At 60.8% G+C, this 53,059-nt stretch carries 48 protein-coding genes (1 of these 48 running past the window's edge); 18 read left to right on the top strand and 30 right to left on the bottom strand.

Annotation, left to right across the window (positions count from 1 at the left end; translation table 11 throughout):
- Positions 1 to 713, top strand: partial view of an FAD-dependent oxidoreductase gene (locus AC1RQ9_RS05505; RefSeq protein ID WP_485985962.1) — the 3' portion only. It extends 529 nt beyond the left edge of the window; only the last 713 of its 1,242 coding nucleotides appear in the window; its start codon lies beyond the left edge, outside the window; the stop codon is at positions 711 to 713.
- Positions 713 to 1,165 (top strand): c-type cytochrome, encoded by a 453-nt coding sequence (locus AC1RQ9_RS05510; protein WP_485985913.1) that lies wholly within the window; start codon positions 713 to 715, stop codon positions 1,163 to 1,165. Before AC1RQ9_RS05505 ends, AC1RQ9_RS05510 begins: the two co-directional genes overlap by 1 nt.
- Positions 1,166 to 2,035: 870 nt before the next feature.
- Here the strand turns inward: AC1RQ9_RS05510 and AC1RQ9_RS05515 are convergent.
- The 3 genes from AC1RQ9_RS05515 to AC1RQ9_RS05525 all read right to left on the bottom strand — a co-directional run bounded on the left by AC1RQ9_RS05515 (position 2,036) and on the right by AC1RQ9_RS05525 (position 4,247).
- Positions 2,036 to 2,596, bottom strand: a complete 561-nt coding sequence (locus AC1RQ9_RS05515; RefSeq protein WP_485985914.1) for an NADPH-dependent FMN reductase — start codon at positions 2,594 to 2,596, stop codon at positions 2,036 to 2,038.
- Between the two features lie 78 nt (positions 2,597 to 2,674).
- Positions 2,675 to 3,295 (bottom strand): isochorismate family cysteine hydrolase YcaC, encoded by a 621-nt coding sequence (gene ycaC / locus AC1RQ9_RS05520; protein WP_485985915.1) that lies wholly within the window; start codon positions 3,293 to 3,295, stop codon positions 2,675 to 2,677.
- A gap of 85 nt (positions 3,296 to 3,380) precedes the next feature.
- Positions 3,381 to 4,247 carry a pirin family protein gene (locus AC1RQ9_RS05525; RefSeq protein WP_485985916.1) on the bottom strand — a complete coding sequence of 289 codons (867 nt, stop codon included), beginning with the start codon at positions 4,245 to 4,247 and terminating at the stop codon, positions 3,381 to 3,383.
- Between the two features lie 95 nt (positions 4,248 to 4,342).
- Here AC1RQ9_RS05525 and AC1RQ9_RS05530 point away from each other — a divergent pair, with 95 nt between their 5' ends.
- Together AC1RQ9_RS05530 and AC1RQ9_RS05535 are read left to right on the top strand one after the other, a co-directional pair.
- On the top strand, positions 4,343 to 5,260 hold the full coding sequence (locus AC1RQ9_RS05530; protein ID WP_485985918.1) for a LysR substrate-binding domain-containing protein: 918 nt from the start codon (positions 4,343 to 4,345) through the stop codon (positions 5,258 to 5,260).
- Between the two features lie 347 nt (positions 5,261 to 5,607).
- Positions 5,608 to 5,838, top strand: coding sequence for a hypothetical protein (locus AC1RQ9_RS05535; RefSeq protein WP_485985919.1), 231 nt, complete (start codon positions 5,608 to 5,610; stop codon positions 5,836 to 5,838).
- Positions 5,839 to 5,941: 103 nt separating this feature from the next.
- Here AC1RQ9_RS05535 and AC1RQ9_RS05540 read toward each other — a convergent pair whose 3' ends face one another.
- Positions 5,942 to 6,247 (bottom strand): hypothetical protein, encoded by a 306-nt coding sequence (locus AC1RQ9_RS05540; protein ID WP_485985920.1) that lies wholly within the window; start codon positions 6,245 to 6,247, stop codon positions 5,942 to 5,944.
- 428 nt (positions 6,248 to 6,675) lie between these two features.
- Here AC1RQ9_RS05540 and AC1RQ9_RS05545 point away from each other — a divergent pair, with 428 nt between their 5' ends.
- The 4 genes from AC1RQ9_RS05545 to AC1RQ9_RS05560 all read left to right on the top strand — a co-directional run bounded on the left by AC1RQ9_RS05545 (position 6,676) and on the right by AC1RQ9_RS05560 (position 11,169).
- Positions 6,676 to 7,431, top strand: coding sequence for a hypothetical protein (locus AC1RQ9_RS05545; RefSeq protein ID WP_485985922.1), 756 nt, complete (start codon positions 6,676 to 6,678; stop codon positions 7,429 to 7,431).
- 119 nt (positions 7,432 to 7,550) lie between these two features.
- Entirely contained in the window at positions 7,551 to 7,859 is a 309-nt protein-coding gene (locus tag AC1RQ9_RS05550) for a hypothetical protein (protein WP_485985924.1), read from the top strand.
- A gap of 94 nt (positions 7,860 to 7,953) precedes the next feature.
- On the top strand, positions 7,954 to 8,421 hold the full coding sequence (locus AC1RQ9_RS05555) for a hypothetical protein (protein WP_485985925.1): 468 nt from the start codon (positions 7,954 to 7,956) through the stop codon (positions 8,419 to 8,421).
- Between the two features lie 402 nt (positions 8,422 to 8,823).
- Positions 8,824 to 11,169: a mechanosensitive ion channel family protein gene (locus AC1RQ9_RS05560; protein ID WP_485985964.1), complete on the top strand. Its 2,346-nt coding sequence runs from the start codon at positions 8,824 to 8,826 to the stop codon at positions 11,167 to 11,169.
- A 112-nt stretch (positions 11,170 to 11,281) separates the two neighbouring features.
- Here AC1RQ9_RS05560 and AC1RQ9_RS05565 read toward each other — a convergent pair whose 3' ends face one another.
- Together AC1RQ9_RS05565 and AC1RQ9_RS05570 are read right to left on the bottom strand one after the other, a co-directional pair.
- Positions 11,282 to 12,661, bottom strand: coding sequence for an Nramp family divalent metal transporter (locus tag AC1RQ9_RS05565; protein ID WP_485985926.1), 1,380 nt, complete (start codon positions 12,659 to 12,661; stop codon positions 11,282 to 11,284).
- 355 nt (positions 12,662 to 13,016) lie between these two features.
- Positions 13,017 to 14,186, bottom strand: coding sequence for an acyl-CoA dehydrogenase family protein (locus AC1RQ9_RS05570; RefSeq protein WP_485985928.1), 1,170 nt, complete (start codon positions 14,184 to 14,186; stop codon positions 13,017 to 13,019).
- 315 nt (positions 14,187 to 14,501) lie between these two features.
- Between AC1RQ9_RS05570 and AC1RQ9_RS05575 the strand changes: the two genes are divergently transcribed.
- Entirely contained in the window at positions 14,502 to 15,548 is a 1,047-nt protein-coding gene (locus AC1RQ9_RS05575; protein ID WP_485985930.1) for an aldo/keto reductase, read from the top strand.
- A 195-nt stretch (positions 15,549 to 15,743) separates the two neighbouring features.
- Positions 15,744 to 17,084 (top strand): hemolysin family protein, encoded by a 1,341-nt coding sequence (locus AC1RQ9_RS05580; protein ID WP_346011743.1) that lies wholly within the window; start codon positions 15,744 to 15,746, stop codon positions 17,082 to 17,084.
- A 10-nt stretch (positions 17,085 to 17,094) separates the two neighbouring features.
- Here AC1RQ9_RS05580 and AC1RQ9_RS05585 read toward each other — a convergent pair whose 3' ends face one another.
- The 3 genes from AC1RQ9_RS05585 to AC1RQ9_RS05595 form a co-directional block, all read right to left on the bottom strand.
- On the bottom strand, positions 17,095 to 17,298 hold the full coding sequence (locus AC1RQ9_RS05585; RefSeq protein WP_193731625.1) for a hypothetical protein: 204 nt from the start codon (positions 17,296 to 17,298) through the stop codon (positions 17,095 to 17,097).
- 74 nt (positions 17,299 to 17,372) lie between these two features.
- Positions 17,373 to 21,554, bottom strand: a complete 4,182-nt coding sequence (locus AC1RQ9_RS05590; RefSeq protein WP_485985931.1) for a hypothetical protein — start codon at positions 21,552 to 21,554, stop codon at positions 17,373 to 17,375.
- 97 nt (positions 21,555 to 21,651) lie between these two features.
- Positions 21,652 to 22,617: a hydrogen peroxide-inducible genes activator gene (locus AC1RQ9_RS05595; protein WP_485985932.1), complete on the bottom strand. Its 966-nt coding sequence runs from the start codon at positions 22,615 to 22,617 to the stop codon at positions 21,652 to 21,654.
- Between the two features lie 144 nt (positions 22,618 to 22,761).
- Here AC1RQ9_RS05595 and ahpC point away from each other — a divergent pair, with 144 nt between their 5' ends.
- From ahpC to AC1RQ9_RS05610, 3 genes are all read left to right on the top strand, one after another.
- Positions 22,762 to 23,325 (top strand): alkyl hydroperoxide reductase subunit C, encoded by a 564-nt coding sequence (gene ahpC, locus AC1RQ9_RS05600; RefSeq protein WP_010508485.1) that lies wholly within the window; start codon positions 22,762 to 22,764, stop codon positions 23,323 to 23,325.
- A gap of 76 nt (positions 23,326 to 23,401) precedes the next feature.
- Positions 23,402 to 24,985 carry an alkyl hydroperoxide reductase subunit F gene (ahpF, locus tag AC1RQ9_RS05605; protein ID WP_485985933.1) on the top strand — a complete coding sequence of 528 codons (1,584 nt, stop codon included), beginning with the start codon at positions 23,402 to 23,404 and terminating at the stop codon, positions 24,983 to 24,985.
- A gap of 266 nt (positions 24,986 to 25,251) precedes the next feature.
- Positions 25,252 to 26,643, top strand: a complete 1,392-nt coding sequence (locus AC1RQ9_RS05610; RefSeq protein WP_193731628.1) for an NAD-dependent succinate-semialdehyde dehydrogenase — start codon at positions 25,252 to 25,254, stop codon at positions 26,641 to 26,643.
- A gap of 126 nt (positions 26,644 to 26,769) precedes the next feature.
- Here AC1RQ9_RS05610 and AC1RQ9_RS05615 read toward each other — a convergent pair whose 3' ends face one another.
- The 4 genes from AC1RQ9_RS05615 to AC1RQ9_RS05630 all read right to left on the bottom strand — a co-directional run bounded on the left by AC1RQ9_RS05615 (position 26,770) and on the right by AC1RQ9_RS05630 (position 32,869).
- A complete protein-coding gene (locus AC1RQ9_RS05615) occupies positions 26,770 to 28,344 on the bottom strand; it encodes a glucoamylase family protein (RefSeq protein ID WP_485985934.1) in 1,575 nt (524 codons plus the stop codon).
- Between the two features lie 309 nt (positions 28,345 to 28,653).
- Entirely contained in the window at positions 28,654 to 30,168 is a 1,515-nt protein-coding gene (locus AC1RQ9_RS05620; protein WP_485985935.1) for an efflux transporter outer membrane subunit, read from the bottom strand.
- 5 nt (positions 30,169 to 30,173) lie between these two features.
- Positions 30,174 to 31,709, bottom strand: coding sequence for an MDR family MFS transporter (locus AC1RQ9_RS05625; protein ID WP_485985936.1), 1,536 nt, complete (start codon positions 31,707 to 31,709; stop codon positions 30,174 to 30,176).
- A complete protein-coding gene (locus tag AC1RQ9_RS05630) occupies positions 31,706 to 32,869 on the bottom strand; it encodes an HlyD family secretion protein (protein WP_485985937.1) in 1,164 nt (387 codons plus the stop codon). The genes AC1RQ9_RS05625 and AC1RQ9_RS05630 overlap by 4 nt, the downstream gene beginning before the upstream one ends.
- Before the next feature lie 116 nt (positions 32,870 to 32,985).
- On the opposite strand from AC1RQ9_RS05630, the gene AC1RQ9_RS05635 reads away from it, so the two are divergent.
- Positions 32,986 to 33,627: a TetR/AcrR family transcriptional regulator gene (locus AC1RQ9_RS05635; protein WP_485985938.1), complete on the top strand. Its 642-nt coding sequence runs from the start codon at positions 32,986 to 32,988 to the stop codon at positions 33,625 to 33,627.
- A 116-nt stretch (positions 33,628 to 33,743) separates the two neighbouring features.
- Here the strand turns inward: AC1RQ9_RS05635 and AC1RQ9_RS05640 are convergent, their stop codons facing one another.
- From AC1RQ9_RS05640 to AC1RQ9_RS05650, 3 genes are all read right to left on the bottom strand, one after another.
- Positions 33,744 to 34,574 carry a DODA-type extradiol aromatic ring-opening family dioxygenase gene (locus AC1RQ9_RS05640; protein ID WP_485985939.1) on the bottom strand — a complete coding sequence of 277 codons (831 nt, stop codon included), beginning with the start codon at positions 34,572 to 34,574 and terminating at the stop codon, positions 33,744 to 33,746.
- A gap of 394 nt (positions 34,575 to 34,968) precedes the next feature.
- Positions 34,969 to 36,132 (bottom strand): OprO/OprP family phosphate-selective porin, encoded by a 1,164-nt coding sequence (locus AC1RQ9_RS05645; RefSeq protein ID WP_485985940.1) that lies wholly within the window; start codon positions 36,130 to 36,132, stop codon positions 34,969 to 34,971.
- A gap of 183 nt (positions 36,133 to 36,315) precedes the next feature.
- Positions 36,316 to 38,241 carry an N-acyl-D-amino-acid deacylase family protein gene (locus AC1RQ9_RS05650; protein ID WP_485985942.1) on the bottom strand — a complete coding sequence of 642 codons (1,926 nt, stop codon included), beginning with the start codon at positions 38,239 to 38,241 and terminating at the stop codon, positions 36,316 to 36,318.
- Positions 38,242 to 38,493: 252 nt separating this feature from the next.
- Between AC1RQ9_RS05650 and panS the strand changes: the two genes are divergently transcribed.
- Positions 38,494 to 39,414 (top strand): ketopantoate/pantoate/pantothenate transporter PanS, encoded by a 921-nt coding sequence (panS, locus tag AC1RQ9_RS05655; RefSeq protein ID WP_485985943.1) that lies wholly within the window; start codon positions 38,494 to 38,496, stop codon positions 39,412 to 39,414.
- Positions 39,415 to 39,432: 18 nt separating this feature from the next.
- Here panS and AC1RQ9_RS05660 read toward each other — a convergent pair whose 3' ends face one another.
- Positions 39,433 to 39,621 carry a hypothetical protein gene (locus AC1RQ9_RS05660; protein ID WP_010508502.1) on the bottom strand — a complete coding sequence of 63 codons (189 nt, stop codon included), beginning with the start codon at positions 39,619 to 39,621 and terminating at the stop codon, positions 39,433 to 39,435.
- 129 nt (positions 39,622 to 39,750) lie between these two features.
- On the opposite strand from AC1RQ9_RS05660, the gene AC1RQ9_RS05665 reads away from it, so the two are divergent.
- Positions 39,751 to 40,017 (top strand): hypothetical protein, encoded by a 267-nt coding sequence (locus tag AC1RQ9_RS05665; protein ID WP_485985944.1) that lies wholly within the window; start codon positions 39,751 to 39,753, stop codon positions 40,015 to 40,017.
- 4 nt (positions 40,018 to 40,021) lie between these two features.
- Entirely contained in the window at positions 40,022 to 41,038 is a 1,017-nt protein-coding gene (locus AC1RQ9_RS05670) for an LLM class flavin-dependent oxidoreductase (protein ID WP_485985945.1), read from the top strand.
- A gap of 144 nt (positions 41,039 to 41,182) precedes the next feature.
- Here AC1RQ9_RS05670 and AC1RQ9_RS05675 read toward each other — a convergent pair whose 3' ends face one another.
- The 9 genes from AC1RQ9_RS05675 to AC1RQ9_RS05715 all read right to left on the bottom strand — a co-directional run bounded on the left by AC1RQ9_RS05675 (position 41,183) and on the right by AC1RQ9_RS05715 (position 50,064).
- Positions 41,183 to 42,112 (bottom strand): 2-hydroxyacid dehydrogenase, encoded by a 930-nt coding sequence (locus AC1RQ9_RS05675; protein WP_485985946.1) that lies wholly within the window; start codon positions 42,110 to 42,112, stop codon positions 41,183 to 41,185.
- A 35-nt stretch (positions 42,113 to 42,147) separates the two neighbouring features.
- The gene (locus AC1RQ9_RS05680; protein ID WP_485985947.1) at positions 42,148 to 42,951 is read right to left on the bottom strand and encodes a 2-keto-4-pentenoate hydratase; all 804 of its coding nucleotides are present in this window, start codon (positions 42,949 to 42,951) and stop codon (positions 42,148 to 42,150) included.
- A 172-nt stretch (positions 42,952 to 43,123) separates the two neighbouring features.
- Positions 43,124 to 44,116: an ABC transporter ATP-binding protein gene (locus AC1RQ9_RS05685; RefSeq protein WP_485985948.1), complete on the bottom strand. Its 993-nt coding sequence runs from the start codon at positions 44,114 to 44,116 to the stop codon at positions 43,124 to 43,126.
- Complete coding sequence (locus AC1RQ9_RS05690; RefSeq protein WP_485985949.1) at positions 44,107 to 45,138, bottom strand: ABC transporter ATP-binding protein; 1,032 nt, start codon at positions 45,136 to 45,138, stop codon at positions 44,107 to 44,109. Before AC1RQ9_RS05690 ends, AC1RQ9_RS05685 begins: the two co-directional genes overlap by 10 nt.
- Positions 45,128 to 46,099, bottom strand: coding sequence for an ABC transporter permease (locus tag AC1RQ9_RS05695; RefSeq protein WP_485985950.1), 972 nt, complete (start codon positions 46,097 to 46,099; stop codon positions 45,128 to 45,130). The genes AC1RQ9_RS05690 and AC1RQ9_RS05695 overlap by 11 nt, the downstream gene beginning before the upstream one ends.
- Positions 46,096 to 47,097 carry an ABC transporter permease gene (locus AC1RQ9_RS05700; RefSeq protein ID WP_485985951.1) on the bottom strand — a complete coding sequence of 334 codons (1,002 nt, stop codon included), beginning with the start codon at positions 47,095 to 47,097 and terminating at the stop codon, positions 46,096 to 46,098. The genes AC1RQ9_RS05695 and AC1RQ9_RS05700 overlap by 4 nt, the downstream gene beginning before the upstream one ends.
- Positions 47,098 to 47,447: 350 nt before the next feature.
- Positions 47,448 to 48,743, bottom strand: coding sequence for an AGE family epimerase/isomerase (locus tag AC1RQ9_RS05705; RefSeq protein WP_485985952.1), 1,296 nt, complete (start codon positions 48,741 to 48,743; stop codon positions 47,448 to 47,450).
- Positions 48,736 to 49,596, bottom strand: a complete 861-nt coding sequence (locus AC1RQ9_RS05710; RefSeq protein ID WP_485985954.1) for a glucose 1-dehydrogenase — start codon at positions 49,594 to 49,596, stop codon at positions 48,736 to 48,738. Before AC1RQ9_RS05710 ends, AC1RQ9_RS05705 begins: the two co-directional genes overlap by 8 nt.
- Positions 49,597 to 49,662: 66 nt before the next feature.
- The gene (locus AC1RQ9_RS05715; protein ID WP_485985955.1) at positions 49,663 to 50,064 is read right to left on the bottom strand and encodes a hypothetical protein; all 402 of its coding nucleotides are present in this window, start codon (positions 50,062 to 50,064) and stop codon (positions 49,663 to 49,665) included.
- A 261-nt stretch (positions 50,065 to 50,325) separates the two neighbouring features.
- Here AC1RQ9_RS05715 and AC1RQ9_RS05720 point away from each other — a divergent pair, with 261 nt between their 5' ends.
- Positions 50,326 to 50,805, top strand: coding sequence for a GAF domain-containing protein (locus AC1RQ9_RS05720; RefSeq protein WP_485985956.1), 480 nt, complete (start codon positions 50,326 to 50,328; stop codon positions 50,803 to 50,805).
- Positions 50,806 to 50,859: 54 nt separating this feature from the next.
- On the opposite strand, the gene AC1RQ9_RS05725 is transcribed toward AC1RQ9_RS05720, so the two are convergent.
- The 4 genes from AC1RQ9_RS05725 to AC1RQ9_RS05740 form a co-directional block, all read right to left on the bottom strand.
- Positions 50,860 to 51,192 carry a hypothetical protein gene (locus AC1RQ9_RS05725; protein WP_485985957.1) on the bottom strand — a complete coding sequence of 111 codons (333 nt, stop codon included), beginning with the start codon at positions 51,190 to 51,192 and terminating at the stop codon, positions 50,860 to 50,862.
- Positions 51,193 to 51,357: 165 nt separating this feature from the next.
- A complete protein-coding gene (locus AC1RQ9_RS05730; protein WP_256431408.1) occupies positions 51,358 to 51,492 on the bottom strand; it encodes a hypothetical protein in 135 nt (44 codons plus the stop codon).
- A gap of 43 nt (positions 51,493 to 51,535) precedes the next feature.
- The gene (locus AC1RQ9_RS05735; RefSeq protein ID WP_485985959.1) at positions 51,536 to 51,763 is read right to left on the bottom strand and encodes a hypothetical protein; all 228 of its coding nucleotides are present in this window, start codon (positions 51,761 to 51,763) and stop codon (positions 51,536 to 51,538) included.
- 48 nt (positions 51,764 to 51,811) lie between these two features.
- Positions 51,812 to 52,840, bottom strand: a complete 1,029-nt coding sequence (locus AC1RQ9_RS05740) for an MYG1 family protein (RefSeq protein ID WP_485985961.1) — start codon at positions 52,838 to 52,840, stop codon at positions 51,812 to 51,814.
- Between the last annotated feature and the right edge of the window lie 219 nt (positions 52,841 to 53,059).

Below are 53,059 nucleotides of genomic sequence, written 5' to 3' on the forward strand. Positions count from 1 at the left end.
GGGAACAGATGGCCCGGTATTCGTGGAAAGCCTATCGCGACTATCTTGGCCTGCCGGGCAACCCGATTGATTTCCGTGACAACTACCAGTTGTCAGATACGCCGTTTGACGAAGCCCCCGAACCCGAGGGCCGCACCGGACCGGGGGATTATGCATCAACCGGGATGCCGCGCGCGACCAGCGAATTCGCGGCATATGGCGACCGGATCAAGGATATCATTCCCGCACCCGAACTGCTGGCCAGTCAGGATAATCCCTTTCCCGTAGCATACGCGCAGCGTGCGCCGATGATGATGTTCAATTTCGGCGCGTACGGGCATCTGCTGCTGTCGGAATTCTATCAGGCGGGCGGCAAGGTCGTGATCCGTGAATTCCATACTCCCGCTGACATGAAATCCATTGCGGAACCCGTCATCATCAACTGTCCCGGCTATGCCGCGCGGGATCTGTGGGGGGACAGGACCCTTATTCCCGTGCGCGGGCAGACGGCGTGGCTGCCACCGCAGCCTGATGTCACGTATGGGGTGGAATACAGGGGGGCGGCTGCCCTGTCCAAAAGTGACGGGCTGATGATCCAGGCCGTTGACCTGAATAATGTTGGCGAAATGGAAGGGGTCGGCAACAGCTTCGAGCATGCTGACCGCGCCGAAGCTGAAAAGGCGATTGCGGTGTTTGAAAACCTGTTTGCACGCTTTCCCGCGGGGCGTGGCTGATGCGCGGGCGGGATTATGCCTGTCGCGCGGGCCTTGGGGCCGGGCTTTTGCTGGCGCTGGTGCATGGGAACGTACCTATGGCCAGTGCGGCGCAGGCGCGGACCGTATCCTATTACACCATGGAACAGGCCCAGCGGGGGGAGAGTGCATACCAGCAGTTCTGTGCCGTCTGCCATGGCGCCAGCCTTGCGGGTGCGTTTGATGTGCCGCCGCTGAAGGGCCGGTTCGTTACCAACTGGTCCGGTAGCACGCTGGATCGGCTGTTTGACTATGTTTCCAAGGCCATGCCGCTGTTTTCCCCAGGGGCGCTGACACCGGCGCAGAATGCTGACCTGATTGCGTTCATTCTGCGTGAAAACGGCGTGCCTGCGGGTAAGGTTGACCTGCCTGCGACGGATGCCGCGCTGAAAACGATGACGTTTCCCGCCATTTCCGCTGACAGGGTAAAATAATGTAGGCACCCTCCCACGTCTGGGAGGGTGTTATGTAATTTGAGGAAGTATGGCGGCGTTTCCGGGCATAAAACATGTGAAAGAGACGGCATGGAGATCTGCGCGTGTTGAAGCATGATACTCGTAATCCCTGACGAGACCATGGCAGCGTCTGGATAAGCCGTACCCTCATTGAATGTTAAGAGGCTGCCTGAAAAGTCCGTCCGGAAAACATCCTGCAATCATAAAGCTTTTTTCAGGCGGATTTGGAAAACGCTACCTTTTTGAAAAAAGACAGCACCCAAAAAATTTTATCGTTTTTTATCAATGCGCTGTTTTCAAGCAGTCTTTAAAACCGGAACCCGGTGCATCTGCTGGGCATCATGCTCAGTTTGTCGGGTTTCCGGGACTATCCGGCATTGGGGGCGCTTCGCCCGGTTTCGGCTTGGGGGCGGGCTTTTCGGGTGGATATTGGTCAGGTGTCTTGCTCATCTGATTTAAGGCTCCAGTTCTGTTCCTGCGATTATTTTGCCGGGGTGCCGGTTGCCGGTCGGCATCGGTGCTAACGGTTCACTGCCGCCGGAAGATGCGGGGTTCCCGGATCAGGCATAGTTGCCTCCTTGCTAATCAAGCCCGGTACGTGACGAGAGTTCCCCGATGTATGCGGTCGTCATGCCATGCTTTGAAATTATTACTGCAGGCACATTTAAGCCAGACGAAGCTGCGCTGGCGGCGTGGTCGCCATGTCGGCCTTTCACTATTTTCCGCAGAAAACTGTCCGGTTGCTCGTTCGCGACAACCGCCTGTCTGCCGGGTGGGGACGGGTTGGGCAGCCTTGCATTCGGTCTTTTATGAATGGGCACAGGAAAGCCGACATGGCCCGGTGGCTCTTTACGACATGATGCGCGCGAGTTCCGCGAGAGCATTGATCTGGCGAACCAGAAAGTCACGCGTGCCCTGATCCGTCAGTTCGCGGCGTTCGGTGTCGAATTTGGTTGCGGCCTGCCCGATCATGACTTCCGGCCTGTTCAGCACGCAGGCATCCAGAAACACCAGTATCTGCCGGAGATGATATTGCGCACGGGCGCCGCCGATCATTCCGGGTGAAACCGTCTGGATGGCGAGCGGCTTTCGCGCCAGCGGCTGTGGTGTCACGCGTGACAGCCAGTCCAGGGCGTTTTTCAGGACGCCGGGCACCGAATAGTTATATTCCGGCGTAACGATGATGACGCCATCGGCCGATCTGATCTGGTCGGCCATTTCAAGAACGGGGGGCGGCATTTCCTGATCCTGCAGGTCCTGATCATAAAGTGGAAACGCCCCCACGGAGCCGAGCAGAGAGATCTGAATCCCCTCTGGCGCTATCCGGGGCAGGGTTTCAGCCAGCATGCGATTCAGGGATGCCTTGCGAAGGCTGCCAAGGAGGACGACGAAATTTAGTTTCTGCGACATGAAAAATGTTTCCTGCAAATCCGGATCAAGATGCATCATCCGTGCTTTCCCGGGTAATCACGCTGCCCGGGGCGTGTGTCACGACCTGCTGGTCCTGTAGGATGTGATGAGATTACGATAGTCGGGAATATGGTTCGACAGCAGCGTGCCGAGCCCATCGACGTCGTTGCGCCAGTCCCTGTGCAGTTCGCATGCGGCCCCGAACCATGTCATCAACTGCGCCCCGGCGGCCTCCATGCGCGCCCAGGCCGCATCGCGTGTCATGGCATTGAAGGTACCCGAAGCATCCGTCACGACAAAAACCTCATAACCTTCGGCAAGGGCGGACAGGACTGGAAACGCCACGCAGACTTCGGTTACCACGCCGGCAATGAGCAGCTGTCTCCTGCCGGTTGCCTTGATTGCCGCGACGAAATCCGGGTTGTCCCAGGCATTGATCTGGCCAGGCCGGGCAATGAAGGGAGCATCAGGAAACTGTGCCCTGAGTTCCGGCACGATCGGCCCGTTTGGCCCGTCTTCAAAACTGGTGGTGAGAATGGTCGGTAATCTGAAATACCGTGCCATGTCCGCCAGCGCCAGAACGTTGTTGTGGAACCTGTCCGGTTCGATATCGCGAACGAGCGACAGCAGCCCGGTCTGATGATCGACCAGGAGGACGGTCACATTGTCTCGGTCGAGGCGCACGTATGGTCTGTTCATATCGGATCTTCCATTCTTGCATGAAGGGATGTGCCTCGCAGGTTTCAGGGCAGGGCAGGGCAGGGCACATCCCGACCCGTCCATTTCAGGCAATAACGCCGAACCGGCCGGCCCGGACATCGTTGATCGCCTGCTGGATTTCTTCCTGGGTGTTCATGACGAACGACCCATATCCCGCAATCGGTTCATTCAGCGGCTGGCCGGTCAGCACAAGGAAGCTGGAGTCCACGGCGGCCTGTACGCTTACCCGGGTGCCCGCCGTTCCCAGCAGGGCGAACTGCGCGCTGCCCAGTTCCTCCGCGCCATTTACGATCAGTTTTCCTTCGAGCGAGACGACGGCGCAGTTGTGCCCTTCCGGCAGGTCAAGTGTGACCTGGCGTCCCTGATGCAGGACCGCATCCCACACGTTCAGCGGCGAGAAGATTCGGGCCGGTCCATGTGTACCGTCATGGTCTCCGGCGATAACCCGCAGGTGCCCCGCGCCATCAGGCAGGGCCACGGTTGGAATGTCCGCCGCAAGCAGGGTCTGGTACGCGGCCGGCACGCCCTTGTCCCTTGCCGGAAGATTGACCCACAACTGGACCATGCGGAACGCCCCGCCGGACTTCGCGTATGCAGGGGAGTGGTATTCCGCATGCTGGATGCCGCGCCCGGCAGTCATCCACTGCACGTCGCCCGGTCCGATCACGCCGCCACCGCCTGAAGAATCACGATGCTCGACCTCGCCATCATAAACGATCGTGACCGTTTCAAAGCCCTTGTGCGGATGTTCGCCCACGCCACGGCGGGATTGTGTCGGCTGGAACCGGTGCGGTCCTGCATAATCCAGCAGCAGGAACGGACTAAGATGCTTACCGAAATCACTGTATGAAAACAGGGAACGGACGGGAAAGCCGTCTCCAACCCAGTGGCCGCGATCATTTCCGTAGCGACCGAGAATCTGTTTCTGCATGGCTGCATTCCTCCATAACGTGACCCTGAATATGCAATGGTCCGGCCGTCTCATGAAGATTGTCAGATCGAACGATACGTTCTACTGATAGAACAATGCGGGATCTTAATGATTTCTACTATTTCGTGCAGGTTGTGCGTCACGGTGGCTTTTCCGCAGCCGCCAGGGCAACGGGGCTGCAGAAATCCCTGCTGAGCCGACGGATCCAGGGACTGGAGGACCATCTGCATACGCGGCTGATCCAGCGGTCCTCACGCCATTTCAAGGTTACGGAGACCGGAAACAGGTTTTATGAACATTGCATGGCCCTGCTTGAGGAAGCCGACCTTGCTGAACGCTCGGTCGCGGAACTGCAAAGCGAACCCTGTGGTGTGATCCGCCTGAGTTGCCCTGTGGCGCTGCTCAATTTCCAGTTCGGAGCACTGCTGGCCCGGTTCATGCAGCGATACCCGGCGGTTACGTTGCATCTTGAGAGTACCAATCGGCACGTGGACGTGCTTAAGGAAGGGTTTGATCTCGCCATTCGTGTGCGGTTTCCGCCACTCGAGACCTCGGACCTTGTCATGCGCGTTTTCGATACAAGCACCCAATGTCTTGTCGCGGCCCCGGAACTTGTCAGGACACCCCTGACATCGCCCGCCGACCTGGGTGCATTTGCCAGCATGGATTTCCATACCGCACCCGGTACCCATTCCTGGATACTGGAAAGCCGGGACGGGCAGACCGCCACCGTTTTCCATGAGCCCAGGTTCGTCACGGATGATATGGCAGTACTGCGCGAGGCCGCGCTGATCGGCAATGGTATCGTGCAACTCCCCACCACGATGGTGTGGAAGGACATCAGGGCCGGGCGCCTGATTTCCCTCCTGCCCAACTGGCACCCCCAGGCCGGGGTCGTTCACGCGGTCTTTCCATCAAGACGGGGTATTGTTCCGGCTCTCCGGGCACTGCTCGATTTTCTGGCACATGAATGCGCGGTGCAGCGGCAGAGGATCGGCCGGGTAATCCGGTAAGCGCAGGACTCATGGCCTTGAGCCAGACGATGACGCCTGCTGCAATAGGGATTGCGGACATGCGGGTATGAACGCGGTGGTCATATCGTGGGGCAGGAGGGAGCGCCATTGCAGGAAGATGGCGGAACGCATGGGTCACTCCTGGCACCTGTTTGAAAACAGCGTCACCAGAAACGTCCATCTTTTGCGGCGGTCTTCGTGCTCCGGATCACAGTGTGGGGAGAAAATGTAATCTTCCCGAACTTATGTTAATATCTGGCGTTGGATACATGTAGCAGGCTGCTACAGCGTTCCCACATACCTCGTGACAGTTCCAGTACCCACCATGCAGATGCAGGGAGATGGACATGACGAAGTCAGATTATGCCGTGAATAATCAGGAACTTGAGACGCGGGCGATCAGCCTGTGGAACAAGCAGCATCCCGACCGCCCATGGCGGCGGTTAAGTAACCTGCACCGCTATCGCCGGGCCACGCATGCGCTGCAGGGCATCCCGGCCTTTCCTGAAGAACAGGCGCAGTTCCGGTTTCTTGCATCGCACGGCATGGGTCTTTCACAGGACAGGGACTGCATGTAACCCCATGGCGGGCAGGGGGCATATCTATATGTACCTGTCCGGCCATCGTGGATCGTGACGATATGGGGTGGGGGCAGTCATGCACCCACCCGTTTTCATATGCTCAGTGCAGGGCGGATGGACTGCGCAGGGTCTGGTGATTGCTGGACATGCCGGGGTGGTCCGGGCTTTTGTTGCCCGCAGGCTGTTTTGTCAGGGGTTGATCGGGGGGCTGTTGCTGCCGGGCCGGGTCAACCTGTTCCGGCAATGGTTCCGTCTTGCGGGAATAAGGCTGTGCCCGTTCGATCGAGGATGGAGAATTGCCACCTGGCTGGCTTACGTTCCTGTCCTGTGGGTGCTGCTGCGCCATGGCGGTCGGGGTGATGGCCAGAGGCAGGTACAGTACGAGTATTGCAGGAAAATATCGCATCGCGTCATGTCCCTGAAGATATCTGGAGGGAAGGGCGAAAAAACCGCCATTCTCATCTGCTTTCCTGTCCATAGCGTGCAGGCATATGAACAGTTTCAGACCACTGAGTGTTTTATTTTCATTTTTACTGACAACGTATTTGCGTCATTCCGTTCTGTGCAGAAATAATCTGAAACTTCAATAAAGGTAGAATGTTATAACCCGAATTGCCAGGGTCCAGCTGCGATGCCGGGCCGATCACGTAAACGCCAGAGCGTACATGAAATGCACATGACAGAAGTGTGCATGTTTGTGCGGTCATGACGCATGCAATGAAAAGGAGTGCGCACATGCCGAAGAGAAACTCTGTCCAGGCGGACTTTTTTAATTCGGATTTCTGTCAGCATAAGAATTTCTGGCAGAAACGTAAGGTTTCCGTCCTGACTGACATGCTGTTTGATATTCATAACACGAAATTCGCCGTGCAGGTCAGGCGTATTGCGACACGCCACCCGATACGCAAGGTGCTTGTTACATCCGTACAGGTTCCCAGACGTAACAGGAAACTTGACAAGGTATTCAACCGGTTCCGGAATACACGACATATCGTTGACTTTGCCCCGGTCCGCATGGTGCATGGCCGGGGCAAGTTCGGTAATATCAATACTGCCCTGTCAAAGATAAACCTGCCTGATTATGACTGGATCGTGGTAACGGATGATGATGTGAACCTGCCCCACCGGTTTCTGGACATGTTCATTCCATTGTGTGAAATCATGAACCTGAAGATATCACAGCCCGCGCACCGGTATCATTCCTATACATCCTTTACTTTCAATTACAGGAAATGGAACAGTATTGGTCGTGTAACACGGTATGTGGAAGATGGCCCCGTTACGGCATTCCACCGGGACGCCATGGCTTACCTGTTTCCTTTTCCCGAATTGCGCTGGGCATGGGCGACTGATATCGCATTCTGTGATGAGGCCCACCGCAACCGTCATAATGTCGGTATTGTCGATTATACGGCCATTGAACATCTCAAGCCCGCCGGGCAGGATTATCCCGTAACGGAAGCCATGGCCGAGGCCCGCACCTTTCTGGCGCGCCGGTCATTGCAGCCTGACCGGCTTGACCTGTTCCGTGATACGGAAATACTCCGTCATATCGGTAACGGATGCCTGACATATGACGTCATGGTGTAAGGGGGCGTACCCCCTGCATTGCCAGTCAATACTGGTCGTTTTGATGAATTCCCTTTATGGCAATCCGCACGGGATGACCAGGCGGCAATGGCATCCATAGTTTTTGCGAAGGATTGACCATGCCCCCATCGTATGATGATGCACTGTCCCCTGCCGAACGGGCGCAACTGGGCGTTCATATCTGGCATAATGCCTTTTGCGCCGCCCTGCTGGATATGGACACGGCGCAGCGCAGGACCCTGCTGGCCCGGCTGGAACAGCTGGGGCAGACAATAGAGCAGGGCAAGGATACACCCAGCCGCGTCAATACCCCCGCCGCGCGCGATCATGCCCTGAATCTGGTCCGGCAGGCAATGGGGGAGACGGAAAACCTTGTCCCCCCATTGCGTGTGCCCGTGTGGTGTCGGGATGTCCCTGATTGTGACTGATCGTGCATAAGCGTCTTTTCCTTGTTGCTGATTGTCTGCGGGCCGCAACTGGCCCAGTTTGACATTGTAATCATGATGGAAAAGAGGATTTGACGTGATCGACCGTGACCTGCAGGGGATGATGCTGCATCGCATGGCCGCCAATGGCGGGGCGGCCAGTCTGGCGCCCGAGCACGATGCGGATGCCGAACGCTGGGCCCGAAACCTGCTTGATCTGGAATTGCAGGGGCTGAGCAAGGGGGGCGTCAGCATTACCCCTGACGGATTGAGGATTACGGGGGAGAGCACCCTTACCAATGCAGGGCGTGCATATCTGGACCGTCCGGATGACATGCATGTGGTGCTGGATGGTCCTGATACCGTAAAGGCCCTGCATCAACGTATTGCTGGCGATCCCGACCTGTCGGACACGGAACGCCACGACCTTGCCCGCTCACTTGATGACATGCACCCGCTGACGCTGAAAGCCTTCGGTCAGGAACTGCTGGAACGCGCAGTATCACACGGGTCGGATACGGTATCCCTATTGAAACAACACACGGCCCCCAGGGATAAGCCGTAAGTCCGGTCGCCGTGCATGCCGGCCCGCATATGATATTATTCATTCCAAAAACAAATATAAGAAAAAATGTATATAAAATTAAAAAATAAGTCTTATTTCAATAAAAATTAATTATGGCAAATAAAAATCCGTTGCCGCAAGTAAATTGTAAAAAGGTAGACGGTTTCTTGCATATCAGATCGGCTTCCCTGTCTCTGCGCTTTTACAGCCATCTCTGCAATAACGCAGGGTGATTGCCTGAAATGGGAAATTATCGTGCCATTTTTACATGGCAGATATTCATGATCAGGCAGCCGGGACGGAAGGGGAACAATGCGGCACTTAACCTATACTTGCCAACGGGGCGGCAAAGGCCATTCCCTGCCGGGGTTCTGGCGGGTTGCCGTTCTGGGGTTTGTCGCAATGTGCCTGCTGGCCATGCCGGGACAGGGCCATGCCGCCGATACGGATGCGGCGCAGGGCATGAGCCGTGAGCAGGCGCAGCAAGTGCTGGCCGTCATGAACGACCCCGCAAAACGGGCCGAGTTCACCAACACCCTGTCGGCTATCGCATCCCGGCTTCCTTCCGCCCCCGCCGTGCCTGCCGCTGCCTCCAAACCCGCCGCCACGGATGCCCTGTCGGTCGAACCCGATACGCTGGGCAGTGACCTGGTGCAGGACATGGGAAGCCTGCGTGGCCGCCTGATCGTGCAGGCCCAGCATTTTGTCGCCCTGTTTGGCGACCTGGTGTTTGTGGCGCACTGGACCCATACCATTTTTGCCGATCCGCAATCGCGGATGATCCTGTTTGACGCCATGGGGCGGGCGACCCTGATCCTGCTGCTGGCGCTGGCGGCGGAACATGGTTTTTCCCTGTTGCTGCGCAAGCCGCTGCTCAAGGTTACCGAACGGGCGGTCGCGACCGAACGCCGCCTGAACCTGCCTGACGCCACGGCCACCCCGGCACCCCCCCCGGCCGGGGCGATAGCGCAGGACAAGGATGACGCGCAGGCCCGGCAGGGCGACATACAGGCCCAGCACGCGACACTGCGCCTGCTGACCCGTGTGCCGTATTCACTCATGCACCTGTTGATCAAGCTGCTGCCGGTGGGGCTGTTTTTCGCACTTGGCACCTGTTTCGCCTATCTGCTGACCACCACGCATCAGGCCATGCTGGTCACGCTTACGCTTACGAATGCCTATGTGGTCGCCCGCGTGGTCTATCTGCTGATGGAAACGCTGTTCGTGCCGCATTCGCCCGCCATCCGGCTGTGCAGCGCCAGTGACCAGACGGCCTTCATGGTTACGCACTGGCTCAACTTCCTTGTCGCCGCACCGTCGGTCGTGGTCTGCCTGTCCACGCTGGGTGGCGTGTTTGACATGCCCGCACGCGGGACAGAGGCGATCATCCGTTCCGTCGTGCTGATCGAGCACGTGCTGGTCGCCATTTTCACGTGGCGCGTGCGCATGCATGTCGCGCTGGCCCTGCAGCCACCCGCACGCCTGCGCACGCAGCCATTCTGGATGTTTCTGGGGCGACTGGTCTACCTGTGGTGGGTGCCGGCCATGTTCTTCAACTTCGCGTTGTGGCTGATCTGGGCAACCCATATCCAGGGCGGTTATGCATGGATCATCCGTACCGTCATCCTGACGACGGCTGTCGTGATCCTGTCGCGGGTGCTATCGGTCCTGATCTTCAACCTGCAGAACCGGCTGTTCCATGTCTCTCCCGCGATGGAAGCGCGTTATCCCGGCCTGCAGGCACGGGTGAACTATTATTACCCGGTCTCGCGCAAAATCCTGTCCTTCCTCATGTTCTTTGCCTCCGCCATGCTGTTCCTGCAGGCGCTTGGGCTGCCCGCCATCCACTTCCTGTTCCATGGCAGGCTGGGGCCGAAGATCATTGGCGCGATGCTGTCCGTTCTGGTTGCCTATACGGTCGCCATTTTCATATGGGAAGCTGCCAACGCCGCCCTGCAGGGGCAGATTACCCGCTTCGAGAATTCATCCCAGACCGGGCGGGCCAGCCGACTGCGCACGGTCCTGCCCATTATCAAGACCGTGCTGCTGGCGCTGATCATCATTATCGTGGCGGTTACCACACTGTCGCAGATCGGGATCAATGTGGCCCCCCTGCTGACCGGTGCGGGGATCATGGGTGCGGCCATCGCCTTTGGCGCGCAGAGTCTGGTCAAGGATTTCATCACCGGCTTCTTCATGCTGGTAGAAAACGCCATTCAGGTGGGTGACTGGGTGACCGCCGGTGGCGTATCCGGCACCGTCGAACACCTGTCGATCCGGACCCTGCGGCTGCGTTCGGTCAATGGCGACCTGCATATCATCCCGTTTTCGGAAGTGTCGTCCATCGCCAATACATCGCGTGACTATAACCTTGTCGTGGTTGATTTCATGATCGACCTCAGCCAGGATACGAAACAGCTTTGCGCCATCCTGCACGAGGAACTGGAACTGATGCGCAAGACGCCCCGTTACGGGCACCTCATCATGTCCGAATTCGCGTTCCTTGGTATTGAACAGGCAGATGGCAATGGCGCGCGTTTCCTTGGCTCGGTCCGCACCACGCCTGGGTCAAAATGGACGGTCTATCGCGAATATTACGCCCGTCTGGCCGTGCGCATGAATAATGAAGGCATCAAGTTCCCGGTTCCCAGCTTCCTCAACCTGCTGGACAATGGCCCGGGGGCGGATGGCCTGAAGGTAACGGCAGCCGTTCCCCCCACGACAGGGACGCACGCGCCACAGGCCTGATCCCCTATAAGAAAGTTTTTGGTGAAGCTTTTTTTAAAAGCGTCGAAAGAACGCCGCCTTTTTTGGGAAAGGGCGGCACCCCAAAACCTTTGTGAATTTTATCAATGAGTTATTACGCCGGGAAAACCGTATCGTACAGCAGCTTGAAATTCAGTGCCAGAATGATGGCCGCTACCAGCCACGACAACAGGGCGAACGGGCGGGAAATAACGAATTCCCCCATTTTCTGCCGGTCGGATACAAACATCACCAGCGGGATCACGGCAAAGGGCAATTGCAGCGACAGGATCACCTGACTGGCCAGCAGCAGTTGCCCCACGCCCCTGTTACCATACAGGGCCGTGACAATCACAACCGGGACGATGGCCAGCCCACGTGTCAGCAGCCGTCGCGCCCAATGGGGAATGCGCAGCCGCAGGAACCCCTCCATGATGATCTGTCCAGCCAGCGTGCCGGTAATGGTTGAATTGGTGCCCGCCGCCAGCAGGGCAACCGCAAACAGGGTGGAGGCAATGCCAAGCCCCAGTATGGGGGACAGCAGGCGGTACGCATCCTCCAGTTCCGCGACATCCTGGTGACCGGTGGTATGGAAGGCGGCTGCCGCGACAATCAAGATGGCGGCATTGATGAACAGCGCCAGCATCAACGCAAGGGTGCTGTCCCATGTGGCCCAGCGTATGGCATCCCGCCGTCCCGGCACGGTGCGGGGAAAAGCGCGTGTCTGCACGATGGAAGAATGCAGGTACAGGTTATGCGGCATGACCGTCGCGCCGATAATGCCAATGGCGATATACAGCATCTGGCTGTTGGCCACGATCTGGGGGGAAGGCACAAATCCCTTCAGTAAGGCCATGATGGGGGGCTGCGCCGCCACGACCTGCACGGCAAAGCACAGGGCAATGATGCTGAGCAGCCCGATAATGAAGGCTTCAAGGTAACGGAAACCCCGGTTCATCAGGAACAGCACAAGAAAGGCGTCCAGCACGGAAATCAGGGCGCCCACCAGCAGGGGCATGCCGAACAGCAGTTGCAGCGCGACTGCCGTGCCGATGACTTCCGCCAGATCGCAGGCGATGATGGCCAGTTCACAGGCAAGCCACAGGATAATGTTCACAACCGGCGGAAAATGATCGCGACAGGCCTGCGCCAGGTCACGCCCGGTGGCGATGCCCAGCCGTGCCGACAGCGATTGCAATATGATCGCCATGAAGTTCGACAGCCCGATGACAGACAGCAGCGTATAACCGAACTGCGCACCACCCTGCAGGTCGGTTGCCCAGTTGCCGGGGTCCATGTACCCGACCGAAACCATATAGCCCGGCCCCACGAACGCCATGAACCGGCGCAGCCATGATGCCCCCGCATCCGGTACCCGCACGCTGGCGAAGGCTTCGGGCAAGCTGTTGGTTTCAGGCTCCCCCGGTCGGGCGAAACGCCATGCTGCGGTGGGGGCAGGGGGCGAGGCAGGCGGTCTTGCTGGCGTCATGGGCATACTCAATCGTATCCCCCATAAATATGCAATATGCTATATTGCATGGCATAAGGAAATCTTATCAGCATATGCCATGACATGCAGGCATAATGTATGAAGTATAAAATAATGGAAAAGTTCTGGTGAGGCATCCCTAAATAAATATTCAGGAAAATCCGTGATTTTGAAAAATGTTTAAAAAATAAAATATTTCCAGAAGAATAATAAAAGTTTTAGGTGCCGCCTTTTTTTAAAGGCGGCATCCCGTGGCGCTTGTTGAAAAAAAACTTCACTAAAAACTTTCTTATGATTGCAGGATATTACTGATCCGGTTTTTTGAACGGCCTCCAGAATAAAGGTAGCGGCATAGTGATGGTCATGAATGCCGTGCCGGTTCCGTCAGGGCCACCCTGCCTGCCGCCGCCAGCACGACATCCTCCTGTGGGGCGTGAATACGTGCACAGAGCACGTTGCGAAAATGGCGCTCCAGCGGGTTATCCTCACTCAATGCCGGGTTGCCGATCGCGGCAACGCCCAGTTCCACGGCTTTGATGGCGTTTTCCGTCATGACGTATTTGGTCAGATTGGCTTCGGTACCGGGATAAGTCCCCTTTTCAGCCCGGTCGAGGGCAACGTCCATTATGCTCCGGTTGGTCATCAGCAACGCGTCAATCTGTCCCAGCAGCGTATGGAACCGGGGCAGGGTGGCAAGTGGCCTGCCCAGCGCCGTCGGCACGCGCGCATGCAGGAATGAAATCAGCCAGTCACGCGCCGTGCGGGCCACGCCATCATACAGTGCTGCAATGGCTAGCGCGTGGCCGGTAATTTCTGCCCCGTTATTGCTTTGCCACTGTTCGGGCAGGCGCAGGTCAACCAGTGCCGTTTCGGGCAGTTCCACATTTTCAAATATGAAGGTATGGCTGCCCGTTGCGCGCATGCCCATCTGGTGCCAACTGCGTTCAATGCGAACGCCCGGCGCGTGCAGGTCAACCAGAACCTGCCCCACCCGTGGCTGGGCCTCATCCGTTGCGACCCATACCGTACCCCAGCGCAGGGCAGTTGACCCGGTGGAATAGATTTTCCGTCCGTTCAGCACCATCCCGCCAGCGCCAGACGTAATGCGTGTTGCGGGCAGGCCGCCACGTGACGGGCTGCCCAGTTCAGGCTCAACCCGCAGCGCGTTGATCAGCGCACCATCATGCAGGGCGGTTTCGGTTACCTGCCGTCGCGCGGCTTCGGGCCAGCGGTCGGACTGCGCAATCAGCATATGCTGCAGGAAATGCATGGCCATGATCAGTGCGGTGGTGGGATCGCCGGTGGCAAGGGTGCCGACCACATCAATCACCTGCCGCAGGCCGCCCCCCTGTCCCCCATCCGCGCACGCAATGGTCAGGCCCAGCAGGCCTGCCGCACGGCATTCGTCAAGGTTTTCAGTGGCAATTTCACCAGACCGGTCATGGGCGGCCGCACGGGTGGCGAAACGTGTCGCCAGTTCGTCCAGTGTCTGTTGGGCTTCCGGAACGGTTGGGGTAGGGGGGGAACCCATGGTTCAGATATCCTTGCTGCGGTTATCCATGACGAATCAGGCCTTATGGACTTCATCATGATGGATCGATGCACGCAACCCATGCCGCATCCGGCCGCGCAGATATCAGGCAGCGGCCCGTATAAAACGATAAATAATGTACATTTACGGAAATATCATGCTGTCCGGTTGAAATGATCGGCCATCATGTTACCGTCCTGTCATGGATGGGGGGAAGACATGTGTCCGCAGGGGCATGATGGTCGTCATGGCCGTCCCTATCCCGGTTGCGCAGTGCAGGCGTGCCGGTTTTTTTTACAACCAGCAGGGTTTCAGATGAAGCAACGTGAACTTGGGCGTACCGGTATCAAGGTCAGCGAGATCTGCCTTGGCACAATGACATTCGGCCAGCAGAATACGGAAGCCGAGGGGCATGCCCAGCTTGATATGGCCGTGGCGCATGGCATCAATTTCATTGATACGGCCGAGCTGTATTCCATCCCCCCACGCGCCGAAACCCATGGTGCGACGGAGCGGATCATCGGCAGCTGGCTCAAGGCCCGCGGCGGACGTGAGCGTCTGGTTATCGCCAGCAAGGTGGTGGGGCGTGGCACTTCGCCATGGTTCCGCCCCGGGGGCGAGGAAACGCGCCTGACCCCGAAACAGATCCGTTACGCGCTGGATGGGTCGCTGCGCCGACTGGGCACGGATTACATCGACCTGTACCAACTGCACTGGCCGGACCGGAAGGTGGGCCTGTTCGGGGCCGGGGGCAATACGTTCACCACCGTGCCCGATGCCGATGAGGTGCCGATTGCCGAAACGCTGGACGTGCTGGGTGAACTGGTGAAGGAAGGCAAGATCCGCCATGTCGGCCTGTCGAACGAAACCGCATGGGGCCTGTCGCAATACCTGGCGGAAACCCGCAATGGTGCGCCGCGCGTTGTGTCGATCCAGAATGCCTATAACCTGATCAACCGCACGTTCGAAATCGGGCTGGCGGAAATGGCGCTGCGCGAAGGGGTGGGGCTGCTGGCCTATTCACCGCTGGCGCAGGGATACCTGACGGGCAAATACCTTGATGGCGCGCGGCCCGCCGGTGCGCGCACGACCCTGTTCAACCGTGGGCAGCGATATGAAAAACCCGGCGTGGATGATGCCGTTCGTGCCTATATCCAGCTTGCACATGAATACGGGATCGATCCGGTGCAACTGGCCATCGCCTTTGTCACGTCGCGTCCATTCGTGACATCCAACATCATCGGCGCCACCAGCACGGCCCAGCTTGAGACCATTCTGGGGGCGGAAAACGTCACCATTACCCCCGAACTGCTGCAGCGGATCAACGCCATCCACCAGGTCCATTCCAACCCCGCGCCCTGACCCGGCGGGCCATGGCGTGCGGTGTGGGGCCGTGTCGCCATGGTTGTTCCCCATGCCGGGACGGGCGGCCTGCATTTTTATCAACGATCCGTAATGTAATATAAGTAAAAAACGATTTCACCTGATTAAACATATCTGTGCGGATTTATAAGGTTACATGCTATATTGCATGGCCGTCATTTTATGGGTGTCCCGGTGATTTTGTTTTTTTCTGGCCTGATCGCGCTTGTCCTTCTGGTTGCACTTAATATCTTCATTTCACTGTCTGAAATATCATTTGCCGCAGCACGTGACGCACGCCTGCGTTCGCGTGCGGAAGCGGGCGATGAACGGGCCACCGCGTTCCTGAAACTGCGGCGCAACAGCGGGCAGGTCATGACCGTGCTGCAGATATGCCTCAATGGCGTGGGTGTTCTGGGCGGCATGATCAGTTCGGAAATGATCGCGCCTTCCGTCACCCATGGGCTGATGGGGTGGGGCCTGCCGTCCCCGACCGCGGAAACGCTGGCCTCGGTCTTCGGGTTCGTGCTGGTGACGGGACTGTTCGTGCTGTTTGCCGACCTGCTGCCCAAACGTGTCGCCATGAACGCGCCAGACAAGATCGCACTGGCTGTCGGCTGGTTTCCCGCTACCGCGCTGAAGCTGCTCTATCCCATCGTCTGGGTGTTTTCCAAGATGTCGGACGCCATCCTGCGCGCCCTGAAGATCCCGGCGGCATCGGCGGTCGAACCGGTCACGCCAGAGGACCTGCGCGCGATCCTGGCCGCTGGCACGGCATCGGGCGTGCTTTTGGAACAGGAACACCAGATGATCCAGAACGTGCTGGGCCTGCAGGACCGTTCGATCACGTCCGCCATGACCCCGCGTGATGAAATCGTGTTCCTCGACCTGCAGGAAACGATCGAGGAACAGAAAACCAAGGTCCGCGCCAAGCCCTATTCGCGCTATCCCCTGTGCAATGGCGGGCTGGACAATGTCATCGGTTCCATCCGCGCGGAAGACGTGCTGGCGGCCGTGGTGGATCGTGACCCGACCCAGCCGCCCGCCAAGGGGCCGCAGGGTGCGCTGTCCAGCGGCAACGCGATCTTTCAGGTGCGGCGCGATGTCCTGTCCGTGCCCGAGACGATCAACCTGTGGGATACGCTGTCGCAGTTCGATACCCATGGCGCGGGCTTTGCGCTGGTCGTGAACGAATACGGGCTGGTGGTGGGGCTGATTACCTTCAAGGACATCATGGGCGCCCTGATGGGTGGGCTTGCCAACCCGTTCGAGGAACAGCTGATCGTGCGCCGTGATGCCAATTCATGGCTGATCGACGGCGCTGCCTCCATCGGTGACGTGCGCCGCGAACTGGAGGCCGCCGATCTGGATGAAGCCGGACCATTCGACACCATTGGCGGCTTTGTCATGCACCGCCTGCGCCGCATGGCACGCAAGGCCGACCGGGTCGATACGCTGGGTTTCCGTTTCGAGGTGGTTGATGTGGAAGGTTTCCGCATCAACCAATTGCTGGTCACCCGGCTGACCGGGCCGTAACCCACAGGGATTACGGCCTGCCCATGCCCCCCCCGCCGCCCATATAGGGACCACCATATCCGCGCCCGGGCCCGCCATACCCGTTTCCGTAACCGCCACGGTTATAGCCGTCATACCCACCACGGTGGTGGTGATGGTGATAGCGGCCATCATGGCATCCCGCGACGGACAGGCCGATGGCCAGGGCGATGAATAACCTGATGGGACGTGTCATGGGAAAACCTCCATTACCTGCCATGACAACGCCATGGCGGTGCGAAGGTTTGGGTCATGCGGCCCGAATACATACTAGCGGCGGCGTTTGCGTACAATCAGCCCATGCATGGCACGGGCTTTTTTTAATATGGGCTGGAAAGTCGCGCGATCCGTCTGCGCCAGGTCGGTCAGCAGGGACGTGGCTTCATGTACCGTATGCAGTGCCACGTCATAATCCTTGTAGGTAATCAGGTACTGCGCCAGATCGAGCAGGCACTGCGCCAGTTGCGGGCGGAATTCCTGCGGGTAACCGGCGGCAAGGATGCGGTACAGCGACAGGGCTTCCTTCAGCGCCACCAGCGCCTGATCCAGCTGTTCCAGTCCGTTATGGCATAAAAAGACCCTGTACAGGCTGTCCGCGTAACCGGCGCGGTGACGGTCGGGATCACTGGCATACAGCCCGGCGTAAAGGGTAACCGCTTCCTGTGCGGATTCCAGTGCGTCCGCCCATGCAGGGCCGCCGCCCTGCCACTGGCACATGCATAACCGGACAAGGAAACTGGCCAGATCGGGCAGGAACTGTTCGGGGCATGTTTCGGCCAGTGTGCGGTACAGTGCCACGGCGTCAAGGGTATCGGCCAAGGATTCATCCCTGCCTGTCGCCGCCTGCCGCAGGCGGGGCAGGGCGCGCAGGCATTCAGCAAGCGGGGCTGATAAATTGACCGGTTCCTGTCTGGCCAGTCTGGAATACAGGTCGATTGCTTCTGTGACGGCCTGCAACGCGGCGGCATGCTGCCCCAGCGTGTCATACAGGCTGGACGCACGGGCCAGGTTTGCCGCCAGCGCCGGTTCAAGCGCCTCCAGTCCGGGCAGTGATATGGGCGAATCCTGTTCAATAAGCGTGCGGAACCGGGATATGGCCTGCGTTGTGGATGCCAGCGAACTTTCGGTCTGGCCCAGATGCTTCTGGCACATGCCCAGCACGCTGTATTTTTTGGCCAGTTCCCATTCAAAACCCGCTTCGCCCTTGTCAATCAACTGTTCGTAAATGGCGATTATGGCTTCGGCAACCCGCCGCATGTCGTCATACTGGTCCAGGGTTTTGTAGATATAGGCCAGCATGTCCATGCTGTGCGCCAGGGCGACATGGCGCTGGCTGTTGTTAATGATCTGTTTGTCCATGCGGCCGTGATGGACGGATATGGCGCGTTGGATGGCCTGCAATGCCTGCCCGGGCTGTCCGTTGTCCAGCAGCCGCTGCGACAGTTTTTCCAGGTTGCCGATCAGAACCGGTGTGAAAATGGCGGGATGCTGGTGGACAAGTGCGGTAAGGTCCTCGGCAGTTTCATGCCACAGGGCAAAAAACGCATCCTTTGCCGCGCTGTCCTCGCATGGCATGTCTTCCAGTTCGGAAAGGATCCGCTTCAGTTCGTCGGCAAATGTCTCGGGACGCAGGGCGGCGAGTTCCATCATCATGCGCAGGCCTTCGTGCCATGGCGCGTGCATCTGTTCGAACTGCCCCATTTCCAGCGTTATCACTGCCTGCCACAACAGGAGGGTGGCCAGATTCATGCGTATCTGCAGGTTGTTCGGGTTCCGGGCCGAGATGTCGCGGTGCAGGGCCATCACGTCATGCAACAGGACAAGGCATTCCTCTGCCCGGTCATCCATCAGCAGGCTCGCGGCATCCCTGAATGCATCCAGCAGGGCTTCCTGAAATTTATCAGGATTCTTCCGGGTCAGGTCCATGTACAGCCTGACGGCGGCGATACTGCTGACAATGGCCTCGTCGTGCCGGTCCCACCTTTCCTGACGCTGTGACAGTTCGCTCAGGATATGGGCCTGCCGGGGCATGAAGCGCTCCGGGTCCGTCCGGGCCAGTGTGCCATACACGCTGACGACTTCCTGCATGACCCGTATGTTTTCTGCCCCCATCGCCGGATCGATGGGGGATGTGTCCGCGCTGAACCGTTCAAGCACCCGCGCCAGCGGCGCGCTGAAGGCCTCCGGTGCTTTTTCCGCCAGTATCCGGTACAGCCGGATGGCTTCACGTAGGGTATTTTGACCGTCGTTCACCCGCCTCAGCCCGCCGTGGCACAGGGCAAGGGTATCAAGGTATGCCGCCAGTTTGGGCATGCCTGTCCCCTGCCGCCGCTCGGTAAACGCGGATTGGAGCGAGACCGCTTCCTCCAGGGATTTCAGCGCGGTTTCGTGCCGGGCCAGCGCCATCTGGCGGTTGGCAAGCTGGTGCAGGCTGTCGGCCAGCGCGGGCTGGAACGTATCGGGGTAATCATGCGCCAGTCCCGTGTACAGGATCACCGCCTCCAGCGCGGTTTCGTGCGCCTCCTCATACGCGTGCAGGCCGGCCTGGCATGATGACAGCAGCAGCAGGCTTGCAGCCAGGTCTGGCCTGAACGTCACCGGACTGGTGTCAGCCAGCTGGGTCTGGATGGCCATGGCGCGGCGTAGCGTCTGTCGCGCCGCCATGAACTGATCGAGGCCATGCTGGGCGCGTGCCACCTGATACAGGCTGCGGGCACGGTAAGGGCGGAAAGTGGCCCGATCCCCTTCCGCCAGTGCGGTATAGGCCGCCACCGCCTGCTGTGCCATGGGCTGGGCCGCGGCCGGGGCATCCAGCCCGTTGTCGTACCGTGCGATGTCATACAGGCTGGCGGCGGCAGCCGGGCGGCAGGCACGATCTCGCGCGGCAAGGCCGGTCTGGACCGCCACGGCTTCGCGCGCTGCATGTCGTGCCTGTTCCAGGTGCCACAGATCGGCATGGCGGTGGAACAGGGCGGTCAGCGCCCGGCCCAGCGGGGCGGTGGGACCCGATGCTGTGTCCGTGCGCAGGGTGGCTGTCAGCCTTTCAACCACATCCAGTGCAATGACCTGTATTTGTGATCCCTGCCGGGGTAGGTACCGGGCCAGTGCCTGCAATGCATCACGATCCGCGCCGCACAGGCCGATCAGATGCTCGAGCCATGCCAGGGGCTGGTTATCCCCGATTTCCCATGCGGCCTGGCAGGCGCGGACCGTTCCGGCAATCAGTGGCAGGCGCAGGGATGGGGTGGCAGGCAGCCGGTCCAGTATGTCCGTCCCCTGCGACATGGCCAGATGCATGCCAAGCGCACCGGCCACCATGCCCGGCAGGGACACGGCCGTGCCGCCGTCGCAACCCGGCTGGGCCATGCGCACGGCATGTAGGCAGGCCTCCATCGGGGCGGACGCATCCTGCTGGCTGGCCGGGGCTTCGGCCCTGGCAACCTGTTGCTGTGTGGCCGGGGTCATGCCACCACATAATGCGCTGATACCGGTCAGGTGCCAGATCTGCGGCCGCAGGTCTGCCGGTATGCCGCCATCCGCCTGCCACAGGGCTTCGATGCGGCGAATTTCTTCTTTCACCATCCGCGACAGGAGGGACGGGACGCTCAGCGTACGGGCAGCAAGCAGCCCCTCACGCGCCGCGACAAACCCCATCGCGATCAGGAACAGCGTCGAACCCTCCCGTGCCAGTTCATCCAGCTTGTGGCGCAGCATCATGGCGGTATCGACAGGGGGCGCATTGCCGCTGGTGGCGCGATAGGCGGCGGCAAAAACCGCGTATCGGGCATCGGCCCCGTTCAAGGGGGGCAGGTCAGGCCACTGTGCGGGGGACAGCAGCGCGGCCAGGGCGGAATCAGCCGCATTGTCCGGGCTGAAAATGTCCTCCACCCACAGGGAGTCCAGTCCCGCGCGTTCCAGCAGGACCAGACGCAGCGGATGTGTGGCAGGATGGGGCTGGCGGACCAGCGCGCGCAGCCATGCCCTGACCTGTGCGACCCGGCTGGCCGCGTTGTCGATAATGACCAGCGTGGGCTGCTGCCAGACCGTGGTGAAGGGCGTGTCGGTGAAAATTCCCGTATTGCCGGGTGGCAGGAAACCCGCCATCCAGCCATCTTCGCGCGCGCGGGCAGCCAGTTCGGTGCCCAGGCGCGTCTTGCCCTGTCCCGGCCTGCCGGTAATGATCTGGACCGACACGTCCCGCGTCGTGTCCGCCATCCACTGGCGCAGCGCATCCAGCTGTTCCCCATGCCCCTGGAATGGGATGTCATGGCTGTTGCCGGGATACAGGATCTGGGCCAGTGACCGCCGGCTGCCTGTTTCCGCCGGGACGGGGGCACAGGCACCCAGATCCAGGGAATGGCTGATGAATTCCGCGGTTCCCGGTTCGTTACAGGTTATTTTCAGGACTGTATTTCGGGTCCGGGATTCATGCATGCGATGATTGCGGCTCATTACCTGACTATACCCATGGATGAAAAGCACGATAAAGAGACTTTACGCGCCATTATGGTCCGACGTCCCTGAAAAATACCAGCCGGACCCGCCATGGTCATGCGGGTCGGGTGTGCGTCCCGTCCTGCGGTGGGGGCGGAGCATCGACCGGCATGCACCCTTCGGGCGGGTTTTCGCGCAGGAAGCGGGCAAATTCGTCAAATGCCGGGCCGCGTGGGTCGGACGTGCGCCAGACAAGCCCGATCGTGCGACCCGCGCCGGGCAGGGGGGTTACGGTTATCAACCCGTCCCATTCGCCCCGGTGGCGCAGCGCAAGGCGGGGGATCAGGGAATATCCCTCACCCGCGCCAATCATGTGCCACAGCATTTCAAGGCTGGTGGCCAGGCGCGACGGGTCACGCTGTGGCGACATGCCACACAGCGCCAGCGCCTGATCGCGCAGGCAGTGCCCGTCTTCTAGCAAAAGCAGATCCGGCCCCTTCAGGTCCGGCATCGTCAGCGCCCTGCGCCGGGCCAGCAGGTGGCTGGCGGGAAAGGCGGCCAGAAACGGTTCGCGGAACAGGGGCGCACACTGGAATCCTTCATCGCTGACTGGCAGGGCCGCGAACACCACATCCAGTTCATCATGCCGCAGCATCCGCAGCATCGTATCCGTCAGGCTGTCGGTCAGCTGCAGCTTCAGTTGTGGATAGGCCCGTCGCAGCAGGGGCAGCAGGTCAGGCACGTAATAGGGGCCAAGGGTCGCAATGATCCCCATGCGCACCACGCCTTCCAGCGGGCCGGTGCGCGCACGCGCGGCCTCGATCATGGCGCGGGCGGCGGCCAGCACGTCGCGCCCCATCGCGATCAGGCGCGCGCCATCGGGTGTGACCGTTACATGGCGACGCGTGCGTTCGAACAGGACCACGCCCAGCAGCGATTCCAGCTTGCGCACCTGTTCCGACAGGCCGCCCTGGCTTACGCCACAGCGTTCCGCCGCACGGGAGAAGTTGCGCAGGTCATCCACCGCCACCACATATTCGATGTCGCGCAGCGACAGGCCCGAAAGAGGAATATAATTCATATCTATAGATAGGACCGATTTCGTGGCATTTGTAAAAAGGTTTTTCCGATCAGACCCATTGACAGAAACGGTTTCACCCCATTTCGTATTTATGGGACAGATACCCGGTCAATAACTGACAAGCCAAAGCAAGGAGCATTCCGCATGGCACGCATCAATTCGTCTCTGAAGCCGTTCGAGACAGACGCCTTCCACAACGGAAAGTTCATCAAGGTGAGCGATGCCGACGTGAAGGGCAAATGGTCCGTCTTTTTCTTCTATCCGGCGGATTTCACCTTCGTCTGCCCGACGGAACTGGAAGATCTGGCTGAAAATTACGAGACGTTCCAGAAGCTGGGCGTGGAAATCTACTCGGTTTCGACCGACAAGCATTTCACCCACAAGGCATGGCACGACACGTCACCGGCCATCAGCAAGATCAAGTTTGTCATGCTGGGCGATCCGACGGCCCACATCGCACGTAATTTTGATGTCTATATCGAGGAAGCGGGCGTGGCCGACCGCGGCACCTTCCTGATCGATCCGGAAGGCCGCATCCAGTACATCGAAATCACCGCTGGCAGCGTCGGCCGCAGTGCCGCCGAACTGATCGCCAAGATCGAGGCCGCGCAGTATGTCGCGTCCCACCCCGGTGAAGTTTGCCCCGCGAAGTGGAAGGAAGGCGGCGCCACGCTGACCCCGTCGCTGGACCTCGTCGGCAAGATCTGACGCCCATGGCCGTGGCCCGACCCTGCGGGGCCGGGCCACCCACGCCACCTTTTCCCAAAGAGCGGAGTCCATTCCCATGTTGCAAGATCCCATCAAGACGCAGCTCAAGGGTTATCTGGCCAGCCTTGCGCACCCGATCGTGCTGGAGGCCAGTCTGGATGACACCCCCAAATCGCGTGAGATGCATGAACTCCTGCATGAGGTCGCCGCCCTTTCGGACAAGGTGCAGGTGTCCGAGACAGGGCAGGCCACCCGGCGGCCCAGTTTCGTCATCCGCCGTGATGGCGCGAAAACGGGGGTGACGTTCGCCGCCATTCCGCTGGGGCATGAATTCACCTCCTTCGTGCTGGCGATGCTGCAGGTCGGTGGTCACGCGCCAAAGATCCCCGATGATGTGGCCGCCCAGATCCGCGCCCTGCCGGGACCATACAATTTCGAAACCTATGTCGCCCTGTCGTGCCAGAACTGCCCCGATGTGGTGCAGGCACTCAATGCGATGTGCGTGCTGAACCCCAACATCCATAACGTCACGATCGACGGGGCGCTGTTCCCTGATGAAGTCGCGGCGCGCAACATCATGTCCGTGCCGCAGGTTTACCTGAATGGTGAACTGTTCGAGACGGGACGCATGGAAATCGAACAGATCCTGGCGAAACTGGATGCTGACGCCCCGCGCCGGGCCGCGGAAAAGCTGAAGGATGTCGCGCCGTTTGATGTCCTGATTATCGGGGAAGGCCCCGCTGGCGCATCGGCTGCGGTCTATGCCGCGCGCAAGGGGTTGCGTACGGGATTGCTGGGCGACCGCTTTGGCGGGCAGGTCATGGATACCGCCGGGATCGAGAATTTCATCTCCATTCCCGAAACCGATGGCCCGAAGCTGGCGGCGGCGCTGGAGGCGCATGTCCGGCAGTATGATGTGGACATCATTCCCGGCCAGCGTGCCAAGGAACTGTTCCCCGCCACCCAGCCCGGCGGCCTGCATGGCGTGGTGCTGGAAAGTGGCGCGATCCTGCATTCCCGCACGGTCATACTGGCTACTGGCGCACACTGGCGGCATCTGGGCGTACCGGGTGAGGAGGAATACCGCAACAGGGGCGTCGCCTACTGCCCGCATTGCGATGGCCCCTTCTACAAGGGCAAGCGCGTGGCCGTGGCGGGCGGTGGCAATAGCGGGGTGGAAGCGGCCATCGATCTGGCCGGTATCGTGGCTCACGTGACGTTGCTGCAGCGCGGATCACACCTGAAGGCGGACAAGGTATTGCAGGACAAGCTGCATACGCTGTCCAATGTCACGGTCCTGACCGAGGCCCTGACCACACGGATCGAAGGCAATGATCATAATGTGACCGGCCTGACCTATCGCGGTGGCGATGGTGCGGACCACCATATTGATCTGGAGGGCGTGTTCGTGCAGATCGGCCTGCTGCCCAACACGGGCTGGCTGAAGGGCACGCTGAAACTGAACGACTTTGGGGAAATCATGGTCAATGACCATGGCGCCACCTCGATCCCCGGTGTATTTGCGGCGGGCGATGCAACAACCACACCTTACAAGCAGATCGTCATTGCCATAGGCGAAGGCGCGAAGGCTGCGCTATCTGCCTTTGATTACCTGATCCGTGTACCCGCGCCTGCACCGGAAAAGCTGGTTACGGCCTGACATCTGGCCCATCTGCAGGGTAATGAAAGTTTTTGGGCGCCGCCTTTTTGAAAAAAGGCGGCGTTCTTCGAAGCTCTTTGAAAAACGCTTCACCAGAAACTTCTTTATGGTTTGTCAGGTATTGACATGTGCAGATGCCACGCAACCCGGACGCCTTCATGCCGTTCTGCACGCACAGGCGGCATGAAGGCGGCGTTGGCCGGTTAGGGTGCAACGCCCCGCATGGACCACGCCTGTTGCCTCAAGATCCGGATGGAGACAGGCCAATGGCGTACAAGACAGTCAATCCGTTTACCAATGAGACCATTGCAACATTCCCCGACCTGACGGACACGGAACTGGCGCAGAAGCTGGACCGCGCCCAGGCAACGTACAGGGAATGGTCAAAACTGCCCTTTGCCAGACGCGCGGCCATTGTAGGCAAGGCCGCCGATCTGCTGCGCACGCAGAAAGACAGGTATGCCCGCCTGCTGACGCTGGAAATGGGCAAGCTGTACCGTGAAAGTCTGGCGGAAGTCGAACTGTCCGCCGATATCCTGCAATATTATGCCGATAATGCCGAAACCTTCCTTGCCCCGCAGAAGCTGAAGGAAAAAAGCGGGCGCGGGGATCAGGCCATGGTGGTCAGCCAGCCACTGGGCATCCTGTTCGCCATCGAGCCATGGAACTTCCCCTATTACCAGCTGGCCCGCGTGGTGGGACCACAGTTCATGGCGGGCAATGTGGTGGTGGTGAAGCATGCGTCCAACGTGCCGCAGGCGGCGGCCGCGTTTGAACAGTTGTTCCGTGATGCCGGTGCCCCCGAAGGGCTTTATACCAACCTGTACGCCACCCGCGACCAGTTGGGCAGGATCATTGCCGATGACCGCGTGATTGGCGTCGCCCTGACCGGTAGCGAGGGGGCAGGGGCCATCGTGGCGTCACAGGCAGGCAAGGCGCTGAAAAAGACCACCATGGAACTGGGCGGTAGTGACGCCTTCATCGTGCTGGAAGATGCTGACCTTGAAAAATCCGTGAAATGGGCGGTCTGGGGGCGCATGAACAACGGTGGCCAGTGCTGTGTTGCGGCCAAGCGCATTATTGTGGCCGACCCGATTGCCGATGCCTTTCTGGACCGGTTTGCGACCGAACTGGGCAAACTCGTCCCCGGGGACCCGATGGATGAAAAAAGCGGTGTCCCGCCCCTGTCATCGCAGGGGGCGGCCGATCAGTTGAATGAACAGGTGGAACTGGCGGTCAAGAACGGTGCCAAGGTCATGCGCGTCGGCCCCACGCCCCCCAACCGGGGCGCGTTCGTACAGACCAGCATCCTGACCGATATTACGCCCGATAACCCGGTTTTCCATCAGGAACTGTTCGGGCCGGTCGCCATGTTCTTCCGTGTGCGCGATGAAGATGAGGCCATAGCCCTGGCCAATGACAACCCGTACGGGCTGGGCGGTTCGGTTTTTACGTCGGATACGGCGCGTGGTATCCGGGTGGCGGAACAGATCGAGACGGGCATGGTCTATGTCAACCATCCCACATGGACGACATCCGACCTGCCCTTTGGCGGGGTCAAGCGGTCGGGGTTCGGGCGTGAACTGTCCTCCATGGGCATACAGGAATTCGTCAATAAGAAACTGATTGACGTCGTGCCGATTGATGCTGGTCCGTAAACCGGTTGAAAGAAGTTTTTGGTCAGGCTTTTTTCAAAAAGCTTCAGGTAACGCCGCCTTTTTGGAAAAAGGCGGCACCCAAGGACTTTTTATTTTCGAACGGTCTTTTATGCAGTCAAAAACACACTACGACGGGTTGGCCGGGGCCGCCGGTTCGCGTGCGGTATCACTGGTCGGCGCCGTCGTGGGGGATTGCGGGGCAAGTTGCGAAGTCCGTGTATCGGGCCGGTCCATTTTTGCAATGGCGGTCCGGGCGGGCAGCCATCCCCCTTCAAACCCGGCGCGTTCCAGCCCGGCGCGGATATAGGGGTTGCGCTTCATCACGTTCCACACCAGACCGCTGCGCCAGTTTTCGATCATGAGCAGGATCGGACCCTGATCGATGCCCAGATATTCCCGATCGGTCCAGAAGGTCTGCCCGTTGCGGAAACTGGGGTTGAACGCGTCCACGAAACCGTAACGTCCATAAATATTCTGTCCGTACCGGTTTTTCATGTTCCGCAGCGTCGGCAGCACGATTTCAGGTGCGAATGCAATGGATCCGGCAGCGGCGGTGGGGGCTATGGTGCCATCATCCTGCGTATAGTCGCGGCCCGCGCCACGGGCGGAATAGGACAGGAAATGCCGTGACTGCCCATCAATCTGACGGGTCACGTCACCGGGACCGTCACAGGCGGTCAGGCCCCACATCGTTGCACTGTAATCCTGCCACTTGCCGGGATTGGCAATGGCATAGGCCCGCTGGGCATAGACGGCACGCCGGCTGTTTTCAAAGTAATCGATCTGCTTTTCCCGCGCCCATGCGTCCTGCATGCCGCGGAAATCGATCCACGCATGGGTGTACTGGTGGCCGAACAGCGGCGCGAAATTCAGGAAGGTCTGGCCATAATAATCGCCCCAGCGCTGGTTGTTGGTGGCCAGCCACGCCTGCCACGATACGGGCGCCAGCGCATGGGTGGGGGAACCAAGGCCCAGGATATAGGCCATCATCCCCTCGCTATAGCCTTCCCAGTAGCTGGGGATGAAGCCGTGTTCGGGACTCCATCCCATGCTCAGCCGGTTGTCGGGGCGGGTCATCCACTGCCAGTTGACGCGTTTGTACAGCTGGTCCGCCAGGTTGCGGATCTCGGTTTCGCGTGGTGTGGAGCGATCGTAGTAGGACTGGGCGAACAGCACGCCCTGCATCAGAAGTGCGGTGTCAATGCTGGACAGTTCGATATCGTGATTGAACCGCAGGCCCGTCCCCTTGTTGAGGAAGTGGTAGTAAAACCCCTGATAACCCATCGCCCCGTCTGCCGTATCATTCTGCGGTCCATCCAGAAGGTCGTGCAGGGTGGCCAGCGTCCGCGTTATGGCCTGCGTGCGGGTGATATAGCCCCGGCTGGCCCCGATACCATAGGCCGTCAGCCCGAAGCCGATGGAGGCCACGCTGCTCAATGTCTGCGGTGACGGATAACGGTCAGGCACCAGCCCCGTTTTTGCATCCCCCGCATCCCAGAACCAGCGGAAGGTCCGGCGTTCCAGATCATCCACAAGGGCACTATCCGCCTCACCGGGGGATACATGGGGAACGGACGGGCTTGCTGCCGCGTGGCCTGCACCATTATCGACAGCATATGCGGACAGGCCGGGAGAAGATACGGCAAGTATCAGGGCTGACAGGAAGGCACGTGCGTGTCTTCCCCTTGGTCCAGAATGCAAGACTCAGTCTCCCGCCCGTGGCCGTTCAGCCCTTATGAATTCAGATCAGGACGGTGGCAATATCCACGCAGGCGCAAACAGGGGGAAGTTTCATTGCGAAGTGTAACTTCTGCCTATGTAAAAAAGACTGTTTAAAAATAAATCATTGATAAATAAAAATAAAAGTTTTTTGGTGCCGCCTTTTTCCCCAAAAGGCGGCGTTTCCTAACGCGTTTTGAAAAAAGCTTCACGAAAAACTTTCTTATGATTGCAGGGCGTTCCTGATCTGCCTGTTTCAAATATCCTCTTAAGACCGGCGCGATGCGTTTCTTAACGCCCCGCCGTGCGGGCTGCCGCGGGCGGCGGGGCAGGGGATTCCCAGCCAAGGCCAAGCGCCTTCTGCACGGCAATGTAGTCATTGGTCATGCTGGCCTGCGCCTGTGCCTGTTCCTGTTCGATCTGGACGCGCTGGCGTTCCACATCCAGCGCGTCAATGACCGACAGGGTGCCCGCGCGCTGGCGTTGCCGTGCCAATGTCCATGACCGGTCCGACGCCCCGCGCGCATCCTGCAGTTTCAGTACATACTGGCGCTGGTGGCCATAGCGCGACAGCGCGCCTTCCGCATCCTGCAGCGCCGACAGGACAACCCCCTGGTAATGCGCAAGGGCCGCGTCACGACCGCCTTTTGCCTCACCAACGCGCGAATTGGTGCGGGCGAAGTTCAGGATGCTCCATTCCAGTGTCGGCCCGCCCATGTAGGAAAAGCTGTCGCCCGAAAAGAAACGCTGCCCGTTGGCGGCGGTGAAGCCAACCGTGCCGAACAGGCTGATCTTGGGAAAATATTGCCCGATGGCCTGACCGATCTGGGCATTGTTGGCGGCAATGTCACGTTCGGCCACGCGTATGTCGGGACGTCTGCGCAACAGGTCGGCGGGATTGCCCACGGGAACCACCGCAGGGGGCAGGGGAATGGGGACGGGTGTGGACAATTGTGCATCAAGCTGTCCCGCCTCGCGCCCAGTCAGGGTGGCCAGCGCGTCCATATACCCGGCCTGCTGGGCCTGCATCGGGGCAATGGCGGCCTGAACCTGTGACAGCTGGCCTGAAAAGCGTTCCACATCTTCCTGTGACGCCGTGCCCTGCATGCGGCGCTGGCGGGTCAGGTCCAGCATGTTCTGCTCGATTTCAATGGTCCGCTGCATGAGCGCAAGCCGGTGCTGCACACCGCGCAGGCTGACGTAATTACGTCCCACATCCGCCGCCAGCCGGACCCGGGTATCGGCCATCTGCGCCATCTGGGCCTCGCTTTGCGCGCGTGCGCCCTCATACCCGCGCCGGTTGCCGCCAAAGGGGTCGATTTCCCAGCTGGCGTCAAAACCTGCGCCATAGGAATCCGACTTGATGGCAGGCGGCAGCGACATGGCATCCGGTTGCCCGCTGCCGCCAAGGACGGATGTGATATCCCCCGTCGGCAGGCGCGTACGATCCCAGAACGCGGCCATGCCGCCACCGGGGAAGAACCCGGCAAAGCGTTCACGCTGGGTCGCACGCGCGGTATGCAGCCGTGCCGCCGCCTGTTTCATGTCGGGGCTGTTGCGCAGCGCGGTGGTGACCAGATCCGTCAGCACCGGGTCGTTCAATCCTTCCCACCAGTGCGACAGCGGGGCCTGCGCGGTAGTCAGCGCGGGATCGGCGCGGTGGAAGGTGGCTGCGTGTTCCGCCACGGGGGCCACATGCGGCGGTCCCTTGTAATCGGGGCCTACGGAACACGCCGCAAGCACCGTGACCAGGGCAGCGCCGGCCACAAGATGGCGGGCGTGACGAAGCGGAAGGAAAGGGGTCATGTCTGTCATCCCACCGTCATGCCGGTGTCTTTGGGCATTGGCTTGATAAGGAAAACAAGCGGCATCATCACCAGCAGGGCGATGCCGAATATCCAGAACAGGTCGCCATAGGTCATGACGGTCGCCTGCCGGGTAATCAGCGCGCTGAGGCGCGCCAGCCCGTAATGCTGCACGAATTCCTGCCCCAGCGCGGAATTGGCGGTGACCGTTTCCTCGATACGGGCGGTATGCAGGTCCATCCTGCGGTCATGCAGGGTAGCCACCGCCGCCAGCCCGAACGAACCGCCAAGGTTACGCGCTGCATTGAACAGGCCGGATGCATCTTCAGCATACTGTATGGGCACAGCGCTGGTCGCCGCCTGATTGAGGAACAGCAGCGAGAAGAACTGCGCAAAGCCACGCACCACCTGTGACCAGAAAAAATGCGGCCCCGCGCTGTCCGGTGACAGATGCGCGTTCATGAAACAGCTGACGACATACAGGAACATGCCAAACGCGATGGCCAGCCGGATATCCAGCTTGCGCACCAGAATGGGAAATACCGCCAGCATAAGCAGGGTGGGAATGCCGCTTATGGCCGCCACGACGCCCGACTGTTCGGAATTGTAGTCGGGGACGCCGGCAAGGAACTGCGGGATCAGGTACAGGATGCCATACAGCGCGCCACCCACCCCGAGGCTGAGGACAAACACCCCGAAAAAGCTTTTCTGCAACAGGATTTTCAGGTGAATGACCGGCTGGCGTGAACGGAACTGCCCGATGACCAGCAGGATCATGCCAATGGCGGACATGATGCTGAGTTCACGGATCATGTCGGATTCAAACCAGCGTTCACGCTGCCCTTCCTCCAGCACCACCGTAAGACCGCCCAGCCCCAGTACCAGCCCCGCCAGTCCGTAATAATCGGTATTGCGGAATTCGCCCCAGTCAATTTTACCCGCAGGCAGGCCGACAAACAGCAGGATGCCCAGCCCGATACTGATGGGCAGGTTGAGGAAGAAGGCATAATGCCAGCTGAGGTTTTCCGTCAGCCACCCGCCAATGACCGGCCCGATCACCGGCCCAAGGACGGCGGTCATGCCAAACAGGGCAATGCCCACCGGGCGCTGGGCTGGCGGCAGGCGTGTCGCCACGATGGTCATGGCGGTGGGGATCATGGCCCCGCCGGTAAAGCCCTGTCCCACGCGGCCAATGATCATATGCATGAGGTTGGGCGACAGCCCGCACCACATGGAAAAGATGGTGAACAGCACGGCTGCGATCAGCAGGAAATTGCGCAGCTTGAATATGCGTTCGAACCATCCGGCCAGCGGGATCATGACGATTTCAGCCACAAGGTAGGCCGTGGTGACCCATGTGCCCTCGCTGCTCGACGCCCCGATTTCGCCCTGGATGGTGGGCAGGGCCGAATTGACGATGGAGGTATCCAGCGTCGCCATCAGCGCACCAATGGTGCCCGCCGCTACCGCCAGCCATGCCGCCGCGTCCGCTTTCTGCGGGACGGCGGCGGGGCTGCCATCATCTGGTGGCTGAATGCTCACGACCCGTTACCGGTGGGGGCGGGGTCATTGACGGCTACGGATGTATCAACCGCCGCCGTGACCGACAGGCCGGGGATCAGCACCACGCGTTGTGCCGCATCGGGCTGGATATGGATGCGCACTGGCACGCGCTGCACCACCTTGGTGAAATTGCCGGTCGCGTTGTCAGGCGGCAGCAGGGCGAACTGCGCGCCCGTGCCCGGCGCGAAGCTTTCGACCGTGCCGTGTATTGTCTCACCGCCCAGCGCATCGACCGATACCCGGACCGGCTGGCCTGCGCGCATGCGGCGGATCTGCGTTTCCTTGAAATTGGCCACCAGATAGATGTCCTGCACCGGCACGATGGTCATCATGTGCGTGCCAACGGCGGCATACTGCCCCACGCGCGCACTGCGGTCGCCCACGCGCCCGTCCACTGCGGCGCGGATGGTGGTGGCGTCCAGATCCACCTGCGCGGAACGCTGCTGGGCAATGGCCTGTTCAATACGGGCTTGTGCCTGCAGGATTTCCGCGCGGAAGGTGGCGATCTGCAACTGGGCCGATTTCAGGGCGGCGGTGGCCTGCGCCAGCTGGGCATGGGCCTGTGCGCTGCTGTTGCGCAGCTGGTCGTAATGTTCGTTCGTTTCCGCCCCCGTGGCGGCCAGCGTACGGTAGCGGGCAACCTGCCGGTCGGCAAAATCGACCTGGGCCTGCGCTGCATCGCGCCGGGCCTGCGCCTGTGCGATTTCGGCATCCTGCGCATCGATCTGGGCCTTGGTCTGGATGATCGCGGCATTGCCCTGATCGGCCAGCGCGCGGGCCTGTTCAAAACGGGCGCGGGGGTCGCGTTCATCCATGCGTACCAGCACCTGTCCCTTCGTCACCGGCTGGTTTTCGGCCACCAGCACCTGATCGACAAAGCCCGCCACGCGGGTGGACACCGTGACCTGATCGGCCTGCAGGTACGCATCATTGGTGGACTGGATGAAGCGCCCATGCAGCCACCACTGGACCAGCCACGCCACGAATGCGACCACGGCAACACCGGCAATGCATGCCACAACCAGCTTGCGTATCGCAGCCTTGCGCGGGTCAGCCGGTTTTTTCGTATCGGGTTGTGGCGCGCCGGACGAGGCAGGCTGGCCTGAGGGGGACGGGTCGGTCGGTGAAGTATCAGGCATGCGCCACCATATATGGAACGGTTCGGTACGGTTTTGTTAGGTGGACAATTCCGCGTGGTCAAGCCACATATGGCCGCACAGTTGCGGCAAAACATGTTGGAAACGGGAAAGCTGTAATGTCGACCATGCTGGGCAAGCCGCGCCGTTCAGGCCGCCCGACGCCCGAGGATTCTGCCCGGCTGGACCGCTACCTGCTGGACGTGGCGGGCAGGCTGTTCATCGCCAATGGTTACGCCGGGACATCAATGGGGCAGATCGCGCGTGCGGCGGGGGCCAGCAAGCAGACGATCTATCACCGCTATGCCTCCAAGGAAGCCCTGTTCAAGGCGGTCATCACGCATCTCAGCGCCTCATTGCTGGAAACGGATACGGAAGCCTCCCTGCTTGATCCGTTGCAGGCGCTGAAGGAAGTCTGCCGGATGCTGCTTGATTTCATCATGCGGGACAACGTGATCGCCACGTACCGCATGATGATCGCGGATGGCTATCGCTATCCCGGCCTGATCGACCATGCCATGGATGAAATCGTCGCCCCTTTTCACGGTCGGATCACGACACTGCTGACCGCCGCCGTGGCGGCAGGGCAGATCCGCAGTGGCACCGATAACGAAAACACATCCCGCCTGCTGACCGGGATCATGACCGGATGGCCGATCCAGCAGCGCCTGCTGGGGCTTTACCCCCTGCACGACATGGCGGCACGCGCCGCGTTTCTGGAGGCGGCATGGTCCATGTTCCTGCGCGGGGTGGCAGATTGAGGGGCCGGATACAGCGCATCCGGCCCGGCAGGATCAAGCTGTAATGTGCCGCTGACGCCTGAAACATGCCGGAACAGGGCGTGAACCCAGATGCAGCAGGGGAAAAAGTCACCCCATCAGCCAAACCGGAAACCTGACAGCGCCTTGCCCATGACGGTATCGCTGTAATCACGCACGCCCCGGTCCGTCCCGGCCGCACCCGCGGCGAACATGAGCGGCAGCAGGTGTTCGGGCCGGGGGTGGCAGATCCGTGCGCCCGGTGCGTGGGTCCATTGCGTCAGGGCTTCGGTCCGTATGTCCGGCGGGGATTCCACCGCATGGGTCAGCCATGTGTCGAACTCCTGCGATACGGTGTTTGATTGCGGGTTCTGTGCCATAAGGTGATGCAGGTTATGATACGTCATGCCCGTACCCACGATCAGTACGTTCTGTGCGCGCAGCGTCTGCAATGCCGCCCCGGTCCGTATTTCCATCGCGGCGTTCAGGTTGCGTTGCAGCGACAGTTCGACAATCGGGATATCCGCCTGCGGAAATGCCAGCATGAACGGTATGAACACGCCATGGTCAAATCCCCGTTCCGGATCCTGCGCGCTGGTGATGCCCGCCCTGTCCAGCAGGGCGCACACCTGTGCCGCAAGCCGGGGGGAACCCGGCGCGGGATAACGTAGCTGGTATGTATGGGGCGGAAAGCCGGAATAATCATAGATCAGTGGTGGGTGCGCGCCGGATGTCACCGTGGGCATTCCCGTTTCCCAATGGCTGGACATGACCACGATCCCGTCAGGACGCCGGGGCAGGGTGGCAGCCACCCCACGCAGGTAGGCTGCCATATGGTCCCATGTATCTGGCCAGTCCATGAAGAAGCATGGCCCCCCGCCATGGGGTAGGAACAGGACCGGCTGCCGTGGCCGTGCCGTATCAGTCTGGGGGCCGGGTTGCTGTTCCATGCCGGTTATTTCCCTGTCGTGGTCATGAGAAGCTGTTTGAAAACAATGAATTGTTAAAAACTATAAAAGTTTTCGGACGCCATCTTTTTTCAAAAAGGCGGCGTGTTTCGAAGCGTTCCGAAAAAAGCCCGTCACAAACTTCCTTATGATCTGTTCATTCCTACCGTATCGGAATCAACGCCTTGCTGGCGGGTACGTTACGGGAAATAGGTGTGGGTGTGCCAGCTGTTGCGTGACCGGCGGAGGGGACTGCCGGGCTGTCCGGAAGGACATTTTTGGATATTTCCCGAAACACCGTCTTTTTGGAAAATCAGATCTGAAAACATCCTGCAATCATAAGAAAGTTTCTGGTGAAGCTTTTTTCAGAAAGCGTCTTATTTTTTAAAACGGTCTTTCAGAATTTTATCTGGAACATGGACATGACCGCATGAAAATGTTCGGCAGACGGCGTGCGCGTGACCTGCCCGTATTCATACTGCACGGTCGTGCGGATGATACCCGTGGGCCACCAGTTCACGGCCAGTGACCCGGTCTGCTGGTCGCCGCCATGTATGGGGCCGGATTCAAGATCGACCTGTGAATAGCGGGCCGCGATTTCCAGCACGCCATAGCCGTTACACAGCACGCTCTGTTTCCTGTCGCATGACGGCGCGGAAAACGCCGCCGTGCGTCCCTTCCATTCCCTCTGCTTTCCATTGATGGTGTAGCCAAGCTGTCCGTACCACCCGTGAAAGCGTAACTGCTCGCTATCGTTATGGATGTGGCTGTTCAGCAGGATGTCATAGGCCTCGCCCTGAAACAGCAGTCTTTTCCATGACACGGCTGCCTCCACCCCGAAGGCCCCCCCGCTGTCAGACAGGATCTTTCCTGTATCGAGGTATTTTGAAACCGTCCCCGGATTGATTTCCGGGTTGTCGGACAATGACAGCGCGGGGGCGGCGTTGCGTGCGGAAGCCGGGCGGAAGACCCATTCCCCCGAAAATCCCAGATGGAACAGCACGGAGCGCGTGCGCACCGGCAGGCCGACAAGGCGGAAGGCCATGGCGCGCTGGTTGCCGTTTTCGCCCGGCCCCGCAGTGCCTGCGGTGGCAGACAGGGCGAAATGGTAGCGTTTCCCGTATGCTTCCGCCTGCACCGCCTGCCGTTCGATACCCGTGGCCAGGTTGCGCGTCAGGGTGGAGATGCTGGAACGTTCGATAAAGACGGTATCGCCCTGCGCCTGCATGGATTCAAGGCCGAAGCTGGGCTTGAAAATCCCTGCCGTGAATACGAAATGCTGCAGCCCGACATAGGAAACCTGACCTTCAAACAGGCGCATTGGCCCACCGGGCGCGGGACCGAAATCCCATATGGCCCCGATTTCAACCTGTTTGTGGATATTCAGCCGCACACCATTGCGCATGCGCGCGCCCCGTGCCCCCGTGCCCGGATGGGCGGGGGACGCATCGGCAAACCCGCCTACATCAAGCTGGTCCGTTGCATAGGGCTTTATGGTCACGCCATGCAGGTCAATGGTGGGTACGCTCTGCGCGTGGGTAGGGCCAGCGTATAGCAGCACGAAGGCACATAACGCGGACCCGGCTTGCAATCGGCATGACAAAGGGACGACATTCTCCACGCAACGCATCGGGGCGGATCCGCAGCCCCATAGCATGAACATGCGGGAGGGGAGGCGATCAAATATGTGCGGGTGGGTGTTGCCCATCGTGAAACAGGCGCGTGGGGACAGGCAGGTGGGCCGTTATGATTGCCCGGTTGATGTCGTCCGTGGGGCATGTGGGCGGGAGCGGCGTTCATCCGGGTGGTCTTTCGCGCGCATGACGCGGCCAAAGGCCGTCTGGCCAAAGTCACGGGTGTACGCGCCATCGGTCCATGCCGTCCGGCCCGCGACCATGACATGGCGCACGACGCCGGGTGGCCGGTTGATGACCTGACGGCAGCCGAATGCGCTGCGATAGACGAATTCATAGGTTTTTTCCGGATCCCACTGACGCAGGGCATCGGGGTCGATCACGCACAGATCCGCCTGCGCGCCCACCTTCAGCACACCTGCATTGAGGTTGAAAAAGCCAGCGGGCAGGCCGGTCAGGCGGTGGACGGCAGTCGCCACCTGCTGCGGCCCGTCAGGCTGGGCGATTTTCAGGGTCCGCAGGTTGCCGTCATAAAAGGCGATATTGGCCAGATGCGCGCCACTGTCATTGAACCCCGGCAGTGTATGGGGGTTGAACAGCAGTTTTTTCAGCGTGACCGGATTGCGGTTGGCAAAAGTCGTCTCCCATCGCAGGTCCGTATCCCATTGCCGCAGCAGGTGGATCAAGAAAGCGGCGTCATCCTCGATGGGATTGGGAAAGGTTGCGAAAAACGCGGCTTCTTCCGCATTGACCGCCCCATGGCGTCCCCCTGTCGCCTGCCACTGCCGCAGGCGGTGATAGGGATATTGCAGTGTTTCGCCCTGCCACAGGGGCAGGGGACATTCGGCCACCTTCATATCCGCCAGACGCCGGGTCAGCACCGTGTCCTCCAGCCGCAGCAGGCGCCGCAGCCTTGCAATCGACCATCCCGTCCTGCCCTTCAGCCACATTGCGCGGAAGGACGCGATCCATTGCGGGTCATCCAGAATACGCAGGCGTCCCGCCCGGTCATCCAGTTCCAGTTCATTCAGGGCGCGCAGTTCGGGTATTTCGTCCGCTATGGGGTTGATGGCCCCGTCGCTCCATATCCGGAACGTGCCCGACAGCACCTGAAAACGGAAGATCCCCTCCAGCAGCCGGGAATTGAGGATGGCGGACAGCATAAGGCACATCGTGACCGCGGCGCGATTGGTCCGCAGGTCGATTGCCGCCAGCACCGTGGTGCGCAGCGGACGACCGAACAGCCGCCCGCTGGTCAGCAGGAAGGTGCGTACCGCCTCGATGATATCATCCTTGGGCGGGGTTGCCTGCCATACGCGCCCGTAGCGGCGTACGACATTGGTCAGTTGCGCCAGTTCGCGGTAGCTGGCGTACTGGGTGGGGATCTTGCGTTTCTTGTGCGGGTTGTTGGCCAGGAAATGAAAGGGCAGGGCATCGGTGGAAAACCCTGCATAACCCTGCGCCATGCCTGCATCCACCAGACGTTCCATCTGCGCACGTTCGCGTTTGGTGGGGGGCCGGGTAATGGACTGCTGCAGTCCCATGACCGCAATGCGCAGCATGGAATGGGGAATGAGCGGGACGACATTGGCGCCAAGCTTCAGGCCGGAAAGATGGTCCAGATATCCCTGTGAATCCGTCCATGTGCAGGCATCCGCCACGCGGGCCAGCACGGGTTTTGGCATGTTTTCCACGCGGGCGAAGCAGTCCACGACGGGATCTTCCCCCGCGCTGCGCTGATGGCCATAGGTCACCCCGATGGAACAGTTGCCGATCACCACCGTGGTGGTGCCATGGCGCACCACTTCGGGCAGCTCGGGGGCCAGTTCCAGTTCAAGGTCCAGATGGGTATGGATATCCAGCAGCCCCGGCATCAGCCACTGGCCGGTGCAATCCACCTGTGTCGCGTTTTCATCCCACTCCAGCGATGGGCCGATTGCCGCGACCCGGCCATCAGATACGGCAACGTCGGAAATGACAGGATGGCTGCCCGTGCCGTCAAAAAAAAGCGCGTTGCGGTAAACGGTGTCGGGCACGCATGTCTCCCCATGTCGGAATGTGGGCACGGCAGGACCCATGCCATGGCGGGCCACGGGTGGCGTCCCGCACAGTCACGATAACAGCCGGGCAGGGGGAAAGGTTGCGTGTTACTGTGCGGGAAGCGGCACAAAATCATCCACCACCTGTCGTGTGCTCTGGTCATATCGCCGGTCAATGCGTATTCAGGCATCCCGCACGGACAGGCAGGAAGCGCAGGGTGAACCTATGCCGCATATACGGAACATGACATGGCGCCCCTGACACGGCTGTTTCCGCTATGGGCGATCCTTGTCTCGACCATGGCGATTATGGCGCCCGCGCCGTTCGTGGCATTGACGCCTGCCATCACGCCGTTGCTCGCCTTCATCATGTTCACCATGGGGGTGACGCTGACGGCGGGGGATTTCGTGCGCATCGCGCGCAGGCCGCAGCCTGTCATCGCCGGTGTCGTGCTGCACTATCTTGTCATGCCATTGGCCGCATGGGGGATTGTGCACATGCTGGGCATGCCGCCCATGATCACCACCGGCATGGTACTGGTGGGCTGTGTTTCCAGCGGTACGGCGTCCAATGTCATGATCTACCTGTCACGCGGGGATGTAGCACTGTCTGTCAGCATCAGCACGCTGTCCACGCTGGTCGGGATCGTGGCGACCCCGGTGCTGACACGGTTTTATGTCTCGGCCGGTGTCAGTGTCGATAGCTGGGGGCTGTTCCGCAGCATTGTCGAAATCGTGGCCCTGCCGGTCATGGGCGGGGTGGTGGTCAACACCGCCTGTCCCCGTCTGGTCCGGCGGGTTGAGCCGGTGCTGCCGCTGGTGGCCATGGTGTCGATCATGACGATCATCGGCAGCATCGTGGCGGGCGCGCGCCCGTCGCTTGCAGCAGTGGGGCCGCTGGTGCTGGTGGGGGTGGTGCTGCACAATGCGGTCGGGCTGCTGGGTGGGTACTGGGGTGGCCGCCTGCTGGGCTTTGACGAAAGCGTATGCCGCACGCTGGCGCTGGAGGTCGGCATGCAGAATTCCGGTCTGGCCGCGACATTGGGGCGGCTGTATTTCTCCCCGCTGGCGGCGCTGCCGGGGGCGGTATTTTCCGTATGGCACAACATATCGGGGTCAGTCCTTGCCGCGCTGTGGGCGGGGCGGCCCCCACGCGACGACCGCCCGTGACCCCATGCACCGTTACCATCACGGCGGCGGTGCATTACCAGGCGTGTGTAGCAACAAAAAAAGCGCGACGACCAGCAGGATGATCGGTAGCAGGCCAAGGCCGTTGAAGCCGGTTCCCCGCGGCCCGCCGTACCAGCCTGAGCGGTAACCATAGCCACCTCCGCCAATGGCGAAGATGATGAGGGCAATGATAAGAAGGGTCAGCATGGGATATACTCCGCTAGATGCCTGCTGATCCAACGGGCCATCACGGGGATGGTTCCTGTATGCGGGGGCGCATGTGCGGGGCGCGAAAGATCATTAAATAAAGCCGGTCAGGGCGGTCCGGAGATTATCATGTTACTGGATATGGCGGTTGCGCGTCCCGATATCCGGATGCCAGATTCCTTGATTTCCGCAGTTTTTTTACCAGTTTCAGGTCATAAGAAGTTTTTTGCAAAAAGCGTCAAAGACCGCGGCCTTGGAAAAGCAGCATCCAAAAGCTTTTATTGTTTTTTATTGATGAATTATTTCACAATGGTCTGCCCACTATCCCTGAACTGGATTTCATGTGGTTTCGCCCCATATCTTCCTGACTGGCCTGTATTATTCGTGCTGAGGTAATGGTGTGATCCCGTTTTCCGTCCTTGACCTGTCCCTTATTACGCGCGGTGGGAGCGCGGGCGATGCCTTCCGCAATACACTGGATCTGGCGCAACGGGCCGATGACCTCGGGTTCGCGCGCTACTGGCTGGCTGAACACCATGCCATGCCCGGCATTGCGTCTGCTGCCACGGGTATCCTGATCGGGCAGGTGGCGGCGGCGACAACGCGCATCCGTGTTGGCGCAGGTGGCGTCATGCTGCCCAATCATTCCCCGCTGGTAATCGTCGAACAGTTCGGCACGCTGGAAACCCTGTTTCCCGGCCGGATTGACCTTGGCCTTGGCCGTGCGCCAGGGGCGGACCAGCGCACGGCCCGCGCCCTGCGTCGTGACCCGCACGCGCCCGAACGCTTTGCGTCCGATGTGGTCGAACTGCTGCATTATTTTGAACCGGCCGATCCCATGGACACCCATATGGTCCACGCCATACCCGGCATGGGCCTGCGGGTGCCGGTATGGCTGCTGGGGTCATCGCTGTTTTCAGCGGTGCTGGCCGCACGGCTTGGCCTGCCCTATGCCTTTGCATCCCATTTCGCACCGGGACAGATGGCGGAGGCGATCAGTCTTTACCGTGCCCGGTTTGAACCCTCGGACCGTTGCCCCAGGCCCCACGTCATGCTGGGCGTGAACATCATCGCAGCGGACAGGGAAGAAGAAGGCGCGTTGCTGGCGACCTCCCTGCAACAGTATTTCATTGCCCTGCGCCGGGGACGGCCCATTGCCTTTCCCCCGCCGGTTGCGGATACCACCGGCCTGTGGTCGCCAGCGGAACAGGAGATGGTGGACCAGACCCTGTCATGTACGTTTGCGGGTTCAGTCCGGTCCATTACGCCACGGCTACGCGATTTCATTGCCCGGCATGAACCCGATGAACTTCTGGTTGCGCTGCCCATTCATGACCATGGGCTGCGGCGGCATGCCCTTGAACTGACCGCCGCCATGCAGGCCACGCTATCGTCGCATTTACACGTCAGCCCTTGAAGCATCCTTTAGGTTTAAAAGAAGTTTTTGGTAAGTATTATTTCAAAAAGCTTTGAAAGATGCTGCCTTTTTTAAAAAAGGCAGCATCCAAAAACTTTTATTTTCAAGTTCTTTTCAAACAGCCATCTGGTTTTAAAAGCCTGTTCAGATCACTGGCGTCAGCAATGGCCTGCCCGTAAAATGGGCAGCAAGATTTTCCACGACCAGCTTTCCCATTGCCAGACGGGTTTCCACCGTGGCACTGGCGCGGTGGGGCTGCAGGACGGTATGGGATGAGGTACGCAGCGCCTCGGGCACGTCGGGTTCATGTTCGAACACATCCAGTCCCGCGCCACCCAGTGTTCCATCCGCAAGGGCCGTGACAAGGGCAGCTTCATCCACTACCGACCCGCGCGCCACGTTGATCAGCACACCATCCGGACCCAGCGCATCAAGGACCTGCTGGTTGACCAGATGCCGTGACCCCGCCCCGCCGGAGGCCGCCACCACCAGCACATCGCTGTGGCGTGCAAGGGTCAGCAGTTCCGGGACGAACGTATAACCGGGCAGGTTCTTGTCACGGCGGTCGGTATAGGAAACCGGCATGCCGAATGCACTGGCGCGTGTCGCCACGGCCTGTCCCACATGGCCCATGCCCAGTATGCCCAGCCTGCGCCCCGATACCCTGTGGCCCAGCGGTGGCATGGGCCTGCTGCCCCATCCGCCATCACGTACGTAACGGTCCGCCGCCGGCAGGCCACGCAGCAGCGACAGCAGCAGGCCCATGGCCATGTCCGCCACGTCATCGGTCAGCACGCCCGGCGTGATGGTGACATGGATGCCGCGTCGCTTTGCTTCATTCAGGTCAACGGCGTCCGTACCAATGCCGTTGATGGCGATGATCTCAAGATGGGGCAGGGTGTCCATGACAGCGCGGGGCACGCCCGTGCCGCCACCGGTTGCAATGCCGCGTATCGATCCGGCGATTTTGTCCAACGGTTCACCCGCTGTCGGGCGATGGACGTTATAGGCCGCATCAAGCTGTTTCTCGATTTCAGGCATCATGGGTTCAAGCAGCAGGATATCGGGTTTCATGTCAGATCTTTCTTGCGGGCGGGACGGCGAGGGGGTCAGGCCAGGTGGGCACGTACCGACCCCAATGCGGGGAAACTGGCTTCGACATCCGTGCCATGTGCGACAAAAATGGTGCCGGTGGTGGAACCGGTTGTCACCACGCAGCCAGCATCAATGCCCATGCCGCGCCGGGCGGCATGATTGGCCAGCCAGACCAGCATGCGCAGCGGGTCGCCCGCCGCATTGCCACCGATATGATCCATCGCGACCTTGCCATCAATCCGCAGCACCACGCGTTCACGTACCGGGTCAAGCGTGCGCCACGTGGGGGTGCCGGGACCTACGATCATGGCGCCATGGCTCTGCTGGTCGGCGGCATGCAGCAGTTTATGCAGGGAGCCGGGCCGGGCGAAGCGGGTATCGAGGATCTCGATGACCGGATGGGCCGTGCCGATGGCGTCCAGCACCTCATCACGTGTCCATGGCGTGGACCTTGGGGGCAGAGCGCGGGCGAAACGGTAGCCGATTTCGGCCTCGACCCCCAGATGGCGGCAGGTATCCGCCGGGACGGTCGCGCCATCATTGAAAATGGTTGCGGTATGGATGGGTGCGCAGGCGGGTTCGGCGTCCGGGTCGGACGCGCCTACCTTCCAGCCGCCAACCGGGCCAAGTGACCGTCCCACCGTGTCCTGCACGGCGTAAGCTTCCGCCTCCGTGGCCGGTACCAAGGTTTCGTCCACGCTGGCGGGCGGGGACAACCGGCCGCACCGTATGGCAAGGAGCAGTTCAGGCAGGCTGGTGGTTGCAGGCATGGAAAGTGTGTCTCCCGATACGGTCATGGCCCCGGCACGATGGCACATTACACCTGCGCACGCCATGCCACGACCGGAGACTTGCCCCGTGGGGCCGACAGGACGCCGCCCGGAACCGTCAAAAGTTTTTGGTGAGGCTTTTTTCAAAAAGCTTCGAAAGACGCCGCCTTTCTGAAAAAAGGCGACACCCAAAAACTTTGATTATTCATCAACGGGTCTGTCACGATGGCGCAAGGGGAAAATGACACGCCACTTCATGGCCGGGGCCGATGGGCCGCAGGGCGGGTGCCTCCACCCGGCAGCGGTCCTGCACATATGGGCAGCGAGTATGGAAGCGGCACCCGGCGGGGCGGTTGACGGGACTGGGTATGTCACCCCCAAGCGGCGGCGGGGGCATGGCACCTGCCACCGGGCGGGGCACGGCGGCGGTCAGGGCGGCAGTATAGGGATGGGCGGGATAGTGCAGCACATCATCCGTCGCCCCGATTTCGACAATCGCGCCCAGATACATGACGGCCACACGGGTGGAAACCTGACGCACCACCGCAAGGTCATGCGCCACGAATACATAGGTCAGGCCAAGCCGTGCCTGCAGGTCGGCAAACAGGTTGACGATCTGGGCCTGCACTGACACATCCAGCGCGGAAACCGGCTCATCTGCCACCACCAGGCGGGGGGACAGCGCAAGCGCGCGGGCAATATTGATGCGCTGGCGCTGCCCGCCGGAAAATTCATGCGGATACCGTGCCAGCGCCGCGACAGGCAGGCTGACGAGTTCCATGAGGTCACGCACGCGCCGTTCAATGTCCACAGCCGACCGCCTGCGCCCATCCGGGCCACGATGGACACGCAGGGGTTCGGCCAGCAGGTCCCCGATGCGGCGGCGCGGGTTCAGGCAGGCGCTGGAATCCTGAAACACCATCTGCATGCGGGGACGCAGCGGGCGCAGGCGGCGTTCGGGCAGGGTGGTGATGTCGTGGCCTTCAAACACGACCTGTCCCGCTGATATGTCCGTCAGCCGCAGCATGCACCGCCCCAGCGTTGATTTGCCGCAGCCGGACTCCCCCACCAGTCCCAGCATCTCGCCCGGCATCACTGACAGGGATATGCCATCCACAGCCACCAGATGCTGCCCATGGCCCACATGGTAGGTCTTGGACAGGTTGCGCACCGCCATCAGCGCGGCGGGGGCCGGTGTATCGTTCACGGGCATGCGTCCCCCCATGTAACCGTGCGCGGCGGCAGGGGCGTGCCCTCGGCTGGCAGCACGCAGGCGGCCGCATGGCCGGGACCCAGCGGGACCAGAACCGGCGGGACCGTGGTGCAGGCGGCGTGGACATGGGCGCAGCGCGGACCGAAGGCGCAGCCGGGCGGGCGATCCATGGGCACGGGCGGCGCACCGGCAATGGCGGGCAGGCGGTCGGGCCGCGGACCATAAAGCGGCGGGATGGAGTCCAGCAGGGCGGCGGTATAGGGATGGCCGGGATGGTCAAGGACCCGGCCCGATGGTCCCGTTTCGGCCACCCGGCCGGAATACAGTACCAGCGTGCTGTCACAGGTCTGGGCCACGACCCCCATGTCATGTGTAATCAGCAGCACGGACGACCCATGCGTCGTGCGTAGTGAACGGATCAGTTCAAGGATCTGCGCCTGTACCGTCACGTCCAGCGCGGTTGTCGGTTCATCGGCAATCAGCAGCGTGGGGTTGCATGACAGCGCCATGGCGATCATCGCGCGCTGGCGAAGGCCACCCGATAACTGGTGGGGATAGCGTCGTGCCATGCGTTCGGGGTCGGGCACGCCCATTTCACCCAGTATCCGCACCGTGCGTGCCCGCGCCTGCGTGCGGGAGACGCGTTCATGGGCGCGGATCTGTTCATCAATCTGCCAGCCGATGGTATAGACGGGGGTGAACGCCGTCATCGGGTCCTGAAAGATCATGGCGATGTCCCGCCCGCGCAGGCGGCGCATCTGCCGTGGCGGCAGCCCGACCAGTTCGCGCCCGCGAAAGCGCACCGACCCGCTGATCCGCACCCCCGGCGTATCAATCAGGCCCATGATCGCCATGGCGGTGACGGACTTGCCGGACCCTGATTCCCCCACCAGCCCCAGTATCCCGGCCTCTGGCAGGCTGAAGGAGACATGTTCGACAATCGGCACCATGCGCCCGTGCGCGGGGAAGCCGACACACAGGTCACGCACATCCAGAAGCGGGGCGGAGCGGTCAGCGGGCATCACGCACCCTCGGGTCAAGGAACAGGTAGATCACGTCCACCGCCGCATTGGCCAGCACCACGAAAACGGCGGAATACATGACGGTGGCCATGATGACCGGCAGATCCAGCGTGGTCAGCGCGCGATAGGTCAGGCGACCGACACCGGGCAGGCCAAACACCACTTCCGTCAGCAGCGCGCCACCGCCCACCAGTTGCGCGAAATCCATCCCGAACAGCGATACGAAGGTGACCATGGATGTCCGCAGCCCATGCCACAGCAGCACGCGCGCAGGGGACAGCCCCTTGGCGCGTGCCGTGCGCATGAAGTCCTCGCCCGCCAGGGTGACAAGGTCGGTGCGTAGCACCCGGCTGTATATGCCAATGAACATGACCGCCAGCACGAACCACGGAATGATCAGTGCGCGGAACCATCCCAGCGGGCTTTGGCTGAAGGGCACGTAACCCAGCCCCGGCACCCATGAAAACAGCCATGTATCGTGATAGCGGTTCTGGGTGATCAGGTTGGCGACTTCCCCCAACCAGAACACGGGAATGGAAATTCCCACCAGCCCCAGCATCATCAGCCCCCGGTCCATCCATGTATCCCTCATGGCGGCGGCCACCGTGCCCATGGCAATGGATACTGTCACCCAGATGAATGCCGCCCCGCAGACCAGGCACGCCGTAACCGGGGCGGCCTGCATGATCTTGGGCACCACCCGTTCGCCACGGTTGGCATAGGAGGCAAGGTCGCGCGTGATGAACAGCTTTTTCATCATGATCGCGTACTGCACCGGCAGCGGGCGGTCGAAACCGTAATCGCGACGCACCTTTTCCATGGTCTGTGGCGATGCGTTCCGCCCGGCAATACGCGCGGTGGGGTCCGCGCCGGGTGTTGCGAAAAAGATTCCAAACACCAGTACCGACACGCCAAACAGCACCAGCAGCGTCTGGCCCATGCGGCGCAGCAGGGCGGTCATGAACGCCGTCCCCCATCACGCACGTCCAGCGCATCCCGCAGCCCGTCACCAAGGATATTGAGCGCCAGCACCACGATTACGATCGCAAGTCCGGGTGCGACGGCCACCATGGGGCGGGTATAGATCAGGCCCTCGCCATCCTGAATGATTGTTCCCCACGAAGGCTGTGGCGCCTGTACCCCCAGCGAGAGGAAGGACAGGGCACTTTCCGCCAGCAGCGCCAGCGCCATCAGCAGCGGGCCGAGCGTGACCAGCGTGGTCATGACATTGGGCACGATATCGCGCAGCATGATCCGCCATCCCGGCACGCCCAGACAGCGTGCGGCGGTCACGAATTCCGCCTGCCGCAACGCCATGACCCGCCCGCGTATGGGACGCGCGGCATAGGGTACGTAAACCAGCGCGATGATCATGACGGGGATGAACAGGCTGTCCGCCCGCAGCACGAACGGGCCAAGGCGCACCTGCTGGCTGACCATGACAATGGAAAGCGATATGGCGAACAGATAGACCGGCACCGCCCACATGATGTCCATGATCCGCGACAGGACGGTATCGACAAACCCGCCCCAAAAACCCGCGACAATCCCCACACCCGCCGCCAGCAGCAGGCACATGATGGCCGCCCCGGCCGAAATCAGCAGCGAATTGCGCCCACCATACAGCAGGCGCGCCATCACGTCGCGCCCCTGGTTGTCGGCGCCCAGCATGTACGTGGTGCGCCATGTCGGCCCGATGGGGCTTAGGCCAAGGTGCAGCGGGTTGTCATTGGGCTGCATGATGTCCACTTCGTGCCCGTCCAGCACGATGGTGCCCGCCACAGTGGACTGGAACGGGTTGGTCCGGGCAATGGTGTGTGCATAGAACGGGGCCAGCAGGCACGCCATCGTCACGGCAGCAAGCACACCCAGCGCCACCATGGCCGACGGGGTGCGCGCGAGATTGCGCGCGGCCTGCCGCCATGGGCCGGTGGATGTGGACTGGGTCGGGGCGGACATGATGGTATGGCACTCGGAAACGTGGGATCAGGACATTCACGCAGGGTGGCACCATATCCCCCGCTTGCGAAGGGGCTGTCATGACCCGGACCATGTTTTATCCGGTTTTACCGACCGGTCGGGCCTGATATGCGCGGGAACCGTCTTCCATGATGGACCAGGCCAACGTGCGTCCGGAACAGTCGCCACAATTCCCATGATTGCTGCATGCGGGTCTGACCGTTTCGGGTATAAGCAGGCCCGGACCGCAGATTATAAAAAGCTTCAGAAAACGCCGTCTTTTTGAACAAAGGTGGCCTCTGAATCTTTCCATTCATTATCAATAAGTTACTATTGAAACAATAGGCCGGTCAGTTCCGGGTAGCGGCCGCATCGTCATGGTTTTCCATATGGGCGACAGCGGTGGCAAAGCTGGGGGCAAGCGGCAGGAGCGGGGTCATGGTCGCCTGCCATGCATGGTACAGGTCGGCCTTGCCTTCATACACCACGGCGGATGGCCGGTTGTCGCGGTCCAGTTCCTGTATCCACCCGCCATGCCTGCGGTCGATCATGAAGGTGTCAATATAATCCCACAGCGTGCGGTACCAGTGTTCATACTGCCGGTGTCCCGTGCGTTTAAGCAGGGCGGCGGCGGCTGTCATGGCCTCCGCCTGGCACCAGTGGGGGCGGTTATGGACCATGGGTTCATGGTTCCAGTCAATCGTGTAAACCAGCCCCGGCGCGCCATCGCGCGCCCATCCCGCCGTCATACCGTTGTGAAACATCTCGGTGGCATCTTCCAGCAGCCACGCGGGCGCACGGCCATCGGCGCGCAGCAACGCGGCTTCCAGCTTCAGCAGCAGGTGCGCCCATTCCGTGAAATGGCCCGGCGTCATGCCATAGGGACGCAGCGGATCAGCAGGCCGGTCACGGTTGTAATCATCCAGCCGCCGCCAGTTGCGATCGTAATGCTCGGGCAGGCTGTAACCCGCATCGCGCGCCAGTGTATGGATGAAGCGTTCGGCCACGCGCAGGCCCCGGTTGCGCCAGATCGGGTCGCCCGTCACATCGGCCACGGCCATGCAGGCTTCAAGCGAATGCATGTTGGCGTTGGCGCCGCGGTAGTCTTCCTCATCCGACCAGTCGGCGGCGAAACTTTCGCGAAAAATGCCTTCTTCCTCGCTCCAGAAATGCCGTTCCCAGACCGCAAGCGCCTTGTCCAGCAGTCTGCGCGCGCCCGCCACCCCCGCAACCGTGGCCGAGGATGCGGCCAGCACGACAAAGGCATGCAGGTAGGCCTGCTTACGCCCGGCATCCGGCGGCTGCCCGTCGGTGGACGGGGCAAGGAACCAGCCGCCATTTTCATGGTCCGCCAGTGGACCCAGCAGGCAGTTGACCCCATGCGCGGCCAGTGGCCCGCAACCTGGCAGCCCACGTTCCATCGCCACGGCATAGACATGGGTCATACGCGCGCCCAGCGTGGCGTCGGCGGTGGCACCGGGCGGCAGGTTGCCCCGGTCGTCCAGTGCCGCGAAGCCGCAGGCCACGCGGGATGATCTGGAAAAATCCAGCAGCCGCTGTCCCTGCACGTCCAGCCAGCGACGGTGGGGCAAGCGGCGCAACCATGAAGACAACGGCACCATCAGCGCAGGCAGGGCTTCACCCATTGATGATCATGCCCCCGTTTACGTGCAGCGTCTGTCCGGTCACGTATGATGAATCCTGTGCTGCAAGATAGACATAGGCCGGACCAAGTTCACTGGGCTGACCGATGCGGCCCATGGGCGTATCCTTGCCAAGGTTGGCCACGGCCTGTGGATCGACCGGCCCCCAGCTTGCGGGTTGCAGGGGTGTCCAGACCGGGCCGGGGGCAACCGCGTTGACCCGTATGCCTTTTGGCGCAAGCTGCAGCGCAAGTGCCCGGGTAAAGCCCATTTCCGCCCCCTTGGTCGTGGTATAGGCGACCAGCGAGGCGTTGCCCGCAAACGCGTTGACCGAAGACGTGTTGATGATCACGCTGCCCCGGCCCAGATGTGGCAGGGCCGCACGGGCCAGGTAGAAATAGCCATTTATGTTCACGTCCATGTGACGTTGCCAGGTCTCGTCCGTAATATCGGTCAGGTCGCTGCTGACGTACTGGACGGAGGCGTTATTGACCACGATATCCAGCCCGCCAAGAGCCTCCACCGTGCGGGCCACCGCGTCATCGCATACCCTGCTGCACGATACATCGCCGCGTATGGCCAGCGCGCGGCCCCCTTCGGCTTCGATCAGGCGCACCGTTTCGTTGGCGTCCTCGTCCTCTTCCAGGTACACGATGGCGACATCGGCCCCTTCACGTGCGAAATACAAGGCGGCGGCGCGTCCTATGCCACTGTCACCACCGCTGACCAGCGCCCTGCGTCCCTTCAGCTTGCCGCTGCCCATATAATCGGCACGGATATGTTCCGCCGGTGGGTCAAGCAGGCGTTCGATACCGGGCTGGTGGGGCTGGCTCTGTGCGGGAATGCTGTGGGGCATGCGTGGCCTCCGTCATGTGGATTGCAGGGTTTGCCCATATGGGCGGGCGGAAGGTGACATCTTCCATCATGCCCCCATGCCTGCCTTTTTCACGGCATGCGCACACGCATCGTGTCGCGCCGGGATATCAAGGTCGGTCATGCGCGGCATGTTGCCGGTACCGGGTTGCAGGACGCCCGCCGTGCCATAGGCGTAATCCATATTGCCGTGTTCATCAGGCGGGACCGCGCCGGTATTATGGATCAGCGTATTCATGAGCGGGGTTGCCCCTGCATGGTCCGCCAGGCCATTTTCAATGCAGAAATTCAGGTAACCCGCCAGCCGCGCGCCCGATGCCGCGTCAATCATCGCCTGTGGCATTGCAGCAGATGGCATGGCCATATCGCGCGCCATGGCGGGAAGCACGCTACCCCCGAACAGGATGCCCAGCGTCACGACGGGCAGGGTGAATATTGGACGGTACGACATTCGTGGCATCCTTCTGGCGGGACGTGAAATGACGTGGCAGCGTGAAATGATGCGGTCCATGGCCCATTGCGGCCATCATGTGCCGCGCATTAAACCCGTGGCAGGGCGGCAGGTTGCATCAGGTCTGCAGCGTGCTGCAGGCCGCCGGTTGTTCGTGATGGTTTGCGGCCTGTATGGCCCGGTGGATATCGTCTATGTCGGGGGGATGGGCGATCGGGCATCGTGCTCCGTCCCTGATGTGGTGCAGGAAGGAAAAAACCGATGGCAGCCCCCACGCAACATTTGGATGCGCAGGAACTGGTTGCGGCCGTGGCATCGGTCGTGGCGAACGAACCGGACATGATCGCGGACATGGCCAATATCGCGGCCATGATTTTCGAGGCATTGCCCGACCTGAACTGGGCGGGATTTTATATCTGGAAAGAAGATCAGCTTGTGCTGGGACCATTTCAGGGACGCATGGCCTGCACCCGCATCGCCTATGGCAAGGGGGTGTGCGGGACGGTGGCGCGGGAACGGCGGACGCTTGTTGTGCCCGACGTGCATGCCTTTCCCGGCCATATTGCCTGTGACGCTGCCTCGGCTTCCGAAATCGTGGTACCGGTCATTGCGGGCGACCGGCTGCTGGGTGTGCTGGATATCGACAGCCCGGTGCGCGACCGTTTTTCCGATGCCGACCGGATCATGCTGGAAAAGATCGTGGATCTGCTGGTGCAGGCCATTCCGGCCGGGACGCAATAGGAAACAGGCAAAGGCCGTCCGCCCGCCCCATGGCCGGGCCGGACGGAAAGGGGATCAGGATTTCCCATACCTGACGTAGTCGGTCAGTTCACCCAGCAGGCTGTCAAGGAATGTATGCGGCTGGGGCTGGTCCGGTGTTGCGGTGGTATCGACGGGCGGGGCCGGGGTCTTGCCGGACGCTAGCTGCCACAGATATTCCGCCCACAGCCGTTCGGACTGCATGGAAACGGCTGCCTTGTGCAGGTTGTCCAGTGCGCTGACCGCATCCTTGTCGCCGCTTTTGACAAGGGGCATCAACGCTTCAGCCGCATCACTGACGCGGGCCTGGCTTTCCTCGATATGGGTGCCCAGTGTGAAATAGGCTTCAGCAATGGTCTTGGTGTCCATGATGTGATCTTCCTCTCCCGGCTACAGGCCGTGACCCTAACCCACCCCGGTCGGCGGCGCCAATCAGGGGAGGTATGTCCCGCACACGCCATGCGGCGACCGGACGGGGAATATGAAAAAGCCCGGCCACAATGTGCCGGGCTTTCATGATGTAGGCGTCGTGTTTCAGAACAGGAATATCATGGCCGTTGAAAGGGCGAATGCGGCGGCGATCAGTGCCGGTCCCGCAATATCCCATCGTGAAAGGCGTCCGGCCGGTGCTGTGCCAGCAAGGCGCTGGCGGCGCAGGTGTATCCACATCGTAGCCTCCGTCAGAAGCGGTCAGGTCCAGATGGCTGGACCGTCATATGAAGATAAACGATAGCCATAGTGCGAGTGTAAGCAGGACCATGCCAATGCCAACCATGTCGATGACATCGGGATTGGAACGGTAGCGGGTTCCCCTGTCCATGGCGACCTCCAGTCCGGGTGATGGAAAACCACCCGATGAAGGCGATGTAGGCAGGCGCGTGCCACCTGAACAGGGGCGGGACAGCACCGCAGGCGCGGGACAGTCCTGATGACCCATCACGTTTGCGGCATCTGCCCTGCCGGGCGCGGCGGATGAACGGCGGCGGGATCAGTCCCCGGCCTGTTCCAGTTCATCATTGATCTTCAGCGCCAGGCGCGCCATCTGCAACGCTCCTTCCCTGCTGCCCGCGCCGCAGATGAAGCGGGCGGGGTGGGCAAATACCGCATCGGGCACGCCCGATACCTTCGCCAGTGTTTCCCCGTCCAGCCCACGCCATGCCTCCGGCAGGGAGATACGCTGCCCGAAATCGCCGCGCACGGGGGGCACCGCCTTGACGTTCCAGCGGTCAGGGGCGGCGGGGGAGACGACATAGACGACGGGCAGGTCGTTTTCAAAAATGACCTTCTCGGTCGGCATGCCCGTATCCATCAGCAGGATGCGCTTGTCCTCGGCGGCTTCATAGGCGGCCATGACCCGCTGCGCCGCCTTCAGGCTGGCGCGCACGCGGTCCACTACATTGACCAGATGGGAGGCCACGGTCGTCGCGGCATTGGCGAAGCCCAGCGTCTCGCGCCGTTTTGCTTCTTCGGGGCCATACAGTTCGATGGTGTCCCATGCCGGGCGGCAGGATGACACGATATCGGCCAGCGACAGCCTGCCCATTTTCATGACGCCATTATCGTCCTCGTCAATCGGCAGGACCAGCGACTTGTCTATGGCCTGCCATATGGCGGCAATGTCCGCGTCATCCACCTGCGTCTGCACGATATTGCGTATGGCTGCGGTCCCGTAATCCTTCCACAGCAGGCCGGCGGCGCTGTAGGGCGTTCCGTCATCACGCAGGGGCTTGTCCTTCATGTGATGGTCGTAACGGCCTTTTTCCGGGGCATACTGACCGCCCACGTCAAACACGATATCGGACGCCGCGATCCGTTCGGGCGAACGCGAACGGATGAATTCCAGCCGGTCCGCAGGGCCATCCCCCAGAACACGCGCGCGCAGGTCGCCCCCGGGCGCAAGGGCGTAGTGCAGGATGACATATCCCAGTGTCTCATCAACGTGGAAATTCCCCGAATGGGTCAGCGCCCGGACGGGGGCGGCTGCGTTATCAAGACCAATGGGGGTATGCTCGGACATGGGGAACCTGCTGACGTACAAGAATGGAATTCTGATATGCCCCCTCATGCCGCAAAGGGTCGTCCAAGACAACAGGCTTCCTCACCATGCCGTCAGCGTCAGCGTCAGGTGCAGGGTGAAAATCTTGTTGCTGATAGATAGAGTAAAAGTTTCTGGGTGCCGCGTTTTTCAAAAAGGCGGCGTTCCCGAAAGCTTTTGGAAAAAAGCGTCACCAAAAAC

It is taken from the genome of Komagataeibacter ossonobensis (assembly GCF_057359305.1).

Excerpts from the sequence above, each read along its gene's own strand:
- AC1RQ9_RS05510 (WP_485985913.1), top strand. The coding sequence starts at position 713 with ATGCGCGGGCGGGATTATGCCTGTCGCGCGGGCCTTGGGGCCGGGCTT.
- AC1RQ9_RS05515 (WP_485985914.1), bottom strand. The coding sequence starts at position 2,596 with ATGTCGCAGAAACTAAATTTCGTCGTCCTCCTTGGCAGCCTTCGCAAG.
- ycaC (WP_485985915.1), bottom strand. The coding sequence starts at position 3,295 with ATGAACAGACCATACGTGCGCCTCGACCGAGACAATGTGACCGTCCTC.
- AC1RQ9_RS05525 (WP_485985916.1), bottom strand. The coding sequence starts at position 4,247 with ATGCAGAAACAGATTCTCGGTCGCTACGGAAATGATCGCGGCCACTGG.
- AC1RQ9_RS05530 (WP_485985918.1), top strand. The coding sequence starts at position 4,343 with ATGCGGGATCTTAATGATTTCTACTATTTCGTGCAGGTTGTGCGTCAC.
- AC1RQ9_RS05535 (WP_485985919.1), top strand. The coding sequence starts at position 5,608 with ATGACGAAGTCAGATTATGCCGTGAATAATCAGGAACTTGAGACGCGG.
- AC1RQ9_RS05540 (WP_485985920.1), bottom strand. The coding sequence starts at position 6,247 with ATGCGATATTTTCCTGCAATACTCGTACTGTACCTGCCTCTGGCCATC.
- AC1RQ9_RS05545 (WP_485985922.1), top strand. The coding sequence starts at position 6,676 with ATGCTGTTTGATATTCATAACACGAAATTCGCCGTGCAGGTCAGGCGT.
- AC1RQ9_RS05550 (WP_485985924.1), top strand. The coding sequence starts at position 7,551 with ATGCCCCCATCGTATGATGATGCACTGTCCCCTGCCGAACGGGCGCAA.
- AC1RQ9_RS05560 (WP_485985964.1), top strand. The coding sequence starts at position 8,824 with ATGTGCCTGCTGGCCATGCCGGGACAGGGCCATGCCGCCGATACGGAT.
- AC1RQ9_RS05565 (WP_485985926.1), bottom strand. The coding sequence starts at position 12,661 with ATGCCCATGACGCCAGCAAGACCGCCTGCCTCGCCCCCTGCCCCCACC.
- AC1RQ9_RS05570 (WP_485985928.1), bottom strand. The coding sequence starts at position 14,186 with ATGGGTTCCCCCCCTACCCCAACCGTTCCGGAAGCCCAACAGACACTG.
- AC1RQ9_RS05575 (WP_485985930.1), top strand. The coding sequence starts at position 14,502 with ATGAAGCAACGTGAACTTGGGCGTACCGGTATCAAGGTCAGCGAGATC.
- AC1RQ9_RS05585 (WP_193731625.1), bottom strand. The coding sequence starts at position 17,298 with ATGACACGTCCCATCAGGTTATTCATCGCCCTGGCCATCGGCCTGTCC.
- AC1RQ9_RS05590 (WP_485985931.1), bottom strand. The coding sequence starts at position 21,554 with ATGAGCCGCAATCATCGCATGCATGAATCCCGGACCCGAAATACAGTC.
- AC1RQ9_RS05595 (WP_485985932.1), bottom strand. The coding sequence starts at position 22,617 with ATGAATTATATTCCTCTTTCGGGCCTGTCGCTGCGCGACATCGAATAT.
- ahpC (WP_010508485.1), top strand. The coding sequence starts at position 22,762 with ATGGCACGCATCAATTCGTCTCTGAAGCCGTTCGAGACAGACGCCTTC.
- ahpF (WP_485985933.1), top strand. The coding sequence starts at position 23,402 with ATGTTGCAAGATCCCATCAAGACGCAGCTCAAGGGTTATCTGGCCAGC.
- AC1RQ9_RS05610 (WP_193731628.1), top strand. The coding sequence starts at position 25,252 with ATGGCGTACAAGACAGTCAATCCGTTTACCAATGAGACCATTGCAACA.
- AC1RQ9_RS05620 (WP_485985935.1), bottom strand. The coding sequence starts at position 30,168 with ATGACCCCTTTCCTTCCGCTTCGTCACGCCCGCCATCTTGTGGCCGGC.
- AC1RQ9_RS05630 (WP_485985937.1), bottom strand. The coding sequence starts at position 32,869 with ATGCCTGATACTTCACCGACCGACCCGTCCCCCTCAGGCCAGCCTGCC.
- AC1RQ9_RS05635 (WP_485985938.1), top strand. The coding sequence starts at position 32,986 with ATGTCGACCATGCTGGGCAAGCCGCGCCGTTCAGGCCGCCCGACGCCC.
- AC1RQ9_RS05640 (WP_485985939.1), bottom strand. The coding sequence starts at position 34,574 with ATGGAACAGCAACCCGGCCCCCAGACTGATACGGCACGGCCACGGCAG.
- panS (WP_485985943.1), top strand. The coding sequence starts at position 38,494 with ATGGCGCCCCTGACACGGCTGTTTCCGCTATGGGCGATCCTTGTCTCG.
- AC1RQ9_RS05660 (WP_010508502.1), bottom strand. The coding sequence starts at position 39,621 with ATGCTGACCCTTCTTATCATTGCCCTCATCATCTTCGCCATTGGCGGA.
- AC1RQ9_RS05665 (WP_485985944.1), top strand. The coding sequence starts at position 39,751 with ATGTTACTGGATATGGCGGTTGCGCGTCCCGATATCCGGATGCCAGAT.
- AC1RQ9_RS05675 (WP_485985946.1), bottom strand. The coding sequence starts at position 42,112 with ATGAAACCCGATATCCTGCTGCTTGAACCCATGATGCCTGAAATCGAG.
- AC1RQ9_RS05680 (WP_485985947.1), bottom strand. The coding sequence starts at position 42,951 with ATGTGCCATCGTGCCGGGGCCATGACCGTATCGGGAGACACACTTTCC.
- AC1RQ9_RS05685 (WP_485985948.1), bottom strand. The coding sequence starts at position 44,116 with ATGCCCGTGAACGATACACCGGCCCCCGCCGCGCTGATGGCGGTGCGC.
- AC1RQ9_RS05690 (WP_485985949.1), bottom strand. The coding sequence starts at position 45,138 with ATGCCCGCTGACCGCTCCGCCCCGCTTCTGGATGTGCGTGACCTGTGT.
- AC1RQ9_RS05695 (WP_485985950.1), bottom strand. The coding sequence starts at position 46,099 with ATGACCGCCCTGCTGCGCCGCATGGGCCAGACGCTGCTGGTGCTGTTT.
- AC1RQ9_RS05700 (WP_485985951.1), bottom strand. The coding sequence starts at position 47,097 with ATGTCCGCCCCGACCCAGTCCACATCCACCGGCCCATGGCGGCAGGCC.
- AC1RQ9_RS05705 (WP_485985952.1), bottom strand. The coding sequence starts at position 48,743 with ATGGGTGAAGCCCTGCCTGCGCTGATGGTGCCGTTGTCTTCATGGTTG.
- AC1RQ9_RS05710 (WP_485985954.1), bottom strand. The coding sequence starts at position 49,596 with ATGCCCCACAGCATTCCCGCACAGAGCCAGCCCCACCAGCCCGGTATC.
- AC1RQ9_RS05715 (WP_485985955.1), bottom strand. The coding sequence starts at position 50,064 with ATGTCGTACCGTCCAATATTCACCCTGCCCGTCGTGACGCTGGGCATC.
- AC1RQ9_RS05720 (WP_485985956.1), top strand. The coding sequence starts at position 50,326 with ATGGCAGCCCCCACGCAACATTTGGATGCGCAGGAACTGGTTGCGGCC.
- AC1RQ9_RS05725 (WP_485985957.1), bottom strand. The coding sequence starts at position 51,192 with ATGGACACCAAGACCATTGCTGAAGCCTATTTCACACTGGGCACCCAT.
- AC1RQ9_RS05730 (WP_256431408.1), bottom strand. The coding sequence starts at position 51,492 with ATGTGGATACACCTGCGCCGCCAGCGCCTTGCTGGCACAGCACCGGCC.
- AC1RQ9_RS05740 (WP_485985961.1), bottom strand. The coding sequence starts at position 52,840 with ATGTCCGAGCATACCCCCATTGGTCTTGATAACGCAGCCGCCCCCGTC.